Here is a 55,359-nt window from a genome sequence, read left to right on the forward strand (position 1 = left end):
GATGGTCGCCGCATCTACGGGGTAGCCCCCTTCCTTCGCATCCTTGTAGCGTTGTTGAGTACCGTCAATAGTGGACGCCAGTAGCTCCAGGCCCAGCCGGTCAAGGTTGATCTTGCGTGGTCGAGCCATCAGCAGCCCCCGCGCTCATTCAACGCATCAAGCAATCGCGCCTCTGTCCAGGCATGCCGCCCTTGCTGTTCACGGTCCAGCATTCGCCAAGCGTTGAACGCCTGGGAGCCGGGGCAGTATTCGCGGATGTGGGTTCCGGGGAGGTATCGAGCTTGAAGACCGGCACGCCGGATGAGCGCTGCAATGGCATTCATCAGGCTACTACGTGGCACCTCGGGGAACGCCTCGCGGAGCACTGTAGTGGTGATTGGTTTCGGTGCAGGAAGGGCATAGTTAAGCCGCATAAAGCGGATGATTCGGGCAGCCGTGAGCGCTGGCCTGCCCTGCAACTGAGAGCTGTGGGTCATGGTCACTCCAATGGGATCAGGTAACAGTGTGCGTGAAGTCGAAAGCGTTCCCGCCCAGAGATTCAAGGTCTCCAGACAGGTAGTGTTTCGATGTGTACGGGAAGTATTCGGGCAGGCCTGGGTGTACCAGATGCCAGGGAAACTGGGCCGGATAGTCCACGCCCTTGCAGGTCTGCGCAGACAGCGACGGTGTTCGATGCGGGAAGTAAAAAGCACGGCGCCCACTTGGGGTGGCAGGCGCCGCGAATCACGTAGGTGTAACGTACAGCACCGGTCGAAATAGATTGACGGAGTGTCTACCTATCTCTGGAGTATGTGACAGTTACCGAACAGCAGTGCCATATCCCTGGCCAGCCCTTACGACACACGGGCTGGCGGCAGGTAGCCCAGGAAGGGCCGGAGAGGCCGCCAGGTGCGAGTCATGCGCGGATCAGGCCGTGAGTGCAGGACCGCGACAACTGGCCCTGCAGCCGCTCCCAGGGCCTAGAAACGACAACGCCCAGGCTGCATGCCCAGGCGTTGTAGTCATACGGGCGAGGCTGCCTCAGGCGCTGGCTGTGCGCTCCCGCTTGACCCGCTGGACGGTGTTAGTCGAGCAGTCGAGCAGGTCAGCGATACCGCGCACCGACTTGCCGTCGTCCAACAACTGCGTGATTCGGCGGTGCAGGTCGGTATCCACCTGGCGCCCCTTATAAGCACCAGCCGACTTTGCTTTCTCGATGCCCTGCGCCTGCCGACGGCGCCGGTCCTCATAATCCTTTCTGGCGACTGCCGCCAGCATATCCAGCAGCATCGTATTGATAGCCGCCAGCATACGGCCTGTGAAGTCGTCGCCAGCCTTCGCCTGGTGCATCGCTTGATGCGAGGTCGGCAGGTCCAAGGCAACGACAAGCACACCTTTCGCCTGGAGGGTGGCCCGCAGAGCTGCCCAGTCAGCCTCATTCAATCGCGCCAATCGGTCTACCTGCTCGACCAGCAGAATGTCGCCAGGCTCGCTATCTGCCAACAAGCGGAACAGCTCCGGGCGCTGCAACGTGGCGCCGGATTCGTTCTCTACGTAGTAACCCGCAATGCGGTGGCCATGCTGCTGGGCGAACTCTCGCAACTGTTCCTTGGCGCGGCTGGCGTCCTGCTCGGCAGTAGAGGCACGGAGGTAAGCACGGATCATCATGATAGTCGCCCTGTAGCGGTTTGGATGTAGCGACTATATGTGTAGCGTTTAGATACGTCAAACAACAATATCGCTACACCAGCACTTTATTGATGAACGGTAGCGCTTGAGGCATACCGATAACGCTACACAAAAGGCGCAGCCAAAACATCTAGCTGCGCCATGCGGCTTTACTTCTTCTTAGGCGGAGACTTCGGCTTAGGCTTGTCAGTTTCCTTCACCGACTCCCGAGGATTGCGTTTAGCTTTGTCCTCGGTGATGTATTCACCAGTTACCGCATCACGATATCTCGTAGGCATATCAGCTCCTTGATAGCTCATCGCCACATGGCGACCCTTTCAAGGTAGCCCAGGCAGCGGTGGGCGCAATCGACCCCGGCAGTCGCCTGGCCAGCAGCGCACTAGGCCCCTATGGGGGATTCTGCACATGATCGGGTCAGACCCTCCCCTCGCACGGCTACAGTAAATTTAGGCCGGAGGGCTTTCGAGCAACTGGCGCACCTTGTCCAGCAGCCCCCGCTGTGCCTTGAGTGCAGACTTGCCACCGTAGATGCTGGTCATGTTCTGCTTACCAACATGGCCCAGGATCGCCCCGGCCTCATGCTCAGTAGCACCGGCATGTCGCATCAGGTCAGCCACTGTGTGCCGAACGCCATACAACGTATAACCGGCAGGCAGACGACGACCGAGCAGGTCATGCAACCGGCGCACCCGCTGCTCCGTCCTACGGCCTAGGTCGGCGTGCTCTCCCCTTTCGGCCAGCACCAGCCGGAACAGCCGGGCGTCATCGTCATGCACTGGGAGGTCACGGCGGCTGGCATCGGTCTTCCTACCGGATAGCCCAGCCTGGAACACCAGTTCCTTACCGCCCATGATGTCCTCGCGCACCGTCAATGCCTCCGGCCCCTCCCGCAATAGCTCAGACGGGCGCAAGCCATAACGAGCCAGGATGAGCAACGCAGCACAGTCAGCCTCGGGGGCCGTGTCCTGCATGTTCTGGATACAAGCCTTGAGCATTGCAACGGGGATCGGCTGGCGGGCTTCCTTCCTGGCACCGGCACCGGAACGAATCGTCTTGGCGGTGGCATCAAGCTTCGGCAGCTTGATCCCCTCCCACCCAGGCATGCAGCGAAGTACGGCCAGAATGGCATTGGTGCTGGTATTGAGTGACGACGCTTTCATGCCCTGCTCAAGGCGCCGTTGGCCATAGTCGAGAATGCTTTGGACCTGCTCCGCTGGGGTGGCTGGCCAACGTAGGGCGTCCCGGCACAGCGTCTGCACCTGCTGTCCACGTCGGGGTGTAGCCTGGGCCAGGTACTTATCCAAGGTCCGCTGAAACTCGGCGGCGGTGGTCTGCCCATGCCGCGCCCGTTGAGCAGGGATTGCAGGTACAGAGTGCTCTGGAACAGGCGCAATAGAAGGCACAGCGTTAGCTGGCTCAGGCGTTGAGGGCTGCCCTAGCGTGGGCACCTCGCCCCTCTCCAGGGCCTCCAGGGCGCGCAGGGCGGCCAATGCCTCCATCGGGCTGTAGTCAGCCGCGCCGGGATGCTTCCCGTCGGCAATCGCCTGTAGTGCGGCCTTGCGCCATTCAAGCTCTGCCGCCCAGGTCGGGGCCTGCCGCTGGCTCGGTTCAAGGGCTTCGACAGCCGACCGGGTAGCATCGTCTACAACGGCCCGCAGACGCTCTAGGATGCGCTCTGCCGTTACCGCTGGGACATCCCCGCCAAGGGCCTGCATCGCCCCTGTACCGCCACCGCAGGCGCTCCCAGCCAGGGCTTCGGCGCAGGTACGGTCGAAGTCAACCGACACCACACGGGCAAGCTGTAGCGCTTCCTTACGGTCGCTGGTGCCAAGCGCCTTTCGGAACTCGGTACGGCCCACAATGCTGGCAACTTCGACAGGGAAGCGGCGGCGGTAGATGAACCGCCCGTCTCGCTTCATCAGATGATCCGACATGGCGCAACTCCTGGCAGTGGGTCACGTGCACCGGTCATGCGCCCCGGTGAAATGGCCCTCTAAACGGCTGTTGTGCCCCGGTCAACCCAGGGCTGCAAGGCCCGCAGAATGCGGCCTGCGCCGTAATCCGGCAAGGAGTTTGTGCACCATCCCTCTAACGAAAAAACCCGCGACAAGCGCGGGTTTATTTCGAATGGCAACACTCAGAGCTTTTGCAGGTCACGCTGGGCCAGTTGCGCGGCGGAAGTGCCGGGGTACTGAGTAATGACCTGCTGAAGAATGCCCTTGACCTTGTCGGTGTGACCCATGCGGCGCTCGACATCTGCCAGCTTGTACAGCGAGTCAGGTACCTTGCTGTGCTTGGGGTACAGCTGGCCGACCTTGGCGAAAGCCTGGCTGGCGCCTTGCAGATCGCCCTTGGCCAGGTTCACTTCACCCAGCCAGTACTGGGCATTGCCGGCGTACTGGCTGTTGGGGTACTTGCGCAAGAAGGCGCCGAAGGCCTGGCTGGCCTTGTCGAAATCCTTCTGCTTGATCAGGTCGAAAGCTGCGTCGTAATAGAGCTTCTCTTTCGCCGGATCACCAGGTTCGCTGCTGGCGGCCGGTTGTTGAGCCGCAGCGCCAGCAGCGGCACCGGCGGCGGCATTGGATGCACCGCCGGTGGAAGAATTCTCGGGGGTCGCGGCAGGTGCGACACCACTGTTGATGCGACGGTCCAGATCCTGGTAACGCTCCAGGTTCTCCTGCTTCATGCGGGCGACATCGTTTTGCAACTCTTCGATGATGCCTTGCTGGCGGGAAATCTGATCCTGCATCTGTTGCAGCTGCATGAACAGCTGGCCCTGTGCAGAAGCAGGGGCCGAAGCCCCTGCTCCGGCATAGGCGCCGCTCGTGCCATAACCCGCAGGCGGATAGCCACCTGCGTTGTCATCTACTACAGGAATCTCAGCCCACGCCGCGAGCGGCAGGCTGAGCGCGAGGACGGTTACAGCACGACGGCACATACGCATAAGAACTTACTTACGCAGTTCTACGCGACGGTTCTGAGCCCAGGACTGCTCGTCGTTGCCGGTGGCAACTGGACGCTCTTCGCCGTAGGAAACCAGTTCCAGTTGAGCAGGGGAAACGCCCTGCAGAACCAGGTAGCGCTGAACGGCCTTAGCACGACGCTCGCCCAGAGCCATGTTGTACTCGCGAGTACCACGCTCGTCGGTGTGGCCTTCCAGAACAACACGGTTGCCGTTGGCTTTCAGGTCCTTGGCGTGAACATCCAGAGCGCGCATGGCTTCTGGCTTCAGGTCCGAGCTGTCGTATTCGAAGTAGAAGGTGGTGATTGCGCGCAGGGCGGCTTCTTCGCTCAGGCTGCCGTCGACAGCGCCAGTGTTGGCACCGTAGCCAGCGTTAGGATCAACAGCGGCGCCTTCGCCAGCGTTGTCACCGCCCTTGGAGGAGCAACCTACAGCTACGGCCATGGCCAGAGCCAGCGCAGCGAATTTACCAAACTTCAGCATTTCCATCGTGAAACTCCTAATGAAACCCCAGTGTGTTAAGCAAAAGTATTACGCCGCATCAGTTCAGGTAAGGGGACCAGGACGGTTCTCTGACTTCGCCTTGAGCGGTAGGAAGCGGGAGCCTCACGCGTCCGTTGAGAGAGACGAGCATCAAGACTCCCCGGCCCTGCTGGCGGGTGGCGTAGATTAGCATGGTGCCGTTGGGCGCGACAGTGGGAGACTCATCAAGACTGGTGTCCGACAGAATCTTTACACTTCCGCGCTGCAGGTCTTGGGCAGCCACTTTGAAGTTGGTGAAGCCCTGTTGGCGATGGATCATCACCAGGGTCTTTTCATCTGCCGACAGTTTCGGGTTGGCATTGTAGTTACCCACGAACGTTACACGCTCGGCACCACCGCCACTGACCGAAGTCTTGTAGACCTGCGGCTTGCCGCCACGGTCGGAGGTGAAGTACAGGGTATTGCCATCCTTGCCCCAGAACGGCTCGGTGTTGATACCAGGGCCCGCAGTCACACGGCTGATCTGGCGCGACCCCATGTTCATCACATAGATGTCCGGGTTGCCGTCCTTGGACAGCACGAAGGCCAGGCGCGAACCATCCGGCGACCAGGCCGGAGCACCGTTGAGGCCTTCGAAGTTGGTGATCTGCTCACGGCGACCGGTATCGATGTGCTGAACGAAGATACGTGGACGTTTCTGTTCGAACGAGACATAGGCAATGCGCTTGCCGTCCGGTGCGAAACGCGGCGACAGAATCGGCTCGCGTGATTGCAGCAGGGTAACGGCGCGGGCGCCGTCATAGTCCGAACGCTGCAGGGTGTAACGGGTGTTGTTGGCGGAGAAGCGCTCGGCGGTCACGTACAGCATGCGCGTGGAGAATGCCCCCTTGATGCCGGTGAGCTTCTCGAACGACTGGTCGGCGATGTAGTGCGACATGTCGCGCAGCTGGTCGACGCCACCGGCAACACTACCAGTCAGCACCTGCTGTTCGGTGGCCACGTTGAACAGGGCGTATTGCACCTGCAGACGACCGCCGGACGGCACGATGCTGCCAACCATCACGTACTGGGCCCCCAGGGCTTTCCAGTCGCGGAAGATGACTTCGCTAGCCTGGGTCGGCTGGCTGATCATGTTCTGCCGCGGAATGGGCGAGTAGTAGCCGGAGTTGCGCAGGTCATTGCCGATGATCTCGGCCATGTCCTCGGGCAACACGCTGCCACCCTGCAGACCGAACGGCACTACCGCGATCGGAGTCGCCCGATCGCTGCCGCTGGTGACCAGGATGTTCTTTTCCTCTGCCACAGCCATACCTGCCACGCAGCAGAGCATGACCAGCAGTCCTCTCAGACGTTTAATCACAACGCTAGATCCTCAGGTGTAAATGTCATCTTGAATGAACGGTACGGATTGAACTCGTTCGGCTTCAAGCCCTGCATTTCGGTCAAACGACCAATGTTCTTCACCGCTGCCACCGCCGAACTGTCGAACGGACCGTCACCACTGGAGCGCGCGACGCTGACGTTGGTGATGGTGCCATCGGGCAGCATGTTGATCTGCAGGACTACCGTCATGCCCCTGCGTGCGGACGGCGGACGCGCCCACCCTTCGGCTGCTCGCATGCGAATCAGGTCGTCGAAATCGCCGGCCACTTCATCGCCACGTTCATCGGCCAGGGCTTGCTGCCGCTCGGTGGTGTCGGACAACAGCTCGGCCAGGGCCTGGGCTTTCTTGTCTTCTGCCGCCTTGCGGGCCGCTTCCTGCGCCTTTTTCTTCTGTGCATCCGCCGCCGCCTTCTTCTTGGCGTCTTCGGCTGCCTTCTTCTTCGCTTCCTCGGCAGCCGCTTTCTTCTTGGCGTCCTCGGCAGCTTTCTTCTTGGCCTCTTCGGCGGCTTTCTTCTTAGCCTCCTCGGTGGCCTGCTTCTTGGCTTCTTCCTCGGCTTTCTTCTTGGCCTCTTCCTCAGCCTTCTTCTTGGCGATATCGGCCTGCTGCTTCTCCGCGGCTTTCTTCGCCTCCTCGGCTTTCTTGGACTCGGCAGCCTTCTTCGCTTCAGCGGCCTTGGCGGCTTCCTCAGCCTTCTTCGCTTCGGCAGCTTCGCGGGCCTCCTCGGCCTTTTGAGCGGCGTCGGCTTTCTTTTGTTCCGCAGCCTTCACAGCTTCCTGCTCGACCTTCTTCTGCTCCAACTGCTCGACTTCGGTCTGACGCGATGCGGTTTTCTTCGCTTCCCCGGCAATCTTCTGATTGGTCTGGGTGGTCGCCTGACTCTTGGACTTGAGCTGATAGAGCGTAGCCTGGACGATCGGCTTGGACGGCGGCAGCTCAGGGGTCATTGCGAAACTGACGAACAGCATCGCGAACACCAGAACGTGCAGGCCAATGGCCCAGACAGTGGGCCAGAAGTAGCTTTCCGAGGCGGATGGCTCTCGCTGTTGCATCAGGGCGCCTCGGTAATCAGGCCAACGTTACCGACACCGGCCTTCTGCAACCCGCCCATGGCTCCCATGACCGCGCCGTAGTCGACGGCCTTGTCGCCACGAATGAAGACCTGGGTCTGCTTGCCCTGGTCGCGACCGGCGGCGATGATCTTCGTCACCGCACTGGTCATTTCCGGCAAGGTCATGGCCTTGTCCATCTGCTTGTCGGTGTCGACTTCGCTGCCGAGGTTCCAGTAGTAGGTCTTGTCGGCCTTGATCGAGATGGTCAGGATCTGAACGTTGTTGTCCTGAGGCAAGGCTTCACTGGAAACCTTGGGCAGGTCGACCTTCACGCCCTGGTTGAGCATGGGGGCGGTCACCATGAAGATGACCAGCAGCACCAGCATCACGTCGATGTAGGGCACCACGTTCATCTCGGCGACCGGCTTGCGTTTGTGGCGAACTCGGGCCATGGGCTTCTACCTGATTACTCTTCGCTGGTGTGCACTTTGCGGTGCAGGATTGCCTGGAACTCGTCGGCGAACGTGTAGTAACGGCCGATCAGCACTTCGCTGCGGGCAGAGAAACGGTTGTAGGCAATGACCGCCGGGATCGCGGCGAACAGGCCGATCGCGGTAGCGATCAGGGCCTCGGCGATGCCAGGGGCCACGGTGGCCAGGGTCGCCTGCTGGGCCGAGGCCAGGCCGCGGAAGGAGTTCATGATGCCCCAGACGGTACCGAACAGGCCGATGTACGGGCTGGTGGAGCCGACGGTGGCAAGGAACGGCAGGCTCTGCTCGAGCTTTTCTTCCTCACGGGAGATGGCCACGCGCATGGCACGCCCCACCCCTTCCATGACGGCATCCGGGTCGACACCCGGCTGCTGGCGCAGACGCGAAAACTCCTTGAAGCCGGCACGGAACACCTGCTCCACGCCCGAATCCGGATCAGGATTGCTGCCTGCCTGACGATACAGCTTGGACAGGTCGATGCCCGACCAGAAGCGCTCCTCGAAGGCATCCAGCGCACGACGACCGGCGCGCAGCATGGTGCTGCGCTGGAAGATCATGATCCATGAAGTGACCGAAGCGGCCACTAGGGTCAGCATGACCAGCTGTACCACCACACTGGCATTGCTGACCAGACTCCACATGGAGGTATGGTCGACGACGTTAGCTTCCACGCTTATTCTCCTGCGTTCGATTGAGTACCCGTGCCGTCCGCCAGGAAGGCGTCGCGCAGTTCTGGGGGAATGGCCCGGGGTTTGAAAGTGTCGGCGCGCACGGCGGCCACCAGGAACTGCCCTTCGCAGAGCAGTGTTTCATCCTTTTCCCGCCAGACCTGCTGCACGAAGCGCAGGCTGGCGCGGTTCAATTCAAGCACTTGCGCGGTCACCCGCAACTCGTCGTCCAACCGCGCCGGCGCGTGGTAACGCGCTTCGCTGGAATGAACCACGAACAACAGGTTCTGGCCGACAAGCTCCGACTGGGAAAACCCCAGGTGCCGCAGCCGCTCGGTACGCGCCCGCTCCATGAACTTCAGATAGTTGACGTAATACACCACGCCACCGGCGTCGGTGTCCTCGTAATAGACGCGACAGCGGTGAGCGAACGGTTCCAGGCCATTTTGCGCGCGCATACTCTAGTGCTTACTCCTCAGCTTGCCAATCCGCCCAGGCAACTGTTTTTGCATCGATAATGTCTTATTGCCAGCGCGCCGAGAGCGTGCCAGCGGTAGGACCACGAAAACCCCGATTCGATCTGTCATTCATCGGGATCGGAAAATTCTCCGCCCTCGGCGAAGCGCCCCGGAATGTTCAGGCCGAAGTGCAAGTAGGCATGACGAGTGACCACGCGCCCGCGTGGCGTGCGCATGATGTAGCCCTGCTGGATCAGGTACGGCTCGAGCACGTCCTCGATGGTGTGTCGCTCCTCACTGATGGCCGCGGCCAGGTTGTCGACCCCCACCGGGCCGCCATCGAACTTCTCGATCATGGTCAACAGCAGGCGACGGTCGGAGTGGTCGAAGCCACGCTCATCGACATCCAGCAGGTTCAGCGCCATGTCCGCCACCGCCTTGGTGATCTGACCCTTGCCGCGCACCTCGGCATAATCGCGCACGCGACGCAACAGGCGGTTGGCGATACGCGGGGTGCCACGAGCACGACGGGCGATCTCATAGGCCCCCTGGTCCTCGATGGACAACCCGAGGATGTTGGCCGAGCGGCTGACGATGGTCGCCAGGTCCTTGTTGCTGTAGAACTCCAGGCGCTGAACGATGCCGAAGCGATCACGCAGCGGGTTGGTCAGCATGCCGGCACGGGTGGTGGCACCCACCAAGGTGAACGGTGGTAGGTCGAGTTTGATCGAACGCGCAGCCGGTCCCTCGCCGATCATGATGTCCAGCTGGAAGTCCTCCATCGCCGGATAGAGCACCTCCTCGACGACCGGCGACAGCCGATGGATCTCGTCGATGAACAGCACGTCATGGGGCTCCAGATTGGTCAGCATTGCAGCCAGATCGCCCGGGCGCTCCAGAATTGGCCCCGAGGTGCTCTTGACTGACACGCCCATTTCCTGGGCGATGATGTTGGCCAGCGTGGTCTTGCCCAGGCCCGGCGGGCCGAAGATCAAGGTGTGGTCAAGCGATTCGTTGCGACCGCGCGCCGCCTGGATGAACAACGCCATCTGCTCGCGCACCACTGGCTGGCCGATATACTCGTCCAGGCTCAGGGGGCGGATCGCACGGTCCTGGATTTCTTCGCGATCGCGGCCACTGGCGGCGATCAGTCGGTCGGTCTCGATCACTTGGCGATCATTCCTTTAAGGCTGCGGCGAATCAGCTCCTCGCTGCTCAGGCCGCTCTTGCCCTCGATGGCAGCCACTGCCTTGCTCGCCTCCTGGGGCTTGTAGCCCAGGGAAATCAAAGCGCTGACCGCATCGGCTTCGGCATTGGAGGCACTGCTCACAGGCATGGGGCCATCAGAGACAAGGGTGAACATTGCGGGGGACGTTTCCCACGCCTTGAAGCGATCCTTGAGTTCCACCAGCAAGCGTTCGGCGGTCTTCTTGCCAACCCCTGGCACACGCACCAGCGCCGAAGCGTCCTGAGCCTGCACACAGCGCACCAGCTCATCGACCTCAAGGCCCGACATCAGCGCCAGGGCCAGCTTCGGCCCGACGCCATTGAGGCGAATGAGCTCGCGGAACAGTTCGCGCTCGCGCTTTTCAGCAAAGCCATAGAGTAGATGAGCGTCCTCGCGCACCACCAAGTGGGTGTGCAACGTGACCGGCTCACCGACTTTCGGCAACCGGTACAAGGTAGTCATTGGCACCTCCAGCTCATAGCCCAGGCCATTGACATCGACTATCAGGTGCGGCGGCTGCTTTTCCGCCAGGGTGCCGCGCAAACGTCCAATCACGTTCCGATCCTTTCCTTCGGGTGCCGGTCAGAAACCGGCCCACCCTATCAGCAAATGCAAAGGGAGGCTGTTCCCCCCGCACAAAATATGTATCAGCGCATGAAGCGGCTACAGACGCAAGCGTCCACCGCGTCGCCGGGCCGTGGTCAATCCGTGGGGGATGAGGCTGGAGCGGGTGTGGGCATGACACAGGGCAATGGCCAGGGCGTCGGAGGCATCCACCTGCGGCTTTTGCGTCAGCTTCAACAGGTGCATGACCATCAACATCACCTGCTCCTTGTTGGCGCCACCGGTCCCAGCCACCGCCTGCTTGACCTGACTGGCGCTGTATTCGGCTATCTCGAGACCCGCCTCGGCAGCCGCGACGATCGCTGCGCCACGCGCCTGCCCGAGCTTGAGGGCCGAATCGGCATTACGCGCCATGAACACCCGCTCGATGCCCATGGTCACCGGCCCGTGCTGGCGAATGATCTCACTCACCCCACGGAACACGACCTGCAGCCGCTCGTGCAACTCCCCGCTGCCTGTGCGGATACAGCCAGACGCCACGTACTCGCAGCCGCGAGCCGTCTGACGCACCACACCGAAACCTGTGATGCGCGAACCGGGGTCGATACCAAGAATCAGAGTCATAAGGCCTGTCGTTGAAAGGAGGCATGTTTGCGACTGCATCGCTCCTTTCGAGGACAAATCCGCTCCCCCAGGTACCGCACCGGTTTCGATTGCGGTGCCATACCAGTGAGAGCGGACTCATCCGCGAAAGGCCGACGTGGGCGCCGACAAGCTTACAGAGCTGGCAGCGGTTGCCAGAACACCTTAGCCGAGCTTCTCCATGATCTCGTCGGAAATCTCGGCGTTGGAGTAGACGTTCTGCACATCGTCCAGGTCTTCGAGCATGTCGATCAGCTTGAGGACTTTCTCCGCCCCCTCCTGATCCAGCTCGGCACTGGTGGTCGGCTGCATCACGATCTCGGCATCGGCAGCCTTGAAGCCGGCTTCTTCCAGGGCGTTACGCACGGCATAGAAGCTGTTGAACGAGGTGAAGACATCGAAGGAGCCATCATCGTTGGCGACCACATCGTCGGCGTCGGCCTCCATGGCGGCTTCCATCAGGGCTTCTTCATCCAGACCCGGGGCAAAGCTGATCTGCCCCTTGCGCTCGAACAGATAGGCAACGGAGCCATCGGTGCCGAGATTGCCGCCGCACTTGGTGAACGCATGGCGTACAGCGGCTGCGGTGCGATTGCGGTTGTCGGTCATGGCCTCGACCATGATCGCCACGCCACCGGGGCCGTAACCTTCGTAGCTGAGCTCCTCGACGTTGTCGCTTTCGTTGGTGCCCGCACCACGTGCCACGGCGCGATCGATGATGTCGCGGCTCATGTTGGCACCCAGGGCCTTGTCCAGGGCCAGACGCAGACGCGGGTTGGAAGCCGGGTCAGGCCCACCCTGCTTGGCAGCGACGGTCAGTTCGCGGATCCACTTGGTGAAGACCTTGCCTCTCTTGGCATCCTGGCGCTCTTTGCGGTGCTTGATGTTTGCCCACTTGGAATGACCAGCCATAACGACTCCGAATCCTTGAAACAGAAACAGGTTCCGCCCCGAAGGGCGGAACGCGAGAAAACTGCGCCGAAGCGCGTGGGCGCCCCCGTCAGGGACGCGCCCTGATCGGTTACTCGACCTTGGTCTGCTCACGCAGACGGATGTGCAGCTCGCGCAGGGCCTTGGCATCCACCAGGCCTGGGGCCTGGGTCATGACGCACGCGGCGCTCTGGGTTTTCGGGAACGCGATCACTTCGCGGATCGACTGGGCGCCGGTCATCAGCATGACCAGACGGTCCAGACCGAAGGCCAGGCCACCGTGAGGCGGTGCACCGAACTTCAGGGCGTCGAGCAGGAAGCCGAACTTCTCCTGCTGCTCTTCGGCACCGATGCCCAGCAGACGGAAGACCGCCTGTTGCATTTCCTTGCGGTGGATACGGATCGAGCCGCCACCGAGTTCGGTGCCATTGAGGACCATGTCGTAGGCGCGCGACAGCGCGACGCCCGGGTTGGCCTCGAGCTGTTCAGGCGAGCATTTGGGCGCCGTGAACGGGTGGTGCAGCGCGCTGAAACTGCCATCGTCATTTTCTTCGAACATCGGGAAGTCGACGACCCACATCGGCGCCCACTCGCAAGTCAGCAGCTCGAAGTCGTGACCCAGACGGATACGCAGCGCGCCCAGGGCTTCGCTGACGATCTTGGCCTTGTCGGCACCGAAGAACACGATGTCACCGTCAACGGCGCCAACGCGATCGAGGATCACGTTCAGGTTGGCCTCAGGGATGTTCTTGACGATCGGCGACTGCAGGCCCTCGACGCCCTTGGCGCGCTCGTTGACCTTGATGTAGGCCAGGCCCTTGGCGCCATAGATGCCGACGAACTTGGTGTATTCGTCGATGCGGCTGCGCGGCATGCTGGCACCGCCAGGCAGGCGCAGCGCGGTGACGCGGCACTTCGGATCGTTGGCCGGACCTGCGAAGACCTTGAAGTCCACGTCCTTGAGTTGGTCGGCAACATCGACCAGCTCCAGCGGAATACGCAGGTCTGGTTTGTCGGAGCCGTAGCGACGCATGGCCTCTTCGTAGGTCATGTGCGGGAATTCGCCGAACTCCAGGTCCAGGACTTCCTTGAACAGCTTGCGGATCATGCCTTCGGTCAGGCCCATGATCTCGGCTTCGTCGAGGAAGCTGGTCTCGATGTCGATCTGGGTGAATTCCGGCTGACGGTCGGCACGCAGGTCCTCGTCACGGAAGCACTTGGCGATCTGATAGTAGCGATCGAAGCCGGCGACCATCAGCAGTTGCTTGAACAGCTGGGGCGACTGCGGCAGAGCGAAGAAGCTGCCAGCGTGGGTGCGGCTCGGGACCAGGTAGTCGCGCGCGCCTTCCGGCGTGGCGCGGGTCAGGATCGGCGTCTCGACGTCGAGGAAGCCGTGCTCGTCCAGGTAGCGGCGGATGCTGCTGGTGATGCGCGAACGCAGACGCAGCTTGTCGGCCATTTCCGGGCGACGCAGGTCGATGAAGCGGTAGCGCAGGCGGGTTTCCTCGCCCACATCAGAGAATTCGTTCAGCGGGAAGGGCGGGGTTTCCGCCTCGTTGAGCACCTGGAGCTCATAGCCCAGCACCTCGATACCGCCGGACGCCATGTTCGGGTTGACCGCGCCAGCCGGGCGCAAGCGCACCTTGCCGGTGATCTGCACGACGTACTCGCTGCGCACACGGTCGGCAGCGGCGAAAGTCTCGGCACGATCCGGGTCGAAGACGACCTGGGCCATGCCTTCGCGGTCACGGATGTCGAGGAAGATCACCCCGCCGTGGTCGCGGCGACGATGGACCCAGCCGCAAAGGGTGACTTCCTGGCCGTCCAGGCTCTCGTTCAGTTGGCCGCAATAATGGCTGCGCATCATGATGGTGGTTTCGCTTCTCGTGATTCGTGTATTCGGTGGAGGTCTTGGTCACCCAAGGGGCTAATACTGCAAGACCCGGTCACTGCTATTCAACTCAGTCGGCCTTGTCGCCGCCTGCCAGATTCTTCTTCGCCCCGGTCTTGAAATCGGTCTCGTACCAGCCGTTGCCGCTCAGGCGGAAACCAGGCACGGACAATAGCTTCTTCAGCGCGGGGGCCTGGCACGCCGGGCAGTCGGTCAGTGGCGCGGCGCTGATCTTCTGCAACACCTCCATCCGGTGATCGCAGGATGCACATTGATAGTCATAAAGGGGCATGGGGGTGTCTCTCGTCAACCACAACGCTGACTGCCGGGGCAGTAAAAAGCGGGATTATATATGGTTAAGAAGAGCTGCGCAGCCCGCCCGGCGATCAGCGTATTCAAGGCGGATCGAGCAACCAGGTAACGCAGATCACCCGAACCAACCCACTGAAGTTACGAACCCCGCCATGACGCAAGTGGACCTCCCGATCCACATAGGACAGCACAGCACTTACCGTGCACTGGTTGGCCTGGGCGATACGCTCGAGGATGCGCCAGTAGACCACTTCCAGCCGCAGGCAGGTGGCAAAGCCATTGAGCCGGACCGACCGGGAAACCGGCTGGACCTGCATCATGTCGAAATCTGTTCGGAACGGGTCAATGCACTGTTTGCCCGGCCATTTCCCCTGGCAAGCACCTTGCCTACCTTGTTGCATCACTTCCACCACACCACTCCATTGCCTGGAAAATCCCGAGCGCCCATGCGCTACCGGGCAGATCAATAAAGCGCTGTCGGGCCCTTCAAAGCAGTGGCAAAGCTTTCCGTGCGCAAACAAAAGGCCCGACACCTGGACGGGGTCGGGCCGACACAACCTACAACCATGCGATCACTTTTCTTCGAGTAATACTCGCAGCATCCAGGCGGTTTTTTCATGGACCTGCATGCGCTGGGTCAGCAGATCGGCAGTCGGCTCATCGCTGACCTTGTCGACAACCGGGAAGATGCTGCGCGCCGTGCGCACCACCGCCTCCTGCCCCTGGACCAGTTGGCGGATCATTTCTTCAGCGGGCGGCACGCCCTCTTCTTCCTTGATAGACGAATGACGTGCATAGAAGGCATAGGACCCCGGCGCAGGGAAACCCAGCGCACGAATACGCTCGGCGATCAAGTCGACCGCCAGGGCCAGTTCGTTGTATTGCTCTTCGAACATCAAGTGCAGGGTGCGGAACGAAGGACCGGTGACGTTCCAGTGAAAGTTATGGGTTTTCAGATACAGCACATAGGTATCCGACAACAGACGGGAAAGCCCATCGACGATGGACTTGCGATCTTCTTCACTGATACCGATATCGATTGCCATGAAGTTCCCCTTTCCATAAGGCTTGGTCATCAAGCGGGCATCAGAAACTGTATCAGACCCGCCCACACCTGCCCGTGACACAGGACAAGCCGTCGCCCCGCGGTTTGAGAACCCCCTGCCTTTGCTGTTAAATAGGCACCGTGCCACCCGTGCGGACTGTCATTGCCGGGTGCATAGGCTGGCCAGTTGCGTGATCGCGCCTTGTATCTGCGCACCGCACGTCCAGCTCTTCCTGTGATCGGCCTTATCAATGTGAGCCAACTCAAATGTTCAAGATCGTCCATCTGGTGACGGGCGTGGCAGCTTTGCTGCTGTCGCTCATACCCAGCCTGAAAACCGATGCAACCCCGTTCCTGGAGCAACCTGAAGCCGTCTACCTGGCTTTGCTCGGCCTGCTCAACCTGCTGCTGGCACCTGCGCTGCCGCTCTACTACAAAGGCGCCCGCCAACAACTGCAATCGCTGGCGTGCGCGTTGCTGGTGCTGGCCGTGATCCTGCAGACCATCGCCGTGCTGGCGCGCCCGGAGCTGGGCGACCTGCCGGCCCTGCTCTGCGCAACGCTGGCCGTCGCCTTGCACCTTGGCACAGGCTTCGCCCGCAGCATCACGAAACCGCGCACCAGCCAAGGCATCCCTCAAGATGCGGGCAAACGAGATACCGGCACGGTGAAGTGGTTCAACACCTCCAAGGGCTTCGGCTTTATTTCCCGTGACTCCGGCGACGATATCTTCGTGCACTTTCGCGCGATACGCGGCGAGGGCCATCGCGTGCTGGTAGAAGGGCAGCGCGTTGAGTTCTCGGTGATGCACCGCGACAAGGGCCTGCAGGCCGAAGACGTGGTCGCGGTTTCTCGCCGCTGATCCCAGGAGGCCCCTGGTGCAGCGGGTCTCGCCGCACCAGGGGCGCCTTCCTTAATAATGAGGCGGCGGCGCCTGCTCCCCCTCGCCACCGTACTGCCCCACCACTTCCTCGTATCGCTTGATCAGCTCCGCCATCTGCAACTGCAGGCGTTCGATCACCCGCCCCTGCTCGACCAGCACATCGTTCAGCGCCTGAATGGTGTCGTCCTGAAACGCCTGACGGCTTTCCAGTTCGATGACGCGTAATTCCAGCGACATAACCTCAAACCTCCCGGAAGTCATCGCTCAACACCGCCCGCAAACGCTGACGGATCGCCTCGACCTGTTCGGCCGTATACTCGATGGCAGGTACCCGCCCCCACACTGGCGCAGGCCAGGCTGCATCGTCGCGTCGACGCACGATCACGTGCATGTGCAACTGGCTGACCACATTGCCCAAGGTCGCGACGTTGAGCTTGTCGGCGGCGAAACTGTCCTTGAGTGCCTCGGCCAGGTACGTGGTTTCCTTCCAGAGCTGCTGCTGGTCGGCCTCACTCAACTGGAACAGCTCGCTGATATCGGCGCGGCGCGGCACCAGGATAAACCAGGGGTAGTTGGCATCCTTGCTCAGCAGCAAGCGGCACAACGGAAAATCTCCCAGCACCAGGGAATCCTGCTGCAAACGCGAATCCAGAACGAACACGGCATACCTCCTCAAAAGACGAACCGCCCAACTGCAAGCGACGAAATGCGTCAAGGATACCCTGCTTGCCCCCTGCCAGCATGAAATGCCGCTGCCTACCCGCCGTGTTTTTCTCGCTCCACGCACCTACCGGTAACACAGCGCTACTTTTCGCACCAAAAAGGGGCCGCGACACACGACACACCCCACAGCTTTGTACCCGGATTAACACTCCCCGGTAACACCTTGACTTTTAAGGTAGCTTTTTTGGCCAACGCAAACGTTCCCCTTGGCACACCATCAGACAGTTTCCACCCCGTGTTTTCGGACTTTCTACGCGCCTGCCTGAACGACTGTGAAAAATTCATGAACAAATCGTGATTTTGAGCACGCTTGTTGCATTCCAATCCGACCAAGTCTCAAGGCACCCTGTGCACGGGACAGATAAAAAAGCGGCAAGGATACCCAGGTTGTTCCACCAGCCAGGTGTGTTTACAGAATTGTTACAGCGCTGGCGTTTAGACGCCCCGAAACTGGGCGTAATTTGCGACATGGAAATAGCCAAACGCGACATATTGAAAAAGTTCCCTAAAGGTTGTTTTTTCAGTGTCGCCAAGAAGAGTCAGCGTGATATAAATTTTCGCCGACATAACAAGAAAGAGCTCGCCCTATAACTAAAAAACCAGGGCGAAGCGGTACTTCCTAAAAACCAAAGGAGCAAATCACGATGCGCGTGATGAAGTGGAGCATGATCGCCCTGGCCGTTGCGGCAGGGACCTCGCAGTTGGCAGTAGCTTCTTCGCAGGATGAAGCCAAGGGCTTTGTCGATGACAGCAAACTGACCGTCAAGATGCGTAACCTGTACTTCAGCCGTGACCGCCGCGACAGCGAGTCGCCTGCGAACAAAGCTGCAGGTCTGCGCCACGACGTGCGCGAATGGGGCCAAGGCTTCGTCGGCACCTTCGAGTCGGGCTTCACCCAAGGGACCGTCGGCGTGGGCTTCGACGCCATCGGCATGCTGGGCATCAAGCTCGACAGCGGCCGCGGCTATTCGGGTTCGGGCCTGTTCCCAACCGGTTCCGATAATCGCTCCCAGGACGATTATTCCAAAGCGGGCGGCGCGGTTAAGTTCCGTATTTCCGACACCGTGCTGAAAGTGGGTGACCAGTTCACCGCCATGCCGGTCTTCGCGACCGACGACAGCCGCCTGCTGCCTGAAATTGCACAAGGCGCGCTCGTCACCAGCAACGAAATCAAAGGTCTGACCCTGCAAGCCGGTCGCTTCACCAGCATCACCGCACAGGACCAGAGCGACCGCGACAGCATCAGCGATGGTGTCGGCCGCCGCGGCTTGAAGAGCGCCGATGTCTTTGGTGGCACTTACGCCTTTACCGACAACCTGAGCACCACTCTCTACTACTCCAAGGTCGAGGACTACTGGCGCAAGTACTACGGCAACCTCAACTGGGCACTGCCGATCTCCGATTCGCAAGGTCTGGTGTTCGACTTCAACATCTATGACACCAAGAGCGAAGGCGACGACCTGTATCGTGCTACAGCGGACGGCGACAAGCTCGACAACCGCGCTTACAGCCTCTCCGGCGCCTACAACATTGGCGCACACACCTTCACCCTGGCCTACCAGAAGATCACCGGCGACGGTGAATACGCCTACGGCATCGACGGCGGCGGCTCCATCTTCCTGGCCAACTCCGTTGCCCGTTCCGACTTCAACGCCGAAGACGAGAAGTCCTGGCAAGTTCGCTACGACCTGAACTTCGCCGAATACGGCATCCCAGGCCTGACCTTCATGGCCAACTATGTCCGCGGTACCGACGCGAACACCGGCGAGACCAACAACGGCAAAGAGTGGGAACGCGACGTATCCGTCAAGTACGTGCTGCAGGAAGGCCCTGCCAAGGACCTGAGCTTCCGCGTCCGCCAAGCCACCTACCGCTCTTCCGACAAGGTTTACTCCGGCTCGCTGGACGAACTGCGCCTGATCGTCGAGTACCCGCTGAGCATCCTGTAAGCCCCGGCTTGCATTTGCCCCGCACCGAAAAAGCCCGGCGATCTCGCCGGGCTTTTTCTTGGCTGACAAGCGCCCCGCCCTGGGGCATCCTGTACGCCTTCGCTCCGCCCCCGTACAATGCGGGGTCATTTCAACGTCTTAGGCAATCGACACGGCCCACCATGCGTACCAGTCAATATTTGCTCGCCACCCAGAAAGAAACCCCTGCCGATGCAGTGGTCATCAGCCACCAGCTCATGCTGCGCGCCGGCATGATCCGCAAGCTGGCCTCCGGCCTGTACACCTGGCTGCCGATGGGCCTGCGGGTGATGCGCAAGGTCGAAGCCGTGGTCCGCGAGGAAATGAACGCCGCCGGTGCCCTGGAAGTGCTGATGCCCAGCATCCAGCCCGCCGAGCTGTGGCAGGAGTCCGGTCGCTGGGAACAGTACGGCCCTGAACTGCTGCGCCTGAAGGACCGCCATGACCGCGACTTCTGCGTTGGCCCGACCCACGAAGAGGTCATCACCGACCTGGCACGCAACGAGCTGTCCAGCTATAAACAGCTGCCGCTGAACATGTACCAGATCCAGACCAAGTTCCGTGACGAGATCCGTCCGCGCTTCGGTCTGATGCGTGGCCGCGAGTTCATCATGAAGGACGCCTATTCCTTCCATGCCGACCAGGCTTCCCTGCAGGAAACCTACGACCGCATGCACCAGGCGTACACCAACATCTTCACCCGCCTGGGCCTGGACTTCCGTCCGGTGCAGGCAGACACCGGCTCCATCGGTGGTAGCTATTCCCATGAATTCCACGTTCTGGCCGAGTCCGGCGAAGACGACGTGATCTTCAGCGACAGCTCCGACTACGCCGCCAACATCGAGAAGGCCGAAGCCATCCCGCGCGAAACCGTTCGCCCAGCACCGACCGAGGAGCTGCGCCTGGTCGACACCCCGGATGCCAAGACCATCGCTCAACTGGTCGAGAACTACGGCCTGCCGATCGAAAAGACCGTCAAGACCCTGATCGTGCGTGGCGCCGAGGAAGGCAAGCTGGTCGCCCTGGTGGTCCGTGGCGACCATGAGCTGAACGAAATCAAGGCCGCCAAGCTCGAACAGGTCGCCGACCCGCTGGTCATGGCCACCGACGCCGACCTGCGCGCCGCCATCGGCGCCGGCGCAGGCTCCCTGGGCCCACTGAACCTGCCACTCGAATGCATCATCGACCGCTCGGTCGCCCTGATGAGCGACTTCGGTATCGGCGCCAACATCGACGACAAGCACTACTTCGGCGTCAACTGGGAACGTGACCTGCCAGTCCCTCAGGTCGCCGACCTGCGCAACGTGGTCGAAGGCGACCCGAGCCCGGACGGCCAGGGTACTCTGGTCATCAAGCGCGGCATCGAAGTCGGTCACATCTTCCAGCTCGGCACCAAGTACAGCGAGGCGCTCAAGTGCCAGGTACTGGGCGAGAGCGGCAAGCCGGTGACCCTGTCCATGGGCTGCTACGGCATCGGCGTGTCCCGCGTGGTCGCCGCTGCCATCGAGCAGAGCTATGACGACAAAGGCATCATCTGGAACGACGCCCTGGCGCCTTTCCAGATCGCCTTGGTGCCGCTGCGCTACGAAACCGACGCCGTCCGCGAGGCCACCGACAAGCTGTACGCCGAGCTGACCGCCGCCGGTTTCGAAGTCCTGCTGGACGATCGCGACAAGAAGACCAGCCCTGGCATCAAGTTCGCCGACATGGAGCTGATCGGCATCCCTCACCGCATCGTGGTCAGCGACCGCGGCCTGGCCGAGGGCAACCTGGAATACAAGCACCGCACCGAGCAAGAGGCCCAGCCTCTGGCGGTCAACGAAGTGCTGACTTTCCTGCAAGCCCGCATCCGTCGCTGATAGCCCAATGCACGAGTGATCATGTCCAGAAGTACCTTTACCCTGGGGGGTGCCGCACTGTGCGGCGCCCTGCTCGTCAGCGGCTGCGCCAACCAGATGTCCCAGCGCAGCGAGCATGAGGAGCGCGCCGAGCGCAAGCTGCTCGAACATACCCTGCAAATCGACGTGGGCGAGCCCAAGGTGATGGAGCTTCCCCAGCGGCGCGTGCGCATCCACGAACAGAAGCGCTTCGAAGTCACCGAGTTCGAAGTCACTCGCCGTTACGACCGCTACACGCCCTACCAGCCCTGGCGGGAGATCTATGAGATCCCCCTGGGCGCGGTAGCCGTAGTGGCTGGTGTCGGCGCCAACGTGGTCAACGTGTTCGCCCTGGGCACCCTGCCGGAAAGCGTTACCCATGATTGGCTCAGCTACGGCCTGGCCGGGATCAACCCGTTCATGAACGCGCCGTCCAATGGTCGCGCGCAGCAGAACCTGGCCGGGATCAGCGAAGTGCAAAAGGACAAGCGCGAGGAGTACACCAGCCTGCCCTGGAGCGAGCGCTTGGTCGAGGTCAAGGCCGGCAAGCTGACCCACGAGCTGACCACCGATCATAACGGTGTGCTACGCCTGAACCTGCTCGACAGCCCGTTCTCCGAGCAGAACCTCAACCACATCGGCACCCTGCACCTGCATGTGGCTGACGAGGACAATGGCGTGCGTGGAGATGCCAGCCTGCTCGTCAGCAGCAACCTGCGCGGCAAACTGCTCGAAGCCCACGAGCTGATCTTCGATGACCTCGAGGGCGACGACGTTGGCCAATGGGTGCATCGCGTCAAACGCCTGTCAGAGCTGGGCCTGGAAGAGGAAGCCAGCGAGCTGGAGCAGAGCCTGATCGAGCTGACCCGCAACGATCCGGAGCTGCAGCGGGACTTCCTGCAAGCACTGACCAAGGACACCGGGCGACTGGTGGCCGATCCAGGCGTGCAGTAAACCTGGTGGGGCTGCCTTGCGGCCCCTCCCCCTCGCTCACTGCGGCGGGAAGAGTTCCAACTGCTCATGCGCCCCACGCAGATCACGCAATCGCACCCCCACACCCAACAACCGCACTGGCTTGCCGCCCCTGGCAAATGCCTGGCTGAGTAATTGGCGATAGCTTTCCAGATCACGACCAGCACCCGCCTGCTCCAGGGTGGTCTGGCTGAAATCATGGAACTTTACTTTCACGAACGGTTTGTCTGGCCGGTAACTGCTATCCATGCGGGCAATACGTACGTTCAGGCTCTCGAGCAGCTCGGGCAGTTTCTGCAGGCAGCTCTCCAGATCCGGCAGGTCAGTATCATAGGTGTTTTCCACGCTCACTGACTGACGCCGGCTGTCATTCTGTACGATCCGTTCATCTATACCCCGTGCAAGCCCCCATAAGCGCTCACCGAAGCTGCCGAACTCTTTCACCAGCGCCAAACGCGACCATTCACGCAACTCCAGACACGTTTCGATACCCAGGCGCGTCAGCTTATCCGCAGTGACCTTGCCCACGCCGTGCAGCCTCGCGACCGGCAACGCTTCGACGAACGCCTCCACCTGATCGGGGGTGATCACGAACAAACCATTGGGTTTGCGCCAGTCGCTGGCAATCTTGGCCAGGAATTTGTTAGGCGCCACGCCAGCCGAGACGGTGATATGCAGCGTTCGGGCGACTCGCTTGCGAATATCTTCGGCAATACGCGTGGCGCTGCCAGCGAACCATTGGCTGTCGCTGACATCAAGGTAGGCTTCGTCCAGTGACAGCGGTTCGATCAGGTCGGTGTAATCGCGGAAGATGGCGTGTATTTCCCGCGAGGCCTCGCGGTAAGCCTCGAAGCGGGGCTTGACGATCAATAAGTCTGGGCAAAGCTTGAGCGCATGACGCGACGACATGGCCGAACGCACGCCATAGGCTCGTGCCTCATAATTGCAGGTCGCGATCACCCCGCGCTGCTCCGGCGACCCGCCCACAGCCATCGGGCGCCCCGCCAATCGCGGGTCGTCACGCATTTCGATCGCGGCGTAGAAACAATCGCAGTCGATGTGGATGATCTTGCGTAAGGGCATGGATGACCGTCGGCACTGTAAATTCATACAGATACTACCGACGACTCGACGTGTGTTCCAGCGCCGGACAGTCGGAAAGCCGTCCAATCCAATGCAAGCCCCGTACTTGCTGAGCTGCAAGCTTTATTGAAACGCTAAGAGATTGAACAAAAAAGGGTTTTCCAAAAATAGCGCTTGACATACCAGAGGATTTCCGTAGAATTCGATCTCACAGGCGCGGGATGGAGCAGCCTGGTAGCTCGTCGGGCTCATAACCCGAAGGTCGTCGGTTCAAATCCGGCTCCCGCAACCAGATTCAGAAAAAGGCCACTGTTGATACAGTGGCCTTTTTTCTTGTCTTCAAAAAAACCTGCGAGAAATCATAGAGTAATGCTTGACAGTAACTCGGAATTCCGTAGAATGCGCATCCACTGACGCGGGATGGAGCAGCCTGGTAGCTCGTCGGGCTCATAACCCGAAGGTCGTCGGTTCAAATCCGGCTCCCGCAACCATATTCGTCAGAACAAACCCCGCACTGCTAACGCAGTGCGGGGTTTGTTGCATTTGGCTCCGTGATACCCCTCCGCTACACCTTGTCTGACGAGACCCGCCGGATGAACTATCTTTAACCCTGCCAAACCGCTGAAAGCGGACCGGGCAGGAGTAATATCTGGATACGTTTTCCGAAGGGACTTTCACTTGGCCGCACCTCTGCCCCACCTCGCGCTTCCGGCCCGAGGTTATCCATGACTTCACACGATTCCGAACCCCAGGTGTCACTCGCCACCTCGCTCCCCACTGCCGCCCGCCGCCTGCCTTGGCTGGAACGTCTGAGCCGGTATCGCCAACCCTTAGGGCTGGCCTTGACGCTGCTGCTGTTCAGCATGGCCTTGATCGCCTGCCGGCACCTGCTGAGCGAGCTGGATATCTATGCCCTACACGACGCCATGCTCAGTGTGCCGATACAGTCTTTGGCAGGCGCCTTGCTGGCCACTGTCGTGGGCTTTGTGACCTTGCTCGGCTATGAATGGTCCGCCAGCCGCTACGCTGCTGTGAAGCTACCGGCCCGCACGCTGGCATTGGGTGGATTCAGTGCCTTTGCCATTGGTAACGCGGTCGGCCTTTCGATCCTGTCCGGTGGCTCGGTGCGCTATCGTCTTTATGCACGCCACGGGCTGGGCGCTGCTGAAATCGCACGCATGACGGTGTTCGCCAGCCTGTCTCTGGGTTGCGCCCTCCCTCCTCTGGCGGCCCTGGCAACATTGAGCAATCTATCGGGAACCGCGACTGCCTTGCGCCTGCCCGCACCTTTGCTGGCCAGCATTGCTGTGGCGGTGCTGGCATTGACAGCAGTGCTGGTGATCGGCCTTTATCGACGCCGCCTCGACGAGCAACCCCTGGCCGACAACCTGTTGGTGCAATTCGGACGGCGCACCCTGCGACTACCGGGCGCCCGCCTGGCAGCCCTTCAGTTGCTGATCACCGCCCTGGACGTCGCCGCTGCCGCGACCGTGCTCTATTTGCTGCTGCCCGAGGCCCCACCTTTCGGTGCCTTCGTTCTGGTCTACCTGCTGGCCCTGGCCGCTGGCGTGCTCAGCCATGTGCCAGGTGGCGTGGGGGTATTCGAAGCCATTCTCTTGGCAGCCTTCGCCAACCAGCTGGGCGCCGCGCCACTGGCAGCAGCCTTGCTGCTGTATCGCCTGATCTACGTGGTTCTGCCCTTGCTGGTGGCCTGTGTCCTGTTGCTGGCAAGCGAAGCCCGCCGCTTGCTGTTCGCCCGGCAGGCGATCAATGCAGCAGCTGGGTTTGCGGCCCCCGTACTGGCCATCCTGGTGTTTCTATCAGGTGTCGTGCTGCTGTTCTCTGGCGCCACGCCCGAGATCGACACGCGCCTCGAGCACATGGGCTTTCTGGTGCCTCATCGCCTGATCGACGCTTCGCACTTCGGCGCCAGCCTTATCGGTGTGCTGTGCCTGCTGCTGGCTCAAGGCCTACGTCGACGCCTGTCGGCCGCGTGGCTGCTGACCACCGTCCTGCTGCTGGTTGGCGCCCTGCTGTCGCTGCTCAAGGGCTTCGACTGGGAAGAGGCCAGTGTGCTGATCTTCACGGTGGCGCTGCTGACCCTGTTCCGCCGCTCGTTCTATCGCCCCAGCCGGTTGCTGGAGTTGCCCTTCTCGCCGGTGTACTTGGTGGCGAGTATCTGCGTGGTCGGTGCCTCGGTCTGGCTGCTGTTGTTCGCCTATCAGGACGTGCCTTACAGCCACGAACTGTGGTGGCAGTTCACTCTCGATGCCGACGCGCCGCGCGGCCTGCGCGCCGCCATGGGCAGCGCGGTCCTGTTGGTGATCGTCGCGCTGACCTGGCTGCTGCGCACCGCTCCGCCCGTGATCCACCTGCCCAACGATGAGGAGCTGCAACGGGCCAAGGACATCCTGATGACCTCCGACCAGCCCGACGGCGGCCTGGCGCTCACGGGCGATAAAGCCTTGCTGTTCCATCCCAACCACAAAGCCTTTCTGATGTACGCCCGTCGCGGGCGCAGCCTGGTCGCTCTGTACGACCCGATCGGCCCCGCACAGGAGCGCGCAGAGATGATCTGGCAGTTCCGCGACCTGTGCGATCTGCACCACGCGCGCCCGGTGTTCTACCAGGTGCGCGCGGAAAACCTGCCGTTCTATATGGACATCGGCCTGACCGCGCTCAAACTCGGCGAAGAAGCGCGGGTCGACCTGCGTCGTTTCGACCTGGACGCCAAGGGCAAGGAGATGAAAGACCTGCGCTACACCTGGAACCGCAGCGGCCGTGATGGGCTGGCACTGGAGATCCATGAGCCTGGCCATGCGCCACTGGAGGCGCTCAAGGAAATTTCCGACGCCTGGCTCGGCGGCAAGAACGTACGTGAAAAAGGCTTCTCCCTCGGTCGTTTCAGCCCCGAGTACCTGCAGCACTTCCGTATTGCGCTGATCCGCTTCCAGGGCCGCCCGGTGGCGTTTGCCAATCTCCTGGAAACCCAGAGCAATGAGCTGGCGAGCCTGGACCTGATGCGCGCCCACCCACAAGCGCCCAAGCTGACCATGGAATTCATGATGATCGGCTTGATCCTGCACTACAAAACCCACGACTACGCCCGCTTCAGCCTCGGCATGGTGCCGCTTTCCGGTTTGCAGCCACGACGCGGCGCCCCTCTGACACAGCGCCTGGGCTCGATGGTGTTCCAGCGCGGCGAGCAGTTGTACAACTTCCAGGGGCTACGCCGCTTCAAGGACAAATTCCAACCGGATTGGGAACCCCGCTACATGGCTGTGCCAGCCGGGCTCGACCCGTTGGTGGCACTGGCCGATACCGCCGCCCTGATCGCAGGCGGCCTGACTGGATTGGTGAAACGTTGATGATCCGACGCTATTGGCTTTACCTGACTGGCCCCTTGCTCCTGGCCTTGATGGCCGGTGCCGCGGCTTTCTGGCTGTGGACCCGCCCTGCGCCCGAGGCCCGGCTGGAACACCTGACCCTGACCGATGGCAGCAGCCTGGTGCGCGCCGTACCGGGTGTACACGCCAAAACCCACGTGGCCATTGCCGTACCCCAGGATCAGGCATTGAGCGACAAGCAACTGCTGGACCTGAGCCAGGCCGGCGAGGCCCAACTGGTCCAGGTGATCCTGCCGCCCAGTGACTGTGCCAAGCAGCAGCAGGCCCTGGACCAGGCCATTGGCGAGCTGGCCTCGCCGCCCAACCTGGTGGCCGGTATCGGCCCAGGCGCTGCCCAGGCCTGGCGTTGGCTGGCCACCCAGAGCGATGACAAAGCCCGCGCCATCTCCGTGGACTTCACCCTCGACCAGCCTGGGTGCCAGCCCCTGCCCAAATCCGCTGCCCACGGCCATTGGAACGTGGCCTGGAACGACAACCCCGACGATGCCAGCGCCGCATTCGTACGCGACCAGGCGAACGCCGAGACCAGTATCGCGGACTACGACATCCATCTGCCCCAGGTCCTCAAGGCTCAATTGGCCCAAGCCCTGGTCGGCAAAGACGGCAATGCCCTGAGCATTCCGGTGGTGGAGGTACCTGCCGGGCAGACCACCGACACCGTCACCCTGTTCCTCTCCGGGGACGGCGGCTGGCGTGACCTGGATCGCGACGTTGCTGGCGAAATGGCCAAGCTCGGCTACCCGGTGGTAGGCATCGATACCTTGCGCTACTACTGGCAACACAAGACGCCGGAGCAAAGCGCCGCCGATCTTTCCGAGCTGATGCAGCACTATCGCCAAAAATGGGGCACCAAGCGTTTCGTGCTCACGGGCTACTCCTTCGGCGCCGATGTGCTCCCCGCGATCTACAACCGCCTGCCGGATGAAGACAAACAACGGATCGACGCCGTGATCCTGCTGGCATTTGCGCGCAGCGGTAGCTTCGAAATCCAGGTCGAGGGCTGGTTGGGCAAGGAGGGCCAGGAAGCACCGACCGGCCCGGAAATGGCCAGGCTGCCGGCGCCCAAGGTCGTATGCGTCTATGGCGTTGAAGAGACGGACGAAAGCGGATGTACCGACAAGACCGCAGTCGGTGAACGCCTGAAACTGCCTGGCGGGCATCACTTCGACGAAAACTATCCGGCCCTGGCCAAGCGCCTGATCAGCGAGATCGAGACACGTCAGGGCAAATCCAACGTGGCCGAGCAAAATTGACGGCAGGGCCTTTACGGCCCTGCATTGCGCGATAGCGCAAGACAGCCCAATCTTGTAGCGGGCTTGCCCCGCGAACAGGGCAGCCCATCGCACGCTCAGATCTCGACCTGTGTTCCCAGTTCGATCACGCGATTGAGCGGCAGGTTGAAGAACCGCAGGTTACCGTTGGCGTTCTTGAGCAGGAATGCGAAGAGGTTGCCCCGCCACCGCGCCATTCCCTCCAACCGCGAGGCGATCACCGTCTCGCGGCTGAGGAAGTAGGTGGTGCGCATCGGACTGAAATCGAGTTCGTCCAGATGGCACAATTTCAGTGCCGCCGGTACGTCCGGTTCATCCATGAAGCCAAAGTGCAGTAGCACGCGGAAGAACCCGTCGCCATAGGCCTCCACTTCGAACCGCTCGTGTTCCGGCACCCGCGGCCGGTCTTCGCTGACCACTGTCAACAGCACCACCTGGCTGTGCAGCACCTGGTTATGCAACATGTTGTGCAACAGCGCATGAGGCACAGCGTCCGCACGCGCAGTGAGGAACACTGCCGTGCCCTCGACCCGATGCGGCGGCTGTACGCGTATGCTGCTGATGAAGACCGGCAGCGGCAGGGCCCCCTCATCGATACGGTCGACCAGAATCTGCTTGCCACGCTTCCAGGTACTCATCAGGACGAACAGCACGATCCCCGCCAACACCGGGAACGCACCGCCCTGCACGATTTTCGGCACGTTGGCGGCGAAGAACAGTCCATCGACCAACAAAAAGCCCAGCAGAATCGGCACCGTCAGCATCGGCGGCCATTTCCACAGCAGCAGCATCACCGCCGATACCAGGATGGTGGTCATCAGCATGGTCCCGGTCACCGCTACGCCATAGGCTGCGGCCAGCGCACCGGACGACTCGAAGCCGATCACCAGTAGCACGACACCGACCATCAGGGTCCAGTTCACCGCACTGATGTAGATCTGCCCCTGCTCGTCGCTGGAGGTGTGCTGGATCTGCATACGCGGGATGTAACCGAGCTGGATGGCCTGGCGAGTCAGGGAAAAGGCACCGGAAATCACCGCCTGGGACGCGATCACCGTGGCCAGGGTGGCCAGCCCCACCAGCGGCAACAGCGCCCAGCTCGGCGCCAGCAGGTAGAAGGGGTTGCGCGCAGCCTCCGGGTTCTGCAGCAGTATCGCGCCCTGTCCGAAATAATTGAGCACCAAGGCCGGCAGCACCAGCGCGAACCAGGCCCGGGCGATCGGTTTGCGGCCGAAGTGCCCCATGTCGGCGTACAGCGCCTCGGCACCGGTCAGCGCCAGCACCACAGCACCGAGGATCGCCACACCTATGCCCGGGTGAACGATGAAGAAGTTCAGCGCCCAGCCCGGGTTGAACGCCTTGAGCACTTCCGGGCTCTGCGCAATGCCGTGCACCCCGAGCGCCCCCAGCACTACGAACCAGGTGACCATGATCGGCCCGAACAGCTTGCCGATCTTCTCGGTGCCATGCTTTTGCACCAGGAACAATGCCACCAGCACCACCAGGGAGACCGGCACCACCCAATGATCGATCCCGTCAAAAGCAAGGCCCATGCCTTCCACCGCCGAGAGCACCGACACTGCCGGGGTGATCATGCTGTCGCCGTAGAACAACGAGGCACCGACCAGGCCGCATCCGACCATCAGCGCCCTGAGCCTCGGATAGCTGGCCGTGGCCCGGCGCGCCAGCGCAGTCAACGCCATGGTGCCGCCTTCGCCCTGGTTGTCGGCCCGCAGGATGAACATCACGTACTTGAACGAGACCACCCACAACAGCGACCACAGGATCAGCGACAGGATACCCAGCACACCATCATGGTTGACCTGTACGCCATACCCGCCGGTGAAGACCTCTTTGAGGGTATACAACGGACTGGTACCGATATCGCCATACACCACCCCAACCGCTGCGACGAGCAGGCCCAGCGAACGTGTCGCCCCCTGCCCGCCTTCGGCGTGACTGCTTGCCTGAACCATCCACCACTCCCGCAGAAGGCCTGTTAGACCCATGTGAATTGCACCCACGCCGAGCCATCCCGGATGCCCCCGCGCAACGGCGCGAAGCATAGCGTAGCGTTCGTCGTATTTCTGCTGGTAAAGCGACCTTGCGCTCGCTAGAATTGCGCACTTTTTGATCAGAGGCGCCAAAAGCGCCCATCAGCATCGCCCCCGTCAACGGCAGGGTGATCTGTCTTCAATACCGAGGTTAGCCATGTCCACCACTCCCGCCACCCCTAAGGTCGGTTTCGTAAGCCTGGGTTGCCCCAAGGCTCTCGTTGACTCCGAGCGCATCCTGACCCAGCTGCGCATGGAGGGCTATGAAGTCGTGCCTACCTATGAGGACGCCGACGTGGTGGTGGTCAACACCTGCGGCTTCATCGACAGCGCCAAGGCCGAGTCCCTGGAAGTGATTGGCGAGGCGATCAAGGAGAACGGCAAGGTCATCGTCACCGGCTGCATGGGTGTCGAGGAAGGCAACATCCGCGACGTGCATCCGAGCGTGCTCTCGGTCAGTGGCCCGCAGCAGTACGAGCAGGTGGTCAACGCCGTGCACGAAGTGGTACCGCCGCGCCAGGACCACAACCCGCTGATTGATCTGGTCCCGCCCCAGGGCGTCAAGCTGACTCCACGTCACTACGCCTACCTGAAGATTTCCGAAGGCTGTAACCACAGCTGCAGCTTCTGCATCATCCCGTCGATGCGCGGCAAGCTGGTCAGCCGCCCGGTCGGCGAGGTGCTGAGTGAGGCTGAGCGCCTGGTCAAGGCCGGCGTCAAGGAGATCCTGGTGATCTCCCAGGACACCAGCGCCTACGGTGTGGACGTCAAGTACAAGACCGATTTCTGGAATGGGCGCCCGGTCAAGACCCGCATGCTCGAGCTGTGCGAGGCCCTGAGCAGCCTCGGCGCCTGGGTGCGGCTGCACTATGTCTACCCATACCCGAACGTCGACGACGTGATCCCACTGATGGCGGCGGGCAAGATCCTGCCGTACCTGGACATCCCCTTCCAGCACGCCAGCCCCAAGGTACTCAAGGCCATGAAGCGTCCGGCCTTCGAGGACCGTACCCTGGCCCGCATCAAGAGCTGGCGCGAGCAGTGCCCCGAGCTGGTGATCCGCTCGACCTTCATCGTCGGCTTCCCCGGCGAGACCGAAGAAGACTTCCAATACCTGCTCGACTGGCTGACCGAGGCCCAGCTCGATCGCGTGGGTTGCTTCCAGTACTCGCCGGTCGAAGGTGCCCCGGCCAACGACCTGGGCCTGGAGGAAGTACCGGACGAGATCAAGCAGCAGCGCTGGGACCGCTTCATGGCGCACCAGCAGGCGATCAGCGCCGCGCGCCTGCAACTGCGCATCGGCAAGGAAATCGACGTGCTGATCGACGAAGTCGAGGAGCAGGGATCGGTGGGCCGCAGCTTCTTCGATGCCCCGGAAATCGATGGCAGCGTGTTCATCGATGGTGACCACGGCTTCAAGCCAGGCGACAAGGTTCGTTGCCGCATCGTCGATGCCGACGAGTACGACATGTGGGCAGAACCGATCTGAGCACCCTCAGCTCAAGCCCCGATCAAGCCCCGCCACTGGCGGGGCTTTTTTTTGCATCTATGTTTTCCTCAAGACCCCGCAGGAGTAACGCGATGCAACCGGCCTTGACGCTTCAAACGCCTCACGTAAGCGATTACCTGGAACTGGTGCGAATCTGGGAGGCCTCGGTGCGTGCCACCCACGACTTCATGCCCGATGCCTATATCGTGCTGCTGCGAGAACATGTGCTGCGCCGCTATCTGGACGCCGTGATGCTGGTCTGCTGCAAGGACAGCGCCAGGCACATCCGTGGCTTTGCCGGCGTCGCCAATGGCCGGGTGGACATGCTCTTCGTCGCTCCCGAATACCGTGGCCAGGGTATCGGCAAACGCCTCCTGCGCTATGCGATTGACGAGCTCAATGCCGAGCGCCTGGATGTCAACGAGCAGAACCCCCAGGCGCTGGGGTTCTACCTGCACGAAGGGTTCGAAATCACTGGGCGTTCGGAAACCGATGGGCTGGGTCAACCCTACCCCTTACTGCACATGAGGCTGATTCGCACAGGCTCTTGAGCTTTATGGGCAGGATGCCGTACGCCGCCCCTGAAATGGCGCAAATGACATAGATTCCCAGCCCCAAGACCGCTCAGACAGGTACAATGGCGGTCTTCCCTGCCTTATTTTGCGAATTGCCTTCATGTCAGAACCCGTGCGCCTGTCCAAACGCCTCACCGAGCAACTCGGTTGCTCCCGCCGCGAGGCCGAACTGTACATCGAGGGCGGCTGGGTCACGGTGGATGGTGTCGTGGTCGAGCAACCTCAATACAAGGTAGGGTCCGAGCAGGTCGCCCTGCTACCGGGCGCACGCGCCGAGCAATTACCACCGGTCACGCTCCTGCTCAACCAAACGGCCGGTCAGGATGCCGAGGCAGGTCGCTGCAGCATGACCATGGCCACCCTCAGCGAAGCCCATCCCCCCTCGGTGCGCCCGCTGCATGGTCACTTCGCCAGGCTGTCCTGTGTCGTGCCTCTGGAACCCGGCGCAAGCGGTTTGCAGCTCTACACCCAGGACTGGCGAGTCACCCGCAAGCTCGAGGCCGATCTGCATCGGATGGAGCAGGAATACATCGTCCAGGTCGAAGGCCAAGCATCGGCAGAGGCCCTGCAGCGCCTGGCTCGCGGCATTACCCGCAGCGGCCAGGAACTGCCCAAGGCCAAGGCCAGCTGGCAGAACGAAAGCCACTTGCGCCTAGCCCTGAAGAACCCGCGGCCCGGACAGATCGCTGCCCTGTGCGCCAGCCTTGGGCTGAAGGTACTGGGCATGCGCCGTATCCGCCTGGGCGGAGTGTCCATGGGCAAGCTGCCCGCCGGGCAATGGCGCTACCTGGCCACCAACGAACGCTTCTAAGATCTGGGCGCAATGTATCCGCACTCGGCCACACTGCCCCCCGCATTATCGCCACGCCGCTGCTGGCGTGGCGCCTGAACAGGATTTTTCACCATGAACCACAACGATGTCCTGCGCAGCCTGCGCTACATGCTCAAGGTCAGCGACGCCCAAATGGCCGAGATCATTGGGCTGACCGGCCTCGAAGTTTCCGCCGAAGCGGTAGCCACCTACTTGAAGAAAGAGGATGAAGCCGACTATGTGCGTTGCCCGGAACGGGTCATGGCGCATTTTCTCGATGGCCTGGTGATTCATCGTCGAGGCCGCGACGACAGCCGCCCAGCGCAACCGATCGAAGTACCCGTGAGCAACAACACCATCCTCAAGAAGCTGCGGGTGGCCTTCGAGCTCAAGGAAGAAGACCTGCATGTGATCCTGAAGTCGGTCAATTTCCCGGTGTCCAAGCCCGAGCTCAGTGCGCTGTTCCGCAAAGTCGGTCATGACAACTACCGACCTTGTGGCGACCAACTGCTGCGCAACTTCCTGAAGGGCCTGACCCTGCGCGTGCGTGGCTAAACACGATGCAACATACGGTTTCGCCGGTCGGTATCGTGCGCTCCTGCTTCAAGGAGAAGTTCGCCATCCCTCGTCAACCGCAGCTGGCACCCGCCGCACGTGGCGTGCTGGAGCTGCTGCCGCCGTTCGACCAGGGTGATGCCGTCGCCGGGCTCGAACAGGTCAGCCATGTCTGGCTGTTGTTCCTGTTCCACCAGGCACTGGAGGACAAGCCCCGCCTGAAGGTGCGCCCACCGCGCCTGGGAGGCAACAAGAGCATCGGCGTGTTCGCCACCCGCGCCACTCACCGCCCCAATGGCATCGGCCAGTCGGTGGTGCGCCTTGAGGGCGTTGAGGCAGGTCGTCTGTTGCTGTCAGGTATCGATCTACTCGACGGGACACCGGTGCTGGACATCAAGCCTTATGTGCCCTACGCCGACAGCATCGGTGATGCGTCCAACCAGATGGCCAGCGATGCCCCTGAACCTATTGCCGTAACCTGGAGCGAGACCGCCCTGCCCCAGGCCCACGCCCATGCCCTGCGCCTGGGGGAGCCCTTGGTCGAACTGATCGAGCAGTGCCTGGCGCAGGACCCACGTCCGGCCTACCAGATACCGCCAGCCGAGCGGGTGTATGGGGTGAGGTTCTGGGATGTCCAGGTGCGCTGGCACTACCCGCAGCCAGACCAGATCCGTGTACTGGAAGTCGTGCCGGACGCTTAGATCTTCAGCTCCTGGCGCTGGTACGAGCCAATGACTGACTTCACCAGTTTCTACAATGTGCAGTGCCGCTTTTCAGGCATAAAAAAACGCAGGCCTTGGCCTGCGTTTTTGCGTTGTGCGGCTCGCCTTACTTCTCGACGAACGCACGCTCGATCAGATAGTCACCCGGCTCACGCATGCGTGGGGAGATCTTCAGACCGAAGCTGTCGAGGACCTCGGCGGTTTCGTCGAGCATGCTCGGGCTACCGCAGATCATGGCGCGGTCGTCCTGCGGGTTGATCGGTGGCAGACCGATGTCGCTAAACAGCTTCCCGCTGCGCATCAGGTCAGTCAGACGGCCCTGGTTCTCGAACGGCTCGCGAGTCACGGTCGGGTAGTAGATCAGCTTGTCGCGCACCGCCTCGCCGAAGAATTCGTTCTGCGGCAGGTGCTCGGTGATGAATTCGCGGTAGGCCACTTCGTTGACGTAGCGCACGCCGTGAACCAGGATCACTTTTTCGAAGCGCTCGTAGGTTTCCGGGTCCTGGATGACGCTCATGAACGGCGCCAGGCCAGTGCCAGTGCTCAACAGGTACAGGTGCTTGCCCGGATTCAGGTCGTCGAGCACCAGAGTACCGGTGGGCTTCTTGCTGATGATGATCTCGTCACCTTCCTTCAGGTGCTGCAACTGAGAGGTCAGCGGGCCATCCGGCACCTTGATGCTGAAGAACTCCAAATGCTCTTCCCAGTTAGGCGAAGCAATGGAATAGGCGCGCATGAGCGGACGGCCGTTGTCCTGTTGCAGCCCGATCATCACGAACTGACCGTTCTCGAAGCGCAGACCCGGATCACGGGTGCACTTGAAGCTGAACAGGGTGTCGTTCCAGTGGTGCACACTGAGGACACGTTCGTGGTTCATGTTGCTCATCGATGGGGCTCCTGAAGAAAGACGCGGCGCGGACCTAGCGCACTATTGCGCGATATTTTAGGGGCAGCGACAATATCTGTTAAATGGATTATCAAGATATGTCTTATCGGTTATATAGATATGCGATTCACGCTTCGTCAACTGCAAGTCTTCGTCGCCGTCGCCCAGCATCAAAGCGTCTCGCGGGCTGCAAGCCTACTGGCTCTGTCGCAGTCGGCCGCCAGCACCTCGATCACTGAACTCGAGCGTCAATCGAGCTGCCAGCTGTTCGACCGCGCGGGCAAACGGCTGAGCCTCAATGCCCTGGGCCATCAATTGCTGCCCCAGGCCGTCGCCCTGCTCGACCAGGCCAAAGAGATCGAGGACCTGCTCAACGGCAAGTCCGGTTTCGGATCGCTCTCGGTGGGTGCCACCCTGACCATCGGCAACTACCTGGCCACCCTACTGATCGGCAGCTTCATGCAGGGTCACCCGGAAAGCCAAGTCAAACTCCATGTGCAGAACACCGTACATATCGTGCAGCAGGTCGCGCACTACGAAATTGACCTGGGTCTAATCGAAGGCGACTGCAACCATCCCGATCTGGAAGTGCAGCCCTGGGTAGAAGATGAACTGGTGGTTTTCTGCGCGCCCCAACACCCCTTGGCCAAGGTCGGCCGGGCAGATGTAGACACACTGTCCCACGAGGCCTGGATTCTTCGCGAGCAAGGCTCAGGCACGCGACTGACATTCGACCAAGCCATGCGTCATCACCGTGCCAACCTGAACATCCGCCTGGAGCTGGAGCACACAGAGGCGATCAAACGCGCCGTGGAATCAGGCCTGGGTATCGGCTGCATCTCGCGCCTGGCCCTGCGCGACGCGTTCCGCCGCGGCAGCCTGGTGGCGGTGGAAACGCCCGAACTGGACCTGTCGCGGCAGTTCTACTTCATATGGCACAAACAGAAGTATCAGACGTCAGCCATGCGCGAATTCCTCGAACTGTGCCGCAACTTCACCGCTGGCGTCAGCCGCAGTGACGAAATCGTCCTGCCGCCGATTGCCTGATCAGAGCAGGATCACGCCCCAGACCAGCGCCACCATGGTCATCGCGACCAGTTGCGCGGCGCTGCCCATGTCCTTGGCGTTCTTGGACAAAGGGTGGCGCTCCAGGGAGATACGGTCGATGGCCGCCTCCACCGCGGAGTTGAGCAACTCGACGATCAGCCCCAGCAGACACACGGCAATGAGGATCGCGCGCTCCACACGGGTCACCGGCAGCCAGAAGGCCAACGGAATCAGCACGACGTTGGCCAACACCAGTTGGCGGAACGCCGCCTCGCCTTTGAAAGCGGTACGCAGGCCGTCCAGCGAGTAGCCGGCGGCATTGAAGATACGTTTCAGGCCGGTCTGGCCCTTGAATGGCGACATAAGCGGTTACTTCACCGATTAAAGGGCCAGAGATTAGTCCAACCCAGGTCAAAAAAGCGTGAATATACGGGAACTTAGTTACCCGAAACCGATTCGAGCTGTTGCAGCAGCAACGCCGCCTGAGTCCGAGTACGGACCCCCAGCTTGCGGAAGATCGCCGTCACGTGGGCCTTGATCGTCGCCTCCGAAACGCTCAGTTCATAGGCGATCTGCTTGTTCAGCAACCCCTCGCAGACCATGGTCAGCACCCTGAACTGCTGCGGTGTCAGGCTGGCCAGGCCTTCGCTCGCGGCCTTGGCCTCGGCCGATACATCGACCTTCTCGAACGCCTGTGGCGGCCACCATACATCCCCATCGAGTACCTTCTGCACCGCATCCTGGATGACATCCAGATTGCTCGATTTGGGTATGAACCCACTGGCGCCGAACTCTCGGGACTTGACCACCACGGCCGCCTCTTCCTGGGCCGAGACCATCACCACCGGAATCTGCGGGTACTGCCCACGCAGCAGGACCAAGCCTGAGAAACCATAGGCACCGGGCATGTTCAGGTCCAGCAGGACCAGGTCCCAGTCGGCCTTCTCGGACAGGCGGGTTTCCAGTTCGGCGATGCTCGCCACCTCGACCAGACGCACGTCCGGCCCCAGGCCGAGGGTAACGGCCTGGCGCAGCGCGCTACGAAACAGAGGGTGGTCGTCGGCAATCAGGATTTCGTATGTGGCCATCGATCTAAGGATCCTGTTCTGTGCCAGGCGCTAGGGGGTGGAGGAACGCCTGGCAGGCAACTCAAGGCGCAAACGGCAAGGCCGCCGGCCGCAATGGCACGGCGAAGTCCGGGATAACAGCATCTTCGTCGTGCCCGAATCGGCGCCAAGAATGCCGAGCACGGTCCGGGTGGTCAAGCCAATTGCCCGGTCGTCCCCGCCTCCCTGGCTGCCAGCCTGATCATTATGAACCAATCCGCTGCGCCTGCCCCTTGGACTATAGGAAGGTATGCAAGCGCCGATGTGCGTCGTCTTCCAGATCCAGCGGCAAGTGCCGCTTGGCACTCAAGTAATGCAGGCTGAACACATCCAGGTAGGCATCCAACGCTTCGCTGGCACGTTGATCACCGGCCAGGTCCAGACACATGGCCGCAACCTCCGCGGTGCAGAAATGATCGTCACGCTTGGAACGACGCAGTTTATAGCGCGACATCTGCTCAGCCTGCAGGCTCAGGACCGGGAAACGATCCAGGTAAGGGCTCTTGCGGAACATTTTGCGTGCTTCGGTCCAGGTGGCGTCGAGCAGGATGAACAGCGGACGCTTGCCGGACTCGCGCACCACTTCGCTGACGACGCGCTCTGGCGCCACGAACTCGCCGGGGAAGACGATGTAGGGCTGCCATTGTGGGTCGTCGAGCAATGCGAGCAGGCGCGGGTCGACGTCGGTGCGAAGCCAGCCAAAAGCTGAAGTGTCCTCGACCACATCAGCGATCAGCCAGCCGGTATTGGTCGGTTTGAGTGGCTCGGTGTCATGCATCACCAGGCACACACCGGCATCGGCGGTGACCTTGGGCTTCAAGGCACACAGGCAGTGACTGGCGATCACGCGGCATTGCGGGCAACGCACCGCGCGCGAGCCACGGGCGATGAAAGGTTTGTTGCTGCGGGCCAGGCGTTCGGTGCGCAGGCGTGCTACGGCGTGGCTCATGGCTGCACACCTCGCAGGAGGAAGGAAACAGGCACTGTTGCGACTCGGCGGGAAAAAACCGCCAGTCTACCAGAGGCTTCGTCATTTGCCGTGCAGCTGGGCGGACGGGTCCTTTATAATCGCGCTTTTGGCGACCTGGGATATCCCACAGGCGGGTGGTTTCATGGAACGCCACTCGCTGGCGCAGGTCAAAGTGCCAGTCATCGAACCAGGAGAGATTCATGCTGCGTCTTACCATCCCGACCTTGAGCCTGTTGCTCGCCCTGCCACTGGCGGCCCAGGCGGCCTCCAAGCAGGAATACGAGCTGAACCAGATGCTGCAGAAGGTCGCCAAGGAAAGCAGCGTCGGCACCCCACGTGCCATCAACGAAGATATCCTCGACCAAGGCTACACCGTCGAGAAAGGCCGGGCATTGGTCAACCACCTGAGTGTGCGCGAAAGCCATGCCGAGCGGATGCGCGCCAACCCGGAACAGGTTCGTAGCCAGCTGGGCGACAGCGTCTGCCGCAACAACGGCTACCGTCAGTTGATGTCCAAGGGCGCGGTCTTGGTCTATCGCTTCTCGGTCTACAAGACCAACCAGCCGATCATGGACCAAGCCTTCGACGCCTCCAGCTGCGTGGCAGGCAACAAGAAGAAGTAACTCAGGCAACCCTGTCGTTGTCGCTGGCGCGCCGCTGTTCTTCATCGGCGCGCAACTCCGCCAGCAGGGCCTGGAGATAGCGCGAATGCCGCTCTCCGACCTCCAGCCTGCGCAGGCATTCGGCTTCAAGGCTCACGTGATGGGCCTGGGCCGCCCGCTCCAGCAGCACATAAAGCTGCCTGTCCACTTCGATGATTAACCGATGCATACCGCAACCTCCTGCATCGAGACGTTGCGTTTCCAGTTAACCAGAGCTGCGTTACAGCTGGTCCCCGCCCGACGAGTGGAAAAAAACTGCTCTATTGCCTGCCATTGCACTGACTTCAACCGGCGCGATCTAACGCTTGGGTCTAGATTGATAGCAAACACCCCACGTGTTCCCAGCAACCCAAGGAGAGTGCCCAGGCGTGGCGTTCCTGATCCGTGACAACAACAGCGTGATGGACATTTGCCACTGCATCATGGCCTTGAAGGCCCACTGCAATGCTCGGGAGACATACTCGAGCAACAGCAGCCAGCGACACACGCAGTGTCGCGGCCGGGATACCCCATCGACCCGGTCAGAGGTTTTGCTGCAGAAGGAGACGTTGAATGCCTTACCAACCGAACGAACTCTTGTTCAATCATTTCAGAGACAACGGCATCGACCTGAGCAAGATTGACCAACAGCTGCAACTGGTTGCGCCCAACAGCCCCAACCTGCCGCTCTATCGCGACATGATGCTGACCATCCTGCGCATGGCGCACGACGATTCCAACCGCTGGAACGCCAAGATCACCCTGCAGGCCCTGCGCGAACTCGATCACTCCTTCCGCACCCTGGAACGCTACAAGGGGCGGCGCAAGGTCACCGTATTCGGCTCGGCGCGTACGCCGCTGGAGCACCCGATGTATGCGCTCGCCCGGGAACTGGGGGCTACCCTGGCACGCTCCGACCTGATGGTCATCACAGGAGCCGGCGGTGGCATCATGGCCGCAGCCCATGAAGGCGCCGGCACCGGACACAGCCTGGGATTCAACATCACCCTGCCTTTCGAGCAACATGCCAACGCCACAGTGGACGGCACCGACCAATTGCTGCCCTTCCACTTCTTCTTCATTCGCAAGCTGTTCTTCGTCAAGGAAGCCGACGCCCTGGTGCTCTGCCCAGGCGGATTCGGTACTCTCGACGAAGCCCTCGAAGTGCTCACCTTGATCCAGACAGGTAAAAGCCCGCTGGTGCCCGTGGTACTGCTGGACTCGCCAGGCGGGAGCTTCTGGCGCGACGCGCTGGCGTTCATCAGTAAGCAGTTGGAGGAAAACCGATACATTCTGCCCAGCGACATGAAGCTGCTGCGCCTGGTCCACAGTGCCGACGAAGCCGTGGAGGAGATCAATCAGTTCTACAGCAACTACCACTCCAGCCGCTGGTTAAAGAACCAGTTCGTGATCCGCATGCATCACCCCTTGAGTGATGCAGCGCTCTATGACATCCAGGAAGGGTTCGCCGATCTGCGCCTGAGTGGTAAATACCATCAACAGCCAGACAGCGGCCTTGAGCATGAGATCGGCAACTTCAACCACCTGACCCGGTTGACCTTTGCTTTCAATGGCCGTGATCAGGGCCGCCTGCGTGAGCTGGTGGACTTCATCAATCTGCCGGAAAACTGGGCCAAGCCCCAGCCTATGCACACGACACAACGAGCAAGGGAAGCCTTGAAAGTCGATTGAAAACAGGTACCGAGAGAGACGGCAAGATCAGTCGTCGAGAGTGCGGCCGCTGAGCAGGCGGCCGATCAGCTCCATGGGGAATCCACGGTAGGCAAGGAATCGGGTCTGCTGGGCACGGCTTCGAGGATCATGGGGGCGTTGCCCGGCGAACTTGCGTTGCCAGACATCCTGCAACCGAGCCGCCCAGTCCACCCCGCTTTCACGCAGAGCCTGGTCGATATCGCCACGGTTCAGGCCGCGTTGCCCCAGCTCTTCGCGAATACGCGCAGGGCCGTAGCCGGCATTGGAACGATAGGAAATGAAGCTTTCGAGATAGCGGGCTTCACTGAGCAGCCCTTCTTCGGCAAGCCGATCGAGCGCAGGCTCGATCAGCTCATCCGGTGCGCCGCGCTGACGCAGCTTGCGCGTCAGCTCGACACGACCATGCTCGCGGCGTGCGAGCAGGTCCATGGCTGTCCGCCGAACGGCGACGGGGTTGTCGAGTACGACGGACATGAGGCCACTCAATAACCGGCGTCGGCGTCAGCCATATCGTCGGCATCGGCTTCAGCAGCAGCGGCCTTGCCAGCAGCGGCAACGGCACCTGCGTTAAGCAGTTTTTCGCGGATCTGTTTTTCGATCTCAGTGCCCACGGCAGGGTTATCTTGCAGGAACTTGGCAGCGTTGGCCTTGCCCTGACCGATCTTATTGCCCTGGTAGCTGTACCAGGCGCCGGATTTTTCCACCAGGCCTTGGGATACACCCAGGTCGATGATCTCACCGTTGCGGTAGATGCCTTTGCCATAGAGGATCTGGAACTCGGCCTGGCGGAACGGCGGCGAGACCTTGTTCTTGACGATCTTGACGCGGGTTTCGCTACCGACCACCTCGTCGCCTTCCTTGACCGCGCCGGTGCGACGGATATCCAGACGCACGGAGGCGTAGAACTTCAGGGCGTTACCACCGGTGGTGGTTTCCGGGCTGCCGAACATCACGCCGATCTTCATACGAATCTGGTTGATGAAGATGACCAGGCAGTTGGCGTTCTTGATGTTACCGGTGATCTTGCGCAGCGCCTGGGACATCAGGCGAGCCTGCAGACCCACGTGCATGTCGCCCATTTCACCTTCGATTTCGGCCTTCGGTACCAGCGCGGCCACGGAGTCGACGATGATCACGTCAACTGCGTTGGAACGCACCAGCATGTCGGTGATTTCCAGGGCTTGCTCGCCGGTGTCCGGCTGGGAAACCAGCAGGTCGTCGACGTTGACGCCCAGCTTGCCGGCATACTCGGGATCGAGGGCGTGCTCGGCGTCGACGAAGGCACAGGTGGCGCCGTTCTTCTGGGCTTCGGCGATGACCGACAGCGTCAGCGTAGTCTTACCCGAGGATTCCGGACCGTAGATTTCAACAATACGGCCTTTCGGCAGGCCGCCGATGCCAAGGGCGATGTCCAGGCCCAGGGAGCCGGTGGAGATGGCTGGGATGGCCTGACGCTCGTGGTCGCCCATGCGCATGACCGCGCCCTTGCCGAATTGGCGTTCGATCTGACCCAGGGCCGCAGCCAAGGCGCGCTTTTTGTTGTCGTCCATTGAAATCCTCACGTGTTCGACGGGCGGCCCTGCGGCCGGGAATAACTGTATAAGTAGCCAGTATTATTCCACAGGGATTCGCTTTGGCAAACCCCCGTCGGGTGATTTACTCCCCACCAAGCTGTAACAAGCCGTCTAACGCGGCGATCACCGTCTGTCGGCGCACCGCTTCACGGTCACCGTCGAAGTGTCGGCGCTCGCTAATCACATGGTCGCCATCGGCCCATGCCAGCCATACCGTGCCCACCGGCTTGGCCGGCGAGCCTCCATCGGGCCCGGCTACGCCACTGACTGCCACGGCAAAGCGCGCCCTGCTGGCAGCCTGGGCGCCACGGACCATGGCCTCGACCACTTCCTGGCTCACCGCGCCCACTTGGCCGAACAACGCCTCGGGCACCTGCAACTGATGGGTTTTCTGACGGTTGGAGTAGGTCACGTAACCGGCCTCGAACCAGGCCGAGCTGCCGGGAATCCGGGTGATGGCCTCGGCGATGCCGCCACCGGTGCAGGATTCGGCGGTGCTCACCTGGGCATTGAGTCGCCGCAGGTGCTCCCCCAGGCGGGTGGAAAGAACGGTGATCGGGTCCATGGCAGGGCTCCTTGAAAACTGCGCACTACCCTACCACCCTCGCCTGCCCAGGCAAGCGCTCAGCGCGCCAATGCCCGAATGTAGTCCTGGCAGGCTCGCAGGGCGATCAGTCCGCGGTCTCCGGTGTCGGTGATGGCGATAATGCGTCGAGCATCCGCTGGGTCAAGTCGGGCGCGTACGGCACCATGATCCACGCCGCTGGCGGCGGAGGGGGCAGGCACTGCGGGGCAGTTGGCGTCACGCTCGACCAGGACTGACAACCGCAGGTCAGCAGTAGCCAGACGGTCACGCAGGCGAGCTTGAGTCTGTTGGGCATTGGCGAGCTCCTGAAAATGTCGTGTTTCACTGCCTTGCAGGCGTTGTTCAAGTTGCTGACGCCCCTCGCGCTCGACCAGCAGCGCTCGCGCCGCCTGTTCCGCACGCATCTGAGCCTCATGGGCTTGAGCTTCGGCCTGCTGCGCGAGCAGCCGGCCGTAGCGCCAGGCCTGGACCTGCCAGGTCAATGCCGAGGAAACCAGCACGAGCACCAGACAAAGTGCCAGCCACAGGCGGCTCAACACAGCACCTCCCGCGCCCTTGCCCAGAGGGCCAGGCGATCATCCAGACCGTTGAGCCCACCATTGATGTGACGGGTGATGCGATTGAACTCACCCCGATCCGCCAGTGCATTGAGCCCACGCGAATGCCAGAACCAGGCGGCCGACTCACAGGCCCAACGGGGCTGCTCAAGCATCTGCGGCTGCGCCAGCAGGCGTTCGTCACCGAATAGCGCCCGACTGCAGGCCTGATAGTTGTTGCGACCGGTCACCTGGATCAGGCCACGGCCGCGATAGCGCTGGCCATCACCGTCGGCCTCAGGGGTGTTGCCCAGCCGCAGAGCCAGGCTCCCCGTGTCATAACGCGAGAGGTAACGATCATTGCCCAGCTCCTTGAGGTAGCGCAGTTGACCGGACTCATGGCCGACCTGGGCGAGGAACGCTGCGACGCGTTTGGGATTGTCGATTTCCCAGCGCGGCAGGGTGGTGTTCAAGGCTGGCAAAAACACGTCCGCGACAGGGTGGGCATTGGGGAAGATTGCGAGTAGTTGGTCTTCCGTAAGCATGAAATATCTCCTTGATCACGCCGGGTTCGGACATAAAAAAGCCCGGCGCGAACCCGGGCTGCATCGAGCCGATCGACATTATTGAAAAAGTGTCCGACGGTGTTTCCAGGCGACTCTAAGCGCCACGAAAAATGGCGCAAAAGATACAAACGCTAAAAGCACGACATTTCGCCAGATCGACTCATTGTTCCACTCGATTATTTGTCGATTGAAATCATCATCGAAAACAACCCGCCCTTCCTGAGTCGCCAGTTCACGCAGTACAGTATCTAGCTCGCCGTCTTCCACGGTCAGAAGTACCTTAGAACCAATCCGTAAGCCTGCCTGCTCGTAGATCGCCTGGTTGACATACACCGCCTTGACGTGTCTTGCTCCGTTCAACCTGAAAGTGATCCCCAGTGTTACGATAGCCGGATCATGCTCCCAAGATGAGGCATGGCCGTTAACACGCCCCTCTAAGTTCACAAGCCTAGTTACATCAATCGGTGCATACACTCGCAGCTGCGAGTAGTAGAGCGCAGCAAAAACCCAAAGTCCTACCGCAACAATCAACAAATTGAAAATTTGCTGCCTTGGAGGCAGTGTTTTTAGCATTCGAGCGAACGAAGTTATGGAAAACACACTAAAACCTTTAATTGACCTCTTAACCAATAACTTTATACTCAGTGGTAGCGGCCGATACCAATGAAGTTATTCTAAGGGCTTACTATTTCAATCGGCCCAATGTCAACTCGCCAACCGAGAGACTGCGAAACCGGGAAAGTCAGCGGCCTCGAAAACCCATTCTCGATATATCCTCCACCCGACCCGGCGGAATTTTCATGAAGGTGGTAGTCTTTCCCGGTAATTGTAACGACGCCCCGCTTTGGATCCCACTGAATCACGGCAATACGATTTGTATACGCCGCTCTGATCTGTGCAAGCGTTACTAGCTTCAAATCAGGCGCAACCCAATAATTTTGATATGAAGCGTTAGGCCTAGAGCGAAAGCTCCTTTCCCAGATTGGTTTCACATAGGATGAGTATATTTTCTTCGCAACATCCGACGTCACCACTCCGGCCGTAAGCACACCCACAGCGACAAAGCCTCCCGCCCCTACTACGCCCCCTAATAAAATCAAACTACCGACCACCCCCACTAAATTACCAACCAAACTAATGACATCCCCTGTATCAAAGCCTTTATCCTCACGATATTTGGCTGTGATCTTCAACAATACGGTAGTGGCGGCAAACGTATTGGTTTGAAGATTCAAGAATGGTGTGAGCCCAGCTGTCAACTTTACAATCGACGTTACATTGGCCACAGCCGCTCCCGTCTGCGCGCTCTGGTTCACCAAGGCGAAGCCCTGCTTATCACTGTTGTTTTCGAGTGCTCTTGGGCGGTGATTCCATTGTCTATGACACATATATCTCGGCAGGTGATTGCTCCAGACATCGCTCGACACTCCTCTGTCGTCCTCAGGGTTGAAGGACGACTTTAGGGAGCGCTGAACGCCACAGGCACCCGGAAATCTGCACAGCTACCCTCTCCATTACTGCTTCATCAGGCCGCTACGCTTGGGGGCATTCCCTTTCGCTTTTGCCTTCCCCCCATTACCGCCATTGCATTGCACGGTGGTACGCCAGCCCGACGTGGTGAACACCTGCTCGACCGATTCGACCAGATAGTCCCCGTCCAGGCCAGAAAGAAACCCTTGCAGATTGATACGTCGCTCGGCGAAGAGGTCGGTACGCCCTGGCATGTCCAGGCGTACGCTAGCGGTGTCGCGATTGAAGCTGGCCAGGCGGGCCTTGGCCGCTTGTTCGGCTGCGGCACGGTTGGGGTAGAGATGGCGGTCGGTGTACACCGGTTGCAAACCGTCCGGCGCGTCGCCGTTGGCGAGCTCGACCGTCTTGAGTTCACCGCTGGCGGGGTCGTGATGACGGGCGCGTACCGCTTTGTGCGTGGTTTTATCGCCCAGACGGAACTGCCATTGGCTGATATCGGTACGAGCAACGCTCACCGTCCCGAGGGCCTTGCCGCTGGCGCTGTGACCTCCCTGACGCGGTAACACCAACAGCTGGCCATTGGCAAGCTTGGCGGTGCAGTCGTGCAGTCGTGCCAGGCGGGTGACGAAATTGAAATCGGACTCGCTGTACTAGTCGACGCGCGGCACCTGAACCGTCACCGGGCACACGGCCTGCCAGCCATTGCGCGCGCCGATGTCGGCAACGATGCGCTGCAGGGTGACCTGCTCCCAACTGCCGCTGCGTATGGTCTTGCCGCTGCCACGCAGGTCGCTCGCCTTGCCCCGGATCACCAAGGTGTCCGGTGGGCCGGACAGCTCGACCTCATCGACGGTGTAGCGCCCCAGCAGGTTCAGTGTTTGCCCCGCATAGCCCAGGTGCACTTCGAGCACGGCGCCCCGTGACGGCAGTGCGACCGCGCCGTCACGGGCATCGATGCGCAGTTCGAACTCGTCCGACTCCAGACCGGGCTTGTCCGTGGTGCGCAGCGATAGCAGGCGGTCGTTGATCAGGAGGGTTACGTCGCGCCCGTCGGCAGTAATGCGAAATTGCGGTTGCATGGTCTCAGGCTCCTTTGGGAAGAACCGCTGCACGGGCCGGTCGAAACCGGCCGCGCATCAGTCCCACAGTTGCAGGGTGTCGCTCGCCACCACGGGCAGATCCGGCAGACGAATCCTCACGCCTGCGCGAAACGGCTGAGGCTCATCCGCCAGCCCTTGATTGGCATCCAGCACCGCCTCGACGGTGCCCACGAGTTGCCCGTAGTAGTGTTGGCAGAGGGTGTCGAGCAGGTCGCCCTCAGAGGTTGTGCAGGTCCTGGCCATAGCTCACGAACTCCAGTGAAAAACCTTGTTTGCGCGGAATGCCGCCAGCCAGCAGTTGACTCTGTTCCTCTTCGATGCTGGTCAGGCACCAGGTGCCGAGCACCTCGCCGTAGCCGGTGGTCAAAGACAGGGGCAACAGCTGACGGCCGATGCTGCGCAGCGCCTGCAACTGGCCGATCCCCCCCTTGAAGCCCGGGTAGATGGCCCCGCGGATGGAGATGTGCTCCTCGCCCAGGCTGACGGCCTGCTGGGCGTTGTCGCGGCTCAGGCGCTCCTGCCCGACCCAGCGATAGCGCGTCTGACGACGCAATTGATCGAAGGCAGCGGTATCGAGGTTGAAGTAATAGGGCGCAGCGCCTGGCTTCAATGGTTGCAGAACCAACAGGTGGGGGAACGGCTTGACAGCTTCGGCGGCGGGCGTTACCTCGGGCGCGAAGCCCAGAGTCGACAGCACGCCCTCCACCGTCGAGCTCACCGCCCCGACGACACGACGGATTGCCGCGCCGGCTTTGGCCGCATGGCCGGCAAAGCTGTCGATGCGATCTCGCACCTGCCGCACCACCGCCACTGTCTGGTCATACTTGGCCACCACTTTGGCCACACGGTCCTGGGCCCGGTTGATCGCGCCCAGGGTGCGCTGGAGTTTGGCCCCAATGATCGGGCCGACCATCGGCAACCCCTCCAGATCGGTAACGGCGGCCTTGATATGGTCGATCGCCTCGTCCATCGGATCGAGCATGGCATCGGCACGCCGACGCCCTGCCTCTCCCGCCTTGACCAGGGCGTGCAGCGTAACTTGCAGCTGCTCCAGATAGGTCATGGATAGTCCTCAAAGTACGATGTGTGGGGGGTCCGCCAATTGCGCCGAGCGGGCTTGGCGCATCAGCTCTTCCAGCTGACGCCGGGCGATCATCTCCAGTTGCTGGAGGACCGAGGGATCGTCCAGGCTATTGTTGAAGGTGACCGGCATGTTGGATGTGAAGGTGAATTGCTGGTTGATGGTGGTAGGAGGAGTCGGTTGCGTCGGTGACGCAGCGGGTGATGCAGGCAACGTTGGCGGCGCAGAGGAAGTATCCAGTACCCGCGCCGCCTCGCTCACGGCAGGTTTGCCAGCCGCTTCGTCCTTGTTCGAGGCCAGCGTCCTACCCAGCCAGCCACCGATACCCTCTCCACCCATGCTGCCCAACACGCCTCCGATCAAGCCGCCGATCGCGGTCCCGATCACCGGTACTACCGAACCGATAGCCGCACCGGCGGCTGCACCGGCAAGGCCACCACCCAGACCACCAACAGCGCTGCCATAGCCTTCGAGCTTCTGCTCCTGGGTGGCGTCGCTGTTGAAGGTTTCGGCAAGTTGCAGGCCGGTGTCGAGCAACGCAACGCCCGGCACTCGTCTGAACGCCCGTCGGGCCAAGGAAGCGCCGGCACTGCCAGGCCTGGCCTTGCCTGCAAGGCCGGTGAATGCGGTGCTGGCTAGGGCGAAAGCAGGCTTCTGGGCAGCCCTTTGCAGGAGGGCTGTAGAAGCAGGCTCCTGCGCCTCGGAAAACGCAGGCTCGTGCGCTGCTTCATCCACCTCCTCTTCTTCCTCTTCCTCCTCCACTTGCTCACCGCTTTCATCCGACGCCCATTCATCAACGACTTGGTGTGCATGGCCCGAGGCTGAACGGCTTATGGCACTACCGGGGGCTGTTGTGGCGGACGGATCGTTGGCAGCCGGCGTGCCGGAGAACACCCCATGGACCGTCTTGCCGATGAAGCCGCCGACACCTTCGCCGATCAATTCGCCGATCTCACCGCCGTACTGCTGGATCCGCTTGTTCTTGGTCAGGCCTCCCAACAGCTGCGTGCCGAGGTTCCCCATCGCACCGCCAAGCGCGGATCCGACTGCTTCAGCTTGGTCTTCGCCGCTGTCCTCAAGCAGGGCCAAGCCCAAATTACCGATCAGCTTGGCGCCAGCTTTGCCAGCGCTCTCCCGCAGAGCGCCAGTGAGTCTATTGCGCCGCTTACGTGGCAGACGCAAGTAAGCTTTATGGGCCTTGCGTCCGGCCATCGCGACCGCTGCGGTACCAACGAGGGCACCGCCTATGACCAATCCCCTGTTGATGCCTTCCCGGCTGCTTGTCTGCGGCCCCTGAGAAAACGCCCCTTGTTCCGCGGGTTGCTGCGATAAGGCCGGTGACGCCTGCACTGCGCTGTCGTCAGACACCTCGTTGGCGGCCGCCGTGTCGGAAAACCAGCCATGGAATGTCTTGCCGATAAAGCCGCCGACACCCTCGCCTATCAGCTCACCGATCTCACCGCCATGCATTTGGATCTGCTTGTTCTTGGTCAGGCCACCCAGCAGTTGCGCGCCCATGTTTCCGAGCGCACCGCCCAGGGCAGCACCCACCGCCTCGGCTTGGTCCTGACCACTGTCCTCCAACGTCGCCAACCCCAGTTTGCTGACCAGCTTGGCGCCCGCCTTGCCAGCGCTCTGCCGAACGCCACGGGTGATCTCACGGCGCCTTTTAAGTGATTGGCGCTTATACATCCTGTGCGCAGCACGCCCAAGCGCAGCAGCGGCAACGCCTGCACCGACGGCGGCCGTGCCGATCACGCCGGCCCTGACTACCGTCAGACCACTGTTCGCCGACTCCAGAGGGATGAATCCCTGTTCCGAGCTACGCGGCTCAGGCGGATCGCTGCCCCTAGGCCCCTGTAAAGGCCTCATCACGACGGTCTGGCGCGGCGCCTGCGAGGAGCCAATCTCGCTTGCAGACAGGCAAAGTTTGCGCAAGCGCTCGATCTCATCGGTCAGGCGCCGCACCTGGTCGACCTGCGCCTTCAAGGCCCATGTCTGATTGCTGGCCAGCCGTCTTTGGGCCTGTGCCGTCTTGTCGACCTCCAACCCCAGACGGCTGATCTCGCTGATATACGGCTCGACTTGCATGCCCTCAAGCGGCATGCGCAAGCGTTCGAATTGAGCACGCAACGTACTGAAGGTACTGCCCAGTGCGCGATCGCTGGTGACACCAACGGTGAGCACCGATGTGTTCTCCATAGGTTCCTCCTGATCACTCCGCCAGCCACCAGACCATGTCGCTGTACGACATGGTCATGATTTCGCTCGCGGAAAAGTTCAGCTCCTTGGCCAGCCGCCGGGCGGCGGCCTTCTGCCGGGCAGGGTCAAAGCTCGTCGTCCTGCACCAGGCGAAAATAGCCCGTCTGCAGGCGGCTATAGTCCTTCAGGGCCAGGCCTTCGAGGTCCTTGACGCCGACTTCGGCGAGGGAGGCGAACAGGTTCAGTTCGCGCTGCTCGTCGTCATTGGCGCCGCCAGCCTGGGCGTTGCGGATGTCGCGCACCGTCGGGGCGCGCAGCGATAGGCTGTCGACCTGCACGCCGTTGGCCTCGCTGGGGCGCGACAGGCGCACGGTCACGCGTTCGGCGCTGAGGGTCAGCCATTGCGGAAGCTTTTTCGCTTGAGCCATCGCCAGGCCTCCTTACAAGCCAAGGGCCGCGCGCTGGGCGGCCAGTTGATCGACACCGTTGATCACGCGCTTCATGCCCAGGGCGTCGATTTCATAGACCGGGCGGCCATCGACTTCGAGCTTGTAGAAGGTCACGGCGACGCTGTGCTTGATCTCGGCTTTTTCAGCGGACTTCCAGTCGCCCATCTCGACCTCTTTGAGGGCGCCACGCAGGGTGACGACCACGGGCGTGATCTTGCCCTTCAGGCCCTTGAAGGCCCCGCGGAAAGTACCGTTGAAGGCGCTGGCATCGGCCAGGCCGAAGAACTTCAGCGACTCGCGGCGCACGCCGGTGGTGCTGAAGGCCGCTTCGAGTTTTTCCATGCCCAGGTCCATCTCGACCGGCATGTCCATGCCACCAGGGCGGTGCTCCTCCATTTTCAGGGTGAGTTTGGGCAGGGTCAGGCTGGGCACATCGCCCTGGAAGCTGACGCCATCGACGAACAGGTTCAGGTTGGCCAGGGTTTCGGGAATCATTGCCATGTAATGCGCTCCTTAAGCAGCGGAATCGAGGACTTCGGTCAGCCACTGGTTGGTGACTTCGACGCGGAAGTTGGGGTTTTCGGCAGGCGGGACGTCGGTGAAGCGGATGTTCCAATACACCTTGCCCTGCTCCAGCTGGCTGGCGGTGTTCAGCTCGGGGTCGGCATAGACCTCGAAGTTGATGATCGCGCCCTGGTTCTTCAGGTCGCGCATGAAGGCCTGCAGGCCTTCGGTGACGTCCTTGACGTAGGTGGCGGTGATGGAGCGATCGACGGCCCATTTGTGACCGTAGAGGATCGCGTCCATGACGATGTCCAGGGTCCGCACGCGGGTGACGAAGGCCCATTTCGGGTCGCTCGACAAGGTACGGTTGCCCCACAGGCGGAAGCCGTCGTCGCGGATGATGGTGGCGACGTTGGCGTTGTTCAGCAGGTTGGCGCGGCAGCTGTCGTCACCGTCGAGGAACTCCACCGGGCGACCGGTGCCGGTGATGCCGACGAATTCCTTGTTCGAGGGCGAGGCCCAGAAGCCATATTCGTTGTCGGTCCAAGCGAACAGACCGGCGACCCAGGCCGAGCCCGGTGCATCGACGGTGGCTTCGCTGTCGTTGTCCCAGTAACGCACGCCCGGGTCGACCATGTAGGCGCGCTTGGCGCCGAAGTTGCCGGCATAGGCGATGGCGGCCTCGTCGGTGCTGTTGGGGCCGTCGATGATGGCGATGCCGCGCAGCTTGTCGGCCAGTGCCACCAGGGCCGTACCGACTGCGTCGGTGGCGCTGTGCTTGGGCGCCACCAGCAGGCGTGGCTGGGCGTTGAAGCGGCTCTTGCCATCGAGCAATGCCTGCAGGCCCGTGCGTTTGCCGTCGGCCTCGACCGCGCCGATGATGGCCGCCGTCTGCTCGGCTGGCGCTGCCACCTTGGCCACGCCGCAGGCGACGATGACCGCCTTGGCACGGGTGTAGATGGCGCGGCAGGCCTTGGTGATCGCCGCGTCCTTGCCGAACGCCGCGACCGCTTCGCGCTCGCTGGTGATCAGCACCAGGTCATTGGCCTTGGCGGTGACGCCCGGGCCTTCGATGAAGGTGTCGACCAGGCCGATGATCGAGGACGACGGCAGCGCGATGCTGCGTGCGCCGGTGTCGACGTTGGTCACGGTAACGCCGTGGAAGAATCCAGTCATTTAGTTCTCCAGATATGCAAAGGCCCCGCGGTGCGGGGCCAAGAGGGATACAGCAAAAAAGAAAACGCCCCGTCGGTGCGGGGCGTCATTGGGTTTGTTCAGCAATCCAGGGCGGCGCCACGGGTCGCTGGGCGCTGTCGGGGAAGACCTCGGCCGCTGGCCAGTCGCGCAGGGCTTGCAGGTATTGCAGCAACTCAGTGAATTGCTCACCGCTGAGCGTGGTGGTCACGCCGAGATCCAACTGATCGCGGTGGCGATTACGCAACCACTCGGTAGCGTCTAACTCGCCATCGCGCCACAGGCGCTCGATAGCCGCCATCTCAGCGGTGGATGGCATCGGACGATCAATCAGAAAAGGAATACTGTCATCGCCCCACTCAATGAGCTTGCCATTTCCAGGGCCGGCAATAATCTCTGCATGAAGTTCCCGAGAAATCTCCACAGCGTCTGCTGGGATAACCGTATTGATGGCGTCGTCGTAGAATCCGCGTGCCGATTGAGAACTGAAAATTGGCATAGATACCCCCGTTTAATAGCCGATCGCTAGAACAAAAATTGCATCACCGCCACTTGCTAGAGCGCTGGCAACCTTCGCGGTGGTCAAGTCGACCGGGTTAGCACCTACCGCATACATCGCCGAACCAGATCCAGACGCATCTTGGGATGCAAACACCCTTAAGCACGCGTTGGGAAATGCAATCGGGAAAGTCCATGTGCCAAAACCATTAGTGTTGCTGGCAGCTCCCCATTGGATAATCAGCCCACTTGGTAGTTTCTGGTAGCCGTTACCCGCCAAAACTGCGGAAAACTGCCCAGTTTGCTTGTTCATCTGGGAGCCGCCGACCATGCGCCAGACATTGCCCAGGTTAGCCAGCACTACTGAATCCAGAGCAACCATTTCAAAGGAATTGACGGTGTAGCCACCACCTGGCCCAGGCGCGATGAGTTCGGCCCCGTACCCTTTGATAGTTAAAGGAGCAAGGTTGGCCCCCGCAGAAAAGTGAATCTGAGCACCTGGAGGAACACTCCCAACCGGGGGCAGCGTAATAGTCTTGCCAGCCAACTCAACACTTCCAACCAGCTGGACACCGACATGAGCCGCCGTCAGGGTGATGGTGCCGCTAATGTTCATGACGCCTCTCAGACTACCCAATGCTCGCTGCACGAATTCAGCGGTTGCAATCGACTTAGAGGCATCAAACTGGGCCGGCGTCGGCGCCTTGGGATCTACGGTGAAAATCGGGCTTGCCAAAGGCGCCTTGAGCGCCAAGGCGGTATCGATCTCAGTCTTGGTGTAGACATCCGTCAGCCCGTAACCCGCGACGGTTGTGGGGCTAGACGCGGCGACGACACGACCGTATTTGTCTACGGTCACGCTGCGGAAGGTGCCTTCGGCCACGCCCGTGCGCCCAAATGCCATTTCAAACGCCAGCGCGGTGACGCCCACGGTAATCGGTGCATCGGTGACCAACTGCCAAGCGCTGTCGCCATTGATCGTGCCGCGCTCGACCATGACCAACAAGCCGGGCGTAACCTTGACACTGTTGTCAGCATCAGCACTGCGCACCCAGGGGCCACCGGCCACTACCTGATACAAGCCGTTGTCCTTGGCGACGGCCTGATTCTTCACCAGCACCCGCACCCCCGCCGTCAGAGGCACGCCGTCGACTGTCTGCAGGCCGCTCAAGGCAATGGCCGCCGTGGTGGCCACCAGCACCGAATGCTTGAAGTCCTGCTTGGCCAGTTCGCTGGTCACCCACTCACGCGTGGCCAGGACCACGCTCGGGTCAATTTTGAGTTCCACGTTACTGGAGCTGCTGACTATCAGATTCATGCGCACCACCTGGGTGCGCCCTGAGCCCTGGCTAAGTAACGGTTTGTAGGTCGCTGGGCAGTTGGCTACCGCGACCATATCGCCGTCGGCATCGTATAAGGCAATTTCGCGAATCCAACGCCCCCCTACATCGGCGGGAATAATCTGCTCGGCCACGATGACAGCACCGTTTACCTCATCAACTTTAAGCTGATTGAGCGGCGCCCGACGCCACTCATTGAGCAGCGCCGTGGCGCTCGCGCTTGGCATGGGCAACGGCGGGTTCTCGACGCCGCCAGGATTGCCATCTCCGATGGCCATTTGAGTGATTTTCCAAGGAATGCCCAGGGCATCCGCATTGGCCTGCTTCGCGGCACCGATGTTGGTCAGGATCGCGTAGAACTGTGAATTCTGGTCAACCATAGTAAACGTCCAGATAGTCAATAATGTGCTCACGACCACCACGGCCAATCTCACCGATGACTTCCAGCGCGGTGGCCTGGGGCGGGTACACGTCGATTTCTTCGCCGTCGTAGAACGACGAGGCCAGATGCATCCGGCCAATGGTTTCCAAACTGATGGCGAAGCCTGTCATGTGCCGACTCACCGGCTTTGCATCGTCGATCAGCCAGGACAATTCCCGGTAGGTTTCCTCGCTGATGCCCTGCTCCGAGACGCCAACCTTGAGCGCGAAGGTACCGGGGACTCCAGGTGGTTCAGCCTGCCACCACTCGGTAATCTCGATCAGGTAGCCGAACGGCTCGACCACCCGGCGCAACGCGCCGACGGTGCCTTTGTGGGCATGCACGGAAAACGCCGCGCGGATTACCGAGCGCTTGACCGCTTCGCTCCAGCTGTCGTCCCAGCGGTCGACCGACCAAGCCCAGGCCAGTTGGTACAGCAGGTGCGGCGGGCAGGTGTCGGGGTTGTAGAGCGTACGCAGGGCAGGCTTGAGGTCCTCGGCGCTGGTGCCGTCGAGCGCGCGCTCCAACGCTGTGCTGTTGATCGGCAGAAGGCCTGTCATGTCAGTCCCCCCGCACCACGGTGAACCCTTCGCACCAGGCCGCCTGGGCTTTGTTGGGGCGAATGTCGGTCCAATCGGCCAGTTCCACACGGCTCACGCCGTTGATGTGCAACTGGGCGTCGATGCCCGAACGGGATACTTCCATCCCGAGCCTGCGCCGCGGGTTGATCCAGGCGGCCAGGCGACGCTCGCACTCGACCAGCAACGCCTCGTTCTCCGGCCCCGTGCCGGCCATGTGCACCACCGCGTCGATGCGGTACGGCAGGATTTGCGCCGACTGCACAGTTAGCCGATCCGCCACGGGGCGTATGTCGTCATCGTTGAGGTACTGGCGCACCCCCTCCAGCAGTGCCGGCGTGGCTTCGCCATTGCCGTCCAACGCCAGCACCGTCACCACCACCTCTGCCGGCGCCGGGCTCTCGGCGGTCGCGTCAGCGACCAGCCCCGAAGCGTTGCGGGCATGCAGGATGTAACTGTTGCGCGGGCCCGCGGTGGTCAGGCCCTCGTAGACCAATTGCACCCGCTCGCGCAGGGCATCGTCGGATTCGAGCACCTGCACCAACGGCGGCACCGCCTGCAGGTCCTCGGCCTGGATCACCAGGCGCTGGAGATTGACGTTGGCCGCCAGTTGGTCGAGGTCGCTCCCTTGGGCATAGGCCAGCAGCAGCGCCTTGGCCGCGTCGTTGATGCGGGCGCGGTTGAGCAGCTTGCGGTAGGCCCCGACCTCCAGCAGCTTGGTCACCGGGTCGCTT

Annotated in this window: 58 protein-coding genes, 2 tRNA genes and 2 pseudogenes (2 of these 62 running past the window's edge); 16 read left to right on the forward strand and 46 right to left on the reverse strand. The window is 61.4% G+C overall.

Annotation, left to right across the window (positions count from 1 at the left end):
* The 19 genes from IEC33019_RS17595 to IEC33019_RS17690 form a co-directional block, all read right to left on the reverse strand.
* Nucleotides 1-129 carry the 5' end (the start) of a hypothetical protein gene (locus IEC33019_RS17595; protein ID WP_099593807.1) on the reverse strand. It extends 204 nt beyond the left edge of the window, so 129 of the gene's 333 nt are visible here — the first part of the coding sequence; it begins with the start codon at nucleotides 127-129; its stop codon lies beyond the left edge, outside the window.
* Nucleotides 129-476 carry a hypothetical protein gene (locus IEC33019_RS17600; protein WP_023381902.1) on the reverse strand — a complete coding sequence of 116 codons (348 nt, stop codon included), beginning with the start codon at nucleotides 474-476 and terminating at the stop codon, nucleotides 129-131. Before IEC33019_RS17600 ends, IEC33019_RS17595 begins: the two co-directional genes overlap by 1 nt.
* Before the next feature lie 544 nt (nucleotides 477-1,020).
* Nucleotides 1,021-1,647, reverse strand: a complete 627-nt coding sequence (locus IEC33019_RS17605) for a recombinase family protein (protein ID WP_023381903.1) — start codon at nucleotides 1,645-1,647, stop codon at nucleotides 1,021-1,023.
* A 467-nt stretch (nucleotides 1,648-2,114) separates the two neighbouring features.
* Complete coding sequence (locus IEC33019_RS17615) at nucleotides 2,115-3,602, reverse strand: DUF6538 domain-containing protein (protein WP_099593811.1); 1,488 nt, start codon at nucleotides 3,600-3,602, stop codon at nucleotides 2,115-2,117.
* A 203-nt stretch (nucleotides 3,603-3,805) separates the two neighbouring features.
* Complete coding sequence (gene ybgF / locus IEC33019_RS17620; protein ID WP_070094198.1) at nucleotides 3,806-4,612, reverse strand: tol-pal system protein YbgF; 807 nt, start codon at nucleotides 4,610-4,612, stop codon at nucleotides 3,806-3,808.
* Between the two features lie 6 nt (nucleotides 4,613-4,618).
* Nucleotides 4,619-5,119, reverse strand: a complete 501-nt coding sequence (gene pal, locus IEC33019_RS17625; protein WP_043209505.1) for a peptidoglycan-associated lipoprotein Pal — start codon at nucleotides 5,117-5,119, stop codon at nucleotides 4,619-4,621.
* A 52-nt stretch (nucleotides 5,120-5,171) separates the two neighbouring features.
* Nucleotides 5,172-6,443 carry a Tol-Pal system beta propeller repeat protein TolB gene (gene tolB, locus IEC33019_RS17630; RefSeq protein ID WP_043209564.1) on the reverse strand — a complete coding sequence of 424 codons (1,272 nt, stop codon included), beginning with the start codon at nucleotides 6,441-6,443 and terminating at the stop codon, nucleotides 5,172-5,174.
* Between the two features lie 26 nt (nucleotides 6,444-6,469).
* Entirely contained in the window at nucleotides 6,470-7,546 is a 1,077-nt protein-coding gene (tolA, locus tag IEC33019_RS17635; protein ID WP_070094199.1) for a cell envelope integrity protein TolA, read from the reverse strand.
* Nucleotides 7,546-7,998: a protein TolR gene (gene tolR / locus IEC33019_RS17640; RefSeq protein ID WP_012315816.1), complete on the reverse strand. Its 453-nt coding sequence runs from the start codon at nucleotides 7,996-7,998 to the stop codon at nucleotides 7,546-7,548. The genes tolA and tolR overlap by 1 nt, the downstream gene beginning before the upstream one ends.
* A 14-nt stretch (nucleotides 7,999-8,012) precedes the next feature.
* Entirely contained in the window at nucleotides 8,013-8,708 is a 696-nt protein-coding gene (gene tolQ / locus IEC33019_RS17645) for a protein TolQ (protein ID WP_043209509.1), read from the reverse strand.
* Nucleotides 8,709-8,710: 2 nt separating this feature from the next.
* Entirely contained in the window at nucleotides 8,711-9,163 is a 453-nt protein-coding gene (ybgC, locus tag IEC33019_RS17650; protein ID WP_070094200.1) for a tol-pal system-associated acyl-CoA thioesterase, read from the reverse strand.
* 125 nt (nucleotides 9,164-9,288) lie between these two features.
* Entirely contained in the window at nucleotides 9,289-10,332 is a 1,044-nt protein-coding gene (ruvB, locus tag IEC33019_RS17655) for a Holliday junction branch migration DNA helicase RuvB (RefSeq protein ID WP_070094201.1), read from the reverse strand.
* Nucleotides 10,329-10,946 carry a Holliday junction branch migration protein RuvA gene (gene ruvA / locus IEC33019_RS17660; RefSeq protein ID WP_070094202.1) on the reverse strand — a complete coding sequence of 206 codons (618 nt, stop codon included), beginning with the start codon at nucleotides 10,944-10,946 and terminating at the stop codon, nucleotides 10,329-10,331. Before ruvA ends, ruvB begins: the two co-directional genes overlap by 4 nt.
* A 108-nt stretch (nucleotides 10,947-11,054) precedes the next feature.
* Complete coding sequence (gene ruvC / locus IEC33019_RS17665; protein WP_070094203.1) at nucleotides 11,055-11,579, reverse strand: crossover junction endodeoxyribonuclease RuvC; 525 nt, start codon at nucleotides 11,577-11,579, stop codon at nucleotides 11,055-11,057.
* A gap of 183 nt (nucleotides 11,580-11,762) precedes the next feature.
* A complete protein-coding gene (locus IEC33019_RS17670; protein ID WP_070094204.1) occupies nucleotides 11,763-12,509 on the reverse strand; it encodes a YebC/PmpR family DNA-binding transcriptional regulator in 747 nt (248 codons plus the stop codon).
* Between the two features lie 109 nt (nucleotides 12,510-12,618).
* A complete protein-coding gene (aspS, locus tag IEC33019_RS17675; RefSeq protein WP_070094205.1) occupies nucleotides 12,619-14,394 on the reverse strand; it encodes an aspartate--tRNA ligase in 1,776 nt (591 codons plus the stop codon).
* Between the two features lie 94 nt (nucleotides 14,395-14,488).
* Entirely contained in the window at nucleotides 14,489-14,710 is a 222-nt protein-coding gene (locus IEC33019_RS17680; RefSeq protein ID WP_043209521.1) for an FmdB family zinc ribbon protein, read from the reverse strand.
* A 103-nt stretch (nucleotides 14,711-14,813) separates the two neighbouring features.
* Entirely contained in the window at nucleotides 14,814-15,131 is a 318-nt protein-coding gene (locus IEC33019_RS17685; RefSeq protein ID WP_254170861.1) for a ribbon-helix-helix domain-containing protein, read from the reverse strand.
* 171 nt (nucleotides 15,132-15,302) lie between these two features.
* Nucleotides 15,303-15,776: a Dps family protein gene (locus tag IEC33019_RS17690; RefSeq protein WP_070094206.1), complete on the reverse strand. Its 474-nt coding sequence runs from the start codon at nucleotides 15,774-15,776 to the stop codon at nucleotides 15,303-15,305.
* 266 nt (nucleotides 15,777-16,042) lie between these two features.
* Here IEC33019_RS17690 and IEC33019_RS28015 point away from each other — a divergent pair, with 266 nt between their 5' ends.
* Nucleotides 16,043-16,636, forward strand: coding sequence for a cold-shock protein (locus tag IEC33019_RS28015; RefSeq protein WP_070094207.1), 594 nt, complete (start codon nucleotides 16,043-16,045; stop codon nucleotides 16,634-16,636).
* 51 nt (nucleotides 16,637-16,687) lie between these two features.
* Here the strand turns inward: IEC33019_RS28015 and IEC33019_RS17700 are convergent, their stop codons facing one another.
* Nucleotides 16,688-16,894, reverse strand: coding sequence for a SlyX family protein (locus tag IEC33019_RS17700; RefSeq protein WP_070094208.1), 207 nt, complete (start codon nucleotides 16,892-16,894; stop codon nucleotides 16,688-16,690).
* Nucleotides 16,895-16,898: 4 nt separating this feature from the next.
* Nucleotides 16,899-17,318, reverse strand: coding sequence for an HIT family protein (locus tag IEC33019_RS17705; protein WP_070094209.1), 420 nt, complete (start codon nucleotides 17,316-17,318; stop codon nucleotides 16,899-16,901).
* A gap of 706 nt (nucleotides 17,319-18,024) precedes the next feature.
* Between IEC33019_RS17705 and IEC33019_RS17715 the strand changes: the two genes are divergently transcribed.
* From IEC33019_RS17715 to IEC33019_RS17725, 3 genes are all read left to right on the forward strand, one after another.
* Complete coding sequence (locus IEC33019_RS17715; RefSeq protein WP_070094211.1) at nucleotides 18,025-19,329, forward strand: OprD family porin; 1,305 nt, start codon at nucleotides 18,025-18,027, stop codon at nucleotides 19,327-19,329.
* Nucleotides 19,330-19,490: 161 nt separating this feature from the next.
* Nucleotides 19,491-21,206, forward strand: a complete 1,716-nt coding sequence (locus tag IEC33019_RS17720; RefSeq protein ID WP_070094212.1) for a proline--tRNA ligase — start codon at nucleotides 19,491-19,493, stop codon at nucleotides 21,204-21,206.
* An 18-nt stretch (nucleotides 21,207-21,224) separates the two neighbouring features.
* Nucleotides 21,225-22,178, forward strand: coding sequence for a hypothetical protein (locus tag IEC33019_RS17725; protein ID WP_099594200.1), 954 nt, complete (start codon nucleotides 21,225-21,227; stop codon nucleotides 22,176-22,178).
* A 36-nt stretch (nucleotides 22,179-22,214) separates the two neighbouring features.
* On the opposite strand, the gene dinB is transcribed toward IEC33019_RS17725, so the two are convergent.
* On the reverse strand, nucleotides 22,215-23,279 hold the full coding sequence (dinB, locus tag IEC33019_RS17730) for a DNA polymerase IV (protein WP_070094214.1): 1,065 nt from the start codon (nucleotides 23,277-23,279) through the stop codon (nucleotides 22,215-22,217).
* A gap of 215 nt (nucleotides 23,280-23,494) precedes the next feature.
* Here dinB and IEC33019_RS17735 point away from each other — a divergent pair.
* From IEC33019_RS17735 to IEC33019_RS17750, 4 genes and pseudogenes are all read left to right on the forward strand, one after another.
* A tRNA-Met gene (locus tag IEC33019_RS17735) sits at nucleotides 23,495-23,571 on the forward strand.
* Nucleotides 23,572-23,693: 122 nt separating this feature from the next.
* Nucleotides 23,694-23,770: transfer RNA gene (locus IEC33019_RS17740), tRNA-Met, on the forward strand.
* A 247-nt stretch (nucleotides 23,771-24,017) separates the two neighbouring features.
* Nucleotides 24,018-26,647, forward strand: a pseudogene (gene mprF / locus IEC33019_RS17745) (bifunctional lysylphosphatidylglycerol flippase/synthetase MprF).
* A complete protein-coding gene (locus IEC33019_RS17750; RefSeq protein ID WP_070094216.1) occupies nucleotides 26,647-27,939 on the forward strand; it encodes a virulence factor family protein in 1,293 nt (430 codons plus the stop codon). The pseudogene mprF and the gene IEC33019_RS17750 overlap by 1 nt, the downstream one beginning before the upstream one ends.
* Before the next feature lie 95 nt (nucleotides 27,940-28,034).
* Here IEC33019_RS17750 and IEC33019_RS17755 read toward each other — a convergent pair whose 3' ends face one another.
* Complete coding sequence (locus IEC33019_RS17755; protein ID WP_070094217.1) at nucleotides 28,035-29,933, reverse strand: potassium transporter Kup; 1,899 nt, start codon at nucleotides 29,931-29,933, stop codon at nucleotides 28,035-28,037.
* Nucleotides 29,934-30,168: 235 nt separating this feature from the next.
* On the opposite strand from IEC33019_RS17755, the gene rimO reads away from it, so the two are divergent.
* From rimO to tsaA, 5 genes are all read left to right on the forward strand, one after another.
* Nucleotides 30,169-31,500 carry a 30S ribosomal protein S12 methylthiotransferase RimO gene (gene rimO, locus IEC33019_RS17760; RefSeq protein WP_070094218.1) on the forward strand — a complete coding sequence of 444 codons (1,332 nt, stop codon included), beginning with the start codon at nucleotides 30,169-30,171 and terminating at the stop codon, nucleotides 31,498-31,500.
* Nucleotides 31,501-31,592: 92 nt separating this feature from the next.
* Nucleotides 31,593-32,051 carry a GNAT family N-acetyltransferase gene (locus tag IEC33019_RS17765; RefSeq protein WP_070094222.1) on the forward strand — a complete coding sequence of 153 codons (459 nt, stop codon included), beginning with the start codon at nucleotides 31,593-31,595 and terminating at the stop codon, nucleotides 32,049-32,051.
* Between the two features lie 124 nt (nucleotides 32,052-32,175).
* Complete coding sequence (locus tag IEC33019_RS17770) at nucleotides 32,176-32,886, forward strand: rRNA pseudouridine synthase (RefSeq protein ID WP_070094223.1); 711 nt, start codon at nucleotides 32,176-32,178, stop codon at nucleotides 32,884-32,886.
* A gap of 93 nt (nucleotides 32,887-32,979) precedes the next feature.
* Nucleotides 32,980-33,441, forward strand: coding sequence for a DUF1456 family protein (locus IEC33019_RS17775; protein ID WP_099593816.1), 462 nt, complete (start codon nucleotides 32,980-32,982; stop codon nucleotides 33,439-33,441).
* Between the two features lie 5 nt (nucleotides 33,442-33,446).
* Nucleotides 33,447-34,142: a tRNA (N6-threonylcarbamoyladenosine(37)-N6)-methyltransferase TrmO gene (tsaA, locus tag IEC33019_RS17780; RefSeq protein WP_070094225.1), complete on the forward strand. Its 696-nt coding sequence runs from the start codon at nucleotides 33,447-33,449 to the stop codon at nucleotides 34,140-34,142.
* Nucleotides 34,143-34,269: 127 nt separating this feature from the next.
* Here the strand turns inward: tsaA and fpr are convergent, their stop codons facing one another.
* On the reverse strand, nucleotides 34,270-35,049 hold the full coding sequence (fpr, locus tag IEC33019_RS17785; protein ID WP_043208743.1) for a ferredoxin-NADP reductase: 780 nt from the start codon (nucleotides 35,047-35,049) through the stop codon (nucleotides 34,270-34,272).
* A 120-nt stretch (nucleotides 35,050-35,169) separates the two neighbouring features.
* Here fpr and finR point away from each other — a divergent pair, with 120 nt between their 5' ends.
* Complete coding sequence (gene finR, locus IEC33019_RS17790) at nucleotides 35,170-36,096, forward strand: LysR family transcriptional regulator FinR (protein WP_070094226.1); 927 nt, start codon at nucleotides 35,170-35,172, stop codon at nucleotides 36,094-36,096.
* Here finR and IEC33019_RS17795 read toward each other — a convergent pair whose 3' ends face one another.
* From IEC33019_RS17795 to IEC33019_RS17805, 3 genes are all read right to left on the reverse strand, one after another.
* Complete coding sequence (locus IEC33019_RS17795; RefSeq protein WP_043208747.1) at nucleotides 36,097-36,459, reverse strand: diacylglycerol kinase; 363 nt, start codon at nucleotides 36,457-36,459, stop codon at nucleotides 36,097-36,099.
* Between the two features lie 74 nt (nucleotides 36,460-36,533).
* A complete protein-coding gene (gene erdR / locus IEC33019_RS17800; RefSeq protein ID WP_070094227.1) occupies nucleotides 36,534-37,184 on the reverse strand; it encodes a response regulator transcription factor ErdR in 651 nt (216 codons plus the stop codon).
* Between the two features lie 256 nt (nucleotides 37,185-37,440).
* Nucleotides 37,441-38,151, reverse strand: coding sequence for a tRNA-uridine aminocarboxypropyltransferase (locus IEC33019_RS17805; protein ID WP_070094228.1), 711 nt, complete (start codon nucleotides 38,149-38,151; stop codon nucleotides 37,441-37,443).
* 221 nt (nucleotides 38,152-38,372) lie between these two features.
* Between IEC33019_RS17805 and IEC33019_RS17810 the strand changes: the two genes are divergently transcribed.
* The gene (locus IEC33019_RS17810; RefSeq protein WP_043208752.1) at nucleotides 38,373-38,795 is read left to right on the forward strand and encodes a quorum-sensing-regulated virulence factor family protein; all 423 of its coding nucleotides are present in this window, start codon (nucleotides 38,373-38,375) and stop codon (nucleotides 38,793-38,795) included.
* 1 nt (nucleotide 38,796) lies between these two features.
* Here IEC33019_RS17810 and IEC33019_RS17815 read toward each other — a convergent pair whose 3' ends face one another.
* Nucleotides 38,797-39,003: a hypothetical protein gene (locus IEC33019_RS17815; protein WP_070094229.1), complete on the reverse strand. Its 207-nt coding sequence runs from the start codon at nucleotides 39,001-39,003 to the stop codon at nucleotides 38,797-38,799.
* Nucleotides 39,004-39,386: 383 nt separating this feature from the next.
* Between IEC33019_RS17815 and IEC33019_RS17820 the strand changes: the two genes are divergently transcribed.
* The gene (locus IEC33019_RS17820; RefSeq protein WP_070094230.1) at nucleotides 39,387-40,505 is read left to right on the forward strand and encodes a TIGR00730 family Rossman fold protein; all 1,119 of its coding nucleotides are present in this window, start codon (nucleotides 39,387-39,389) and stop codon (nucleotides 40,503-40,505) included.
* A gap of 27 nt (nucleotides 40,506-40,532) precedes the next feature.
* On the opposite strand, the gene recX is transcribed toward IEC33019_RS17820, so the two are convergent.
* The 18 genes and pseudogenes from recX to IEC33019_RS17905 form a co-directional block, all read right to left on the reverse strand.
* Nucleotides 40,533-41,000 (reverse strand): recombination regulator RecX, encoded by a 468-nt coding sequence (gene recX / locus IEC33019_RS17825; protein WP_070094231.1) that lies wholly within the window; start codon nucleotides 40,998-41,000, stop codon nucleotides 40,533-40,535.
* Nucleotides 41,001-41,008: 8 nt separating this feature from the next.
* On the reverse strand, nucleotides 41,009-42,076 hold the full coding sequence (recA, locus tag IEC33019_RS17830) for a recombinase RecA (RefSeq protein WP_099593818.1): 1,068 nt from the start codon (nucleotides 42,074-42,076) through the stop codon (nucleotides 41,009-41,011).
* A 106-nt stretch (nucleotides 42,077-42,182) separates the two neighbouring features.
* Nucleotides 42,183-42,665 (reverse strand): CinA family protein, encoded by a 483-nt coding sequence (locus tag IEC33019_RS17835; protein ID WP_070094576.1) that lies wholly within the window; start codon nucleotides 42,663-42,665, stop codon nucleotides 42,183-42,185.
* A 59-nt stretch (nucleotides 42,666-42,724) separates the two neighbouring features.
* A complete protein-coding gene (locus tag IEC33019_RS17840) occupies nucleotides 42,725-43,222 on the reverse strand; it encodes a lysis system i-spanin subunit Rz (protein ID WP_070094598.1) in 498 nt (165 codons plus the stop codon).
* A complete protein-coding gene (locus IEC33019_RS17845; RefSeq protein ID WP_070094577.1) occupies nucleotides 43,219-43,767 on the reverse strand; it encodes a glycoside hydrolase family 19 protein in 549 nt (182 codons plus the stop codon). The genes IEC33019_RS17840 and IEC33019_RS17845 overlap by 4 nt, the downstream gene beginning before the upstream one ends.
* A 78-nt stretch (nucleotides 43,768-43,845) precedes the next feature.
* A complete protein-coding gene (locus IEC33019_RS17850; protein WP_081337538.1) occupies nucleotides 43,846-44,361 on the reverse strand; it encodes a hypothetical protein in 516 nt (171 codons plus the stop codon).
* Between the two features lie 101 nt (nucleotides 44,362-44,462).
* The gene (locus IEC33019_RS27415; protein WP_139139923.1) at nucleotides 44,463-45,215 is read right to left on the reverse strand and encodes a hypothetical protein; all 753 of its coding nucleotides are present in this window, start codon (nucleotides 45,213-45,215) and stop codon (nucleotides 44,463-44,465) included.
* An 87-nt stretch (nucleotides 45,216-45,302) separates the two neighbouring features.
* A pseudogene (locus IEC33019_RS17855) lies at nucleotides 45,303-46,337 on the reverse strand (phage late control D family protein).
* Nucleotides 46,338-46,394: 57 nt separating this feature from the next.
* A complete protein-coding gene (locus tag IEC33019_RS17860; protein WP_070094579.1) occupies nucleotides 46,395-46,601 on the reverse strand; it encodes a tail protein X in 207 nt (68 codons plus the stop codon).
* The gene (locus IEC33019_RS17865) at nucleotides 46,576-47,421 is read right to left on the reverse strand and encodes a phage tail protein (protein WP_070094580.1); all 846 of its coding nucleotides are present in this window, start codon (nucleotides 47,419-47,421) and stop codon (nucleotides 46,576-46,578) included. Before IEC33019_RS17865 ends, IEC33019_RS17860 begins: the two co-directional genes overlap by 26 nt.
* 9 nt (nucleotides 47,422-47,430) lie before the next feature.
* Nucleotides 47,431-49,641 carry a hypothetical protein gene (locus tag IEC33019_RS27870; protein ID WP_070094581.1) on the reverse strand — a complete coding sequence of 737 codons (2,211 nt, stop codon included), beginning with the start codon at nucleotides 49,639-49,641 and terminating at the stop codon, nucleotides 47,431-47,433.
* A gap of 125 nt (nucleotides 49,642-49,766) precedes the next feature.
* The gene (locus tag IEC33019_RS17875; RefSeq protein WP_070094582.1) at nucleotides 49,767-50,069 is read right to left on the reverse strand and encodes a phage tail assembly protein; all 303 of its coding nucleotides are present in this window, start codon (nucleotides 50,067-50,069) and stop codon (nucleotides 49,767-49,769) included.
* Nucleotides 50,070-50,081: 12 nt separating this feature from the next.
* Nucleotides 50,082-50,591: a phage major tail tube protein gene (locus IEC33019_RS17880; RefSeq protein WP_070094583.1), complete on the reverse strand. Its 510-nt coding sequence runs from the start codon at nucleotides 50,589-50,591 to the stop codon at nucleotides 50,082-50,084.
* A gap of 12 nt (nucleotides 50,592-50,603) precedes the next feature.
* Nucleotides 50,604-51,770, reverse strand: coding sequence for a phage tail sheath subtilisin-like domain-containing protein (locus IEC33019_RS17885; RefSeq protein WP_070094584.1), 1,167 nt, complete (start codon nucleotides 51,768-51,770; stop codon nucleotides 50,604-50,606).
* Nucleotides 51,771-51,855: 85 nt separating this feature from the next.
* Nucleotides 51,856-52,287, reverse strand: coding sequence for a phage tail assembly chaperone (locus IEC33019_RS17890; RefSeq protein ID WP_070094585.1), 432 nt, complete (start codon nucleotides 52,285-52,287; stop codon nucleotides 51,856-51,858).
* A 12-nt stretch (nucleotides 52,288-52,299) separates the two neighbouring features.
* Complete coding sequence (locus IEC33019_RS17895; RefSeq protein ID WP_081337539.1) at nucleotides 52,300-54,006, reverse strand: phage tail protein; 1,707 nt, start codon at nucleotides 54,004-54,006, stop codon at nucleotides 52,300-52,302.
* Nucleotides 53,999-54,607, reverse strand: a complete 609-nt coding sequence (locus tag IEC33019_RS17900; RefSeq protein ID WP_070094586.1) for a phage tail protein I — start codon at nucleotides 54,605-54,607, stop codon at nucleotides 53,999-54,001. The genes IEC33019_RS17895 and IEC33019_RS17900 overlap by 8 nt, the downstream gene beginning before the upstream one ends.
* A 1-nt stretch (nucleotide 54,608) precedes the next feature.
* On the reverse strand, nucleotides 54,609-55,359 hold the 3' portion of the coding sequence (locus IEC33019_RS17905; RefSeq protein ID WP_070094587.1) for a baseplate J/gp47 family protein. The gene runs 131 nt beyond the window's last position; only the last 751 of its 882 coding nucleotides appear in the window; its start codon lies beyond the right edge, outside the window — the gene reads right to left on this strand; its stop codon occupies nucleotides 54,609-54,611.

The sequence above is a fragment of the Pseudomonas putida genome, from assembly GCF_002741075.1.
GTDB lineage: Bacteria > Pseudomonadota > Gammaproteobacteria > Pseudomonadales > Pseudomonadaceae > Aquipseudomonas > Aquipseudomonas putida_T.

Coding starts and splice junctions, on each gene's coding strand:
- tolB (WP_043209564.1), bottom strand. CDS start 6,443: ATGCTCTGCTGCGTGGCAGGTATGGCTGTGGCAGAGGAAAAGAACATC.
- tolA (WP_070094199.1), bottom strand. CDS start 7,546: ATGCAACAGCGAGAGCCATCCGCCTCGGAAAGCTACTTCTGGCCCACT.
- IEC33019_RS17845 (WP_070094577.1), bottom strand. CDS start 43,767: ATGCTTACGGAAGACCAACTACTCGCAATCTTCCCCAATGCCCACCCT.
- erdR (WP_070094227.1), bottom strand. CDS start 37,184: ATGGCCACATACGAAATCCTGATTGCCGACGACCACCCTCTGTTTCGT.
- IEC33019_RS17720 (WP_070094212.1), top strand. CDS start 19,491: ATGCGTACCAGTCAATATTTGCTCGCCACCCAGAAAGAAACCCCTGCC.
- IEC33019_RS17715 (WP_070094211.1), top strand. CDS start 18,025: ATGCGCGTGATGAAGTGGAGCATGATCGCCCTGGCCGTTGCGGCAGGG.
- recX (WP_070094231.1), bottom strand. CDS start 41,000: ATGTCCGTCGTACTCGACAACCCCGTCGCCGTTCGGCGGACAGCCATG.
- pal (WP_043209505.1), bottom strand. CDS start 5,119: ATGGAAATGCTGAAGTTTGGTAAATTCGCTGCGCTGGCTCTGGCCATG.
- ruvC (WP_070094203.1), bottom strand. CDS start 11,579: ATGACTCTGATTCTTGGTATCGACCCCGGTTCGCGCATCACAGGTTTC.
- IEC33019_RS17805 (WP_070094228.1), bottom strand. CDS start 38,151: ATGAGCCACGCCGTAGCACGCCTGCGCACCGAACGCCTGGCCCGCAGC.
- IEC33019_RS17865 (WP_070094580.1), bottom strand. CDS start 47,421: ATGACCTATCTGGAGCAGCTGCAAGTTACGCTGCACGCCCTGGTCAAG.
- fpr (WP_043208743.1), bottom strand. CDS start 35,049: ATGAGCAACATGAACCACGAACGTGTCCTCAGTGTGCACCACTGGAAC.
- IEC33019_RS17670 (WP_070094204.1), bottom strand. CDS start 12,509: ATGGCTGGTCATTCCAAGTGGGCAAACATCAAGCACCGCAAAGAGCGC.
- tolR (WP_012315816.1), bottom strand. CDS start 7,998: ATGGCCCGAGTTCGCCACAAACGCAAGCCGGTCGCCGAGATGAACGTG.
- IEC33019_RS17680 (WP_043209521.1), bottom strand. CDS start 14,710: ATGCCCCTTTATGACTATCAATGTGCATCCTGCGATCACCGGATGGAG.
- IEC33019_RS17795 (WP_043208747.1), bottom strand. CDS start 36,459: ATGTCGCCATTCAAGGGCCAGACCGGCCTGAAACGTATCTTCAATGCC.
- IEC33019_RS17765 (WP_070094222.1), top strand. CDS start 31,593: ATGCAACCGGCCTTGACGCTTCAAACGCCTCACGTAAGCGATTACCTG.
- IEC33019_RS17700 (WP_070094208.1), bottom strand. CDS start 16,894: ATGTCGCTGGAATTACGCGTCATCGAACTGGAAAGCCGTCAGGCGTTT.
- rimO (WP_070094218.1), top strand. CDS start 30,169: ATGTCCACCACTCCCGCCACCCCTAAGGTCGGTTTCGTAAGCCTGGGT.
- IEC33019_RS17815 (WP_070094229.1), bottom strand. CDS start 39,003: ATGCATCGGTTAATCATCGAAGTGGACAGGCAGCTTTATGTGCTGCTG.
- IEC33019_RS17900 (WP_070094586.1), bottom strand. CDS start 54,607: ATGACAGGCCTTCTGCCGATCAACAGCACAGCGTTGGAGCGCGCGCTC.
- IEC33019_RS17605 (WP_023381903.1), bottom strand. CDS start 1,647: ATGATGATCCGTGCTTACCTCCGTGCCTCTACTGCCGAGCAGGACGCC.
- IEC33019_RS17615 (WP_099593811.1), bottom strand. CDS start 3,602: ATGTCGGATCATCTGATGAAGCGAGACGGGCGGTTCATCTACCGCCGC.
- IEC33019_RS17775 (WP_099593816.1), top strand. CDS start 32,980: ATGAACCACAACGATGTCCTGCGCAGCCTGCGCTACATGCTCAAGGTC.
- IEC33019_RS17895 (WP_081337539.1), bottom strand. CDS start 54,006: ATGGTTGACCAGAATTCACAGTTCTACGCGATCCTGACCAACATCGGT.
- IEC33019_RS17810 (WP_043208752.1), top strand. CDS start 38,373: ATGCTGCGTCTTACCATCCCGACCTTGAGCCTGTTGCTCGCCCTGCCA.
- dinB (WP_070094214.1), bottom strand. CDS start 23,279: ATGCCCTTACGCAAGATCATCCACATCGACTGCGATTGTTTCTACGCC.
- aspS (WP_070094205.1), bottom strand. CDS start 14,394: ATGATGCGCAGCCATTATTGCGGCCAACTGAACGAGAGCCTGGACGGC.
- IEC33019_RS17850 (WP_081337538.1), bottom strand. CDS start 44,361: ATGCTAAAAACACTGCCTCCAAGGCAGCAAATTTTCAATTTGTTGATT.
- IEC33019_RS17875 (WP_070094582.1), bottom strand. CDS start 50,069: ATGGCTCAAGCGAAAAAGCTTCCGCAATGGCTGACCCTCAGCGCCGAA.
- ybgF (WP_070094198.1), bottom strand. CDS start 4,612: ATGCGTATGTGCCGTCGTGCTGTAACCGTCCTCGCGCTCAGCCTGCCG.
- IEC33019_RS17600 (WP_023381902.1), bottom strand. CDS start 476: ATGACCCACAGCTCTCAGTTGCAGGGCAGGCCAGCGCTCACGGCTGCC.
- ybgC (WP_070094200.1), bottom strand. CDS start 9,163: ATGCGCGCGCAAAATGGCCTGGAACCGTTCGCTCACCGCTGTCGCGTC.
- IEC33019_RS17880 (WP_070094583.1), bottom strand. CDS start 50,591: ATGGCAATGATTCCCGAAACCCTGGCCAACCTGAACCTGTTCGTCGAT.
- finR (WP_070094226.1), top strand. CDS start 35,170: ATGCGATTCACGCTTCGTCAACTGCAAGTCTTCGTCGCCGTCGCCCAG.
- IEC33019_RS17750 (WP_070094216.1), top strand. CDS start 26,647: ATGATCCGACGCTATTGGCTTTACCTGACTGGCCCCTTGCTCCTGGCC.
- IEC33019_RS17885 (WP_070094584.1), bottom strand. CDS start 51,770: ATGACTGGATTCTTCCACGGCGTTACCGTGACCAACGTCGACACCGGC.
- IEC33019_RS17860 (WP_070094579.1), bottom strand. CDS start 46,601: ATGGCCAGGACCTGCACAACCTCTGAGGGCGACCTGCTCGACACCCTC.
- IEC33019_RS17820 (WP_070094230.1), top strand. CDS start 39,387: ATGCCTTACCAACCGAACGAACTCTTGTTCAATCATTTCAGAGACAAC.
- IEC33019_RS28015 (WP_070094207.1), top strand. CDS start 16,043: ATGTTCAAGATCGTCCATCTGGTGACGGGCGTGGCAGCTTTGCTGCTG.
- IEC33019_RS17685 (WP_254170861.1), bottom strand. CDS start 15,131: ATGCAACAAGGTAGGCAAGGTGCTTGCCAGGGGAAATGGCCGGGCAAA.
- IEC33019_RS17755 (WP_070094217.1), bottom strand. CDS start 29,933: ATGGTTCAGGCAAGCAGTCACGCCGAAGGCGGGCAGGGGGCGACACGT.
- tsaA (WP_070094225.1), top strand. CDS start 33,447: ATGCAACATACGGTTTCGCCGGTCGGTATCGTGCGCTCCTGCTTCAAG.
- IEC33019_RS17770 (WP_070094223.1), top strand. CDS start 32,176: ATGTCAGAACCCGTGCGCCTGTCCAAACGCCTCACCGAGCAACTCGGT.
- IEC33019_RS17835 (WP_070094576.1), bottom strand. CDS start 42,665: ATGGACCCGATCACCGTTCTTTCCACCCGCCTGGGGGAGCACCTGCGG.
- IEC33019_RS17690 (WP_070094206.1), bottom strand. CDS start 15,776: ATGGCAATCGATATCGGTATCAGTGAAGAAGATCGCAAGTCCATCGTC.
- IEC33019_RS17890 (WP_070094585.1), bottom strand. CDS start 52,287: ATGCCAATTTTCAGTTCTCAATCGGCACGCGGATTCTACGACGACGCC.
- recA (WP_099593818.1), bottom strand. CDS start 42,076: ATGGACGACAACAAAAAGCGCGCCTTGGCTGCGGCCCTGGGTCAGATC.
- IEC33019_RS27870 (WP_070094581.1), bottom strand. CDS start 49,641: ATGGAGAACACATCGGTGCTCACCGTTGGTGTCACCAGCGATCGCGCA.